We start from the raw sequence: 56,659 nt of genomic DNA on the forward strand, positions 1-56,659 counted from the left end.
ATGTGGTGCGGCACCACCGGAGATACAGACATGTGAACGTTCAAGCCCTCAAGGCTTAAACCGCCATGATTTCCTGCTCTTTGGCCGCCACCAGCGCATCGATCTCGGCGATGTGCCTGTCGGTGAATTTCTGCACGTCGGTTTCGGCGCGCTTCTGGTCGTCTTCGGACGCCAGCTTGTCCTTGACCAGCTTCTTGACGGACTCGTTGGCATCGCGGCGCAGGTTGCGCACGGCGATCTTGGCGCTTTCGCCTTCATTGCGGGCCAGCTTGGTCATTTCCTTGCGGCGCTCTTCGCTCATGGGTGGCATGGGCACGCGGATGAGATCGCCCATGGACGCGGGGTTCAGGCCCAGATCGCTTTCGCGGATGGCCTTCTCGATCTTGGCGCCCATGCCCTTTTCCCAGGGCTGGACACTGATGGTGCGCGAATCGATCAGCGCCACATTGGCCACCTGGCTCAGGGGCACGAAGGAGCCGTAATACTCGACCTGCACGGTGTCGAGCAAGGCGGGGTTGGCACGGCCGGTGCGGATCTTCTGCAGGTTGTTCTTGAACGCCGCGATGGACTGGTCCATCTTGGTCTCTGCATTCTTCTTGATGTCGGCAATCGTCATGTTTTCTCCTCGGGGCCGGCCTGCATCCGGTGCAGGCCGCAAGCCATCATCGTCGTCGTCAAGCGTAAACCAGCGTACCTTCGTCTTCGCCCATCACCACGCGCTTCAAGGCGCCATGCTTGATGATCGAGAACACCCGCACCGGCAGCTTCTGGTCGCGGCACAGCGCGAAGGCGGTCGCATCCATGATGCCCAGGTTGCGGGACATGGCCTCGTCGAAGCTGAGCTTCGTGTAGCGCGTGGCCGTGGGGTCCTTCTGGGGGTCGGCAGTATATACGCCGTCCACCTTGGTGGCCTTGAGCACCAGCTCGGCGCCGATCTCGGCACCGCGCAGGGCAGCCGCCGTGTCGGTGGTGAAGAACGGATTGCCCGTACCGGCCGCGAACACCACGACCTTGCCCTCTTCGAGGTACTGCAGGGCCTTGGGACGCACGTAGGGCTCGACGACCTGCTCGATGGCGATGGCGGACATCACGCGGGCCACCAGGCCCTGCTTGTCCATGGCGTCCGCCAGGGCCAGCGCGTTCATGACGGTGGCCAGCATGCCCATGTAGTCGGCGGTGGCACGGTCCATGCCGACCGAGCCGCCAGCCACGCCACGGAAAATGTTGCCCCCACCGATCACCACGGCCACCTGGACACCCAGGCGCGTCACTTCGGCGATCTCCTCCACCATGCGGACGATGGTGGCGCGGTTGATGCCGAAGGCGTCATCCCCCATCAGCGCCTCACCAGACAGCTTGAGCAGGATGCGCTTGTGGGCTGGTGCGGCGTGGGACATGGGAAATTTCTCCGGTGATAGATGCGGGGCTTGGGGGGTTGCGGAAACGATCAGGCAGCAGCCTTGGCAGCAGCCACCTGGGCAGCCACTTCGGCGGCGAAGTCGTCGACCTTCTTCTCGATGCCTTCACCCACGACGTAGAGCGTGAAGCCCTTCACGTTGGTGTTGGCGGCCTTGAGCATCTGGGCCACGGTCTGCTTGCCGTCGGCGGCCTTCACGAAGACCTGGTCAGCCAGCGAGACTTCCTTGAGGTACTTCTGCACGGCGCCGTCGATGCGCTTGGCGGTGATTTCCGCGCTTTGCGCGGGCTTGCCGGCGGCCACGAGTTCCTTGTTGGCTTCGTCGGCCTTGCCTTCGGCGACAGAGCGTTCCTTGGCGATCAGGTCGGCAGGCACGTCGGCGCTGGTCAGGGCCACGGGCTTCATGGCGGCCACGTGCATGGCCACGTCCTTGGCGGCAGCGGCATCGCCGTCGAACTCGACGACCACGCCAATGCGCGAGCCATGCAGGTAGGCTGCCAGGCTGGAGCCGCTGAAGCGCTTGAAGCGGCGGAACGACATGTTTTCGCCGATCTTGCCGATCAGGCCCTTGCGCACGTCTTCCAGCGTGGGGCCGAAGCTGTCCTGGCTGTAGGGCAGCGCGCCCAGGGCTTCGACGGTGGCGGGGTTGTGCTCGGCCACCAGCTTCGCGGCGGCATTGGCCATGGCGATGAAGCTGTCGTTCTTGGAGACGAAGTCGGTTTCGCTGTTGACTTCGACCAGGGCACCGGTGGTGCCGTCGATGTAGCTCGCCACCACGCCTTCGGCCGTGATGCGCGATGCAGCCTTGCCCGCCTTGGTGCCCAGCTTGACGCGCAGCAGCTCTTCGGCCTTGGCCATGTCGCCGTCGGCTTCCGTCAGGGCCTTCTTGCATTCCATCATGGGTGCGTCGGTCTTGCCACGCAGTTCAGCCACCATGCTTGCGGTAATTGCAGCCATCTTTATTCCTTCAGTGTTCAGTTCAATCGATTAGATTCAGCCTAAAAAAAAGGGGGCTCACCAGGGGCCCCGCTTTCATTCGCGACGGATCGCGCAGCCGGGTATCAGGCGGCGGCTTCTTGCACTTCCACGAACTCGTCGGAGCTCTCGGCCGTCACGGCCTTGACCACTTCGTTCACGGCGTTCGCACGGCCTTCGATGATCGCGTCGGCGATGCCACGGGCGTACAGCGTCACGGCCTTGGCCGAGTCGTCGTTGCCAGGGATCACGTAGTCGATGCCTTCAGGCGAGTGGTTCGTATCGACCACACCGATCAGCGGGATGCCGAGCTTCTTGGCTTCGGCCACGGCGATCTTGTGGAAGCCCACGTCGATGATGAAGATGGCGTCGGGCAGCGCAGCCATGTCCTGGATGCCGCCGATGTCCTTTTCGAGCTTCTCGATCTCGCGGGAGAACGTCAGCTGCTCCTTCTTGCTCAGGCTGTCCAGGCCAGCTTCTTGCTGGGCCTTCATGTCCTTGAGGCGCTTGATCGAGGTCTTGACCGTCTTGAAGTTGGTCAGCATGCCGCCCAGCCAGCGCTGGTCCACGAAGGGCACGCCAGCGCGCAGGGCTTCGGTGGACAGGATCTCACGGGCCTGGCGCTTCGTGCCGACCATCAGGATCGTGCCGCGGTTGGCAGCCAGTTGCTTGGCGAACTTCTGGGCTTCCTGGAACAGTGGCAGCGACTTTTCCAGGTTGATGATGTGGATCTTGTTGCGATGGCCGAAGATGTAGGGGGCCATCTTGGGGTTCCAGAAGCGGGTCTGGTGACCGAAGTGGACACCGGCTTCCAGCATTTCGCGCATGGTAACGGACATAAAAATACTCCAAAGGTTGGGTCTAAAATCCAGCCCCAATACTTGCGCCGCCGTGGTTTCTCACGAAAGACGCAACACCTTGACAGGGCTGGTTTGCGATTGGTTCTGCGCAAGCCGCCACACGCACATTGCGACAATGCCCGATCACACCGGATTGCACTGCCCCTTGCCCGCGTTACTGCTCCCAGCAAAACCCAAAGATTCTAGCACACCCATGCTCCCTGACCTGATCGCCACCCGCGACCGCCTGCGGGACGGCACCACCGCCGTGCCCGCAGAGCTGGAACGTTGCATCGAAGCCGCCCAGTCCCCTGCGAACACCCACAGTTTCGTGCGCACGCTGTTCGGGGAAGCGCGCACCAATGCGGTGCAAGCCAGCCTGGACCGCCTGCCCTTGGCCGGCCTGGCGGTATCGGTCAAGGACCTGTTCGACATCGCCGGCCAGCCCACGCCCGCCGGCTCCACGGTGCTGGCGGATGCGCCCGCCGCAGCGGCCGACAGCCCCGCGGTGGCGCGCCTGCGTGCCGCGGGTGGCGTTGTCATCGGCCGCACGAACATGGTGGAGTTCGCGTTTTCAGGCGTGGGGGTGAATCCGCATTTCGGCACGCCCGCGGCCTTCGATGCCCGGTCGGGCGCATTGCCCGGCGCGCCACGGGTTCCCGGCGGCTCGTCGTCGGGCGCCGCCGTGTCGGTGGCCACGGGGGCTGCGTTCATCGGACTGGGGTCGGACACGGGAGGGTCGATCCGCATTCCGGCGGCGCTCAACGGCATCGTGGGCTTCAAGAACACCGCGCGGCTGGTCCCCACGGCCGGGGCCGTCCCGCTGTCCACCACGCTCGACACGGCCTGCGCCATGACCCGCAGCGTGCGCGATGCCATCGTGGCGCACGAGGTGCTGGCCGCCCGGAGCGTCACGCGCAGCCTGGCACCGCTGTCGCAATACCGCCTGGCCGTCCCCTCGACGGTCTTCCTGGACGGCATGGACGCCACGGTGGCCCGGGCGTTCGAGCGCACCCTGTCCGCGCTGCGCGCGGCGGGCGCCACCATCGACACCATCGACATGCCCCCCATGCAGGAGCAGCCGCTGCATGGCTTCTCCGCGCCCGAAGCCTACGCCTGGCACCGCGAACTGCTGCAGCGCGCGGGCACGCGCTACGACCCCCGTGTGCGTGCGCGCATCGACAAGGGTGCGGCGCTGATGGCATGGGAATACATCGACCTGCTGCAGGCCCGCCAGCACTGGATGGCCCGCATGCACGCGTGCATGGAAGGCTACGACGTCCTGCTGTCCCCCACCGTGCCCATCGTGGCCCCCGCCCTGGCGGATGTGGCCCCGGCCGGCGGCCAGGACGCCGCGCAGGATGCGGCGCGCGACGCCGAGTTCTTCCGCGTCAACACCCTGCTGCTGCGCAATACCAGCGCCGTCAATCTGCTGGACGGCTGCGCGCTGTCCCTGCCCTGCCATGTACCGGGGGAACTCCCGGTGGGCCTGATGGTCTGGCACGGGGCCCTGCGGGATGACACCGTGCTCAACACGGGCCTGCAAATCGAAAAAATACTACAAAAACAATAGCTGCAAGCGCTTGATAATCAAGCTCTAGAGGCTAAAAACACCCAAATTCATGAAGATTGCCATCGTGGGCGCCGGCATTGTCGGCGTCACCACTGCCTATGAGCTGGCCAGCGACGGCCACGAGGTCACCGTGTTCGAGCAGCGCAGCGCTGCCGCCGAAGAAGCCAGTTTTGCCACGGCCGGCCTGCTGGGCTCCCACATGCTCAGCCCCTGGGCCCTGCCCGGCTTCGGCCAGGCGCTGCGGCTCATGGGCGCCCACGCCACGCTGCGGCTGGCGTCCGGCTTGGGCCAGGACCATCTGGCCTGGCTGTGGCGCTGGCGCCGCGCGGCACGCGCCAACAGCGCGCCGGCCCCGGCGCTGGAGCAACTGGCGCGGTACAGCCAGGAGCGCCTGAAGGCCATCGCCAGCCAGCACGAGCTGGATTTCGAATCCAGTGACGGACGCCTGGTGCTGCTGCGCAGCGAGCAGGAGCAGGCCGCGCTGCAGCCGGCCCTGCAGGTGCTGCGCGACTGCGGCGTGGCGGCACGCGAGATCGATGCCGCGACGGCGCGCCACATCGAGCCCGGGCTGTCCCCCGACGCCCCGCTGGCCTGCGCCATCCACCTGCCGGACGCCAGCGCCGGCAACTGCCGCCTGTTCGCGCAACTGCTGCGCCAGGGCACGCAGGGTTCGGGCGTGCAGTTCGCGTTCAACACCCGTGTCGAACGCATCGGCACCAGCCCCCTGGGCATTGCGGTGCCAGGCGAGCCCGAGCTGCGCCGCTTCGATGCCGTGGTGCTGTGCGCGGGCATGGCCTCGGCCGCGCTGCTGCCGCCGCTGGGGCTGCGCCTGCCGATGACCGCCGTGTACGGCTATTCGGTCAGCGCGCCCCTGCGTGAGTCCACGCACGCGCCACGCGCCAGCGTGGTGGACATGGCCCAGCAGATCTCCATCACCCGCCTGGGGCAGCGTGTGCGCATTGCCGGTGGCGCGGAGCTGGCGGGCGCTGACGCGGACCACCATGCGCCCACCCTGCAGCGCCTGTACCGCACGCTCAACGACTGGTTCCCCGGAGGGGCGCAGCTCTCCTCGGGGCTGCAGGTTTGGCGCGGCGCGCGCACCATGCTCCCCGACGCGGCCCCCGTGGTGGGCCCCAGCGGGGTGCCGGGGCTGTGGCTCAACACGGGCCACGGCGCCGGCGGCTGGGCCCTGGCCTGCGGGAGCGCCCGGGCCGTGGCGGACCTGATCGGCCAGCGCAGCCCCGAGATCGGCCTCGAGGAGTTCGGCATCCAGCGTTTCTAGAGCGTGCTGGAGCCCCCCCCCCGGAACGGGAGGCCCGGCAAACCCGCCAGGGATGCTGGGCGCGGGGATCGAAAGGGCCCGCGGCAACGCGCCGCGGCCACGAAAAAATGGGGCCAAAGCCCCATTCCAGCGACCGCGCGCCGGGTCCTACTTGGCCGTCGGCATCACGAACTCGGCCCCCTTGGGCGTGCTTTCAGGCCAGCGCTGCATGATGCTCTTTTGCTTGGTGTAGAAGCGCACGCCTTCCTCGCCGTAGGCGTGCATGTCGCCAAACAGGCTGCGCTTCCAGCCGCCAAAGCCATGCCAGGCCATGGGCACGGGAATCGGCACGTTGATGCCGACCATGCCGGCCTGGATGCGGCGGCCGAACTCGCGGGCCACGTTGCCGTCGCGCGTGAAGCAGGCCACGCCGTTGCCGAACTCATGGTCGTTGACCAGCTTCACGGCCTCGCCAAAATCCTTGGCGCGCACCACCGCCAGCACCGGGCCGAAGATCTCCTCCCGGTAGATGCGCATCTGCGGCGTGACATGGTCGAACAGGGTGCCTCCCATCCAGAAGCCGCCTTCGCAGCCCTCGCCGGCCTGCGCCGCGTCAAAGCCGCGGCCATCCACCAGCAATTGCGCGCCCTCCTTCACGCCCAGGTCGATGTAGCCCGAGATGCGCTCGTGGGCCGCGCGGGTGACGATGGGGCCCATTTCCGCCGCCAGGTTCGTGCCGTCGAGCACCTTGAGCGCCTTCGTGCGCTCGACGAGCTTGGGCACCACCTTGTCGGCGGCATCTCCCACCAGCACGGCCACGCTGATGGCCATGCAGCGCTCACCGGCCGATCCGTAGCCCGCGCCGATGAGGGCGTCCACGGCCTGGTCCATGTCGGCATCGGGCATGACGATCATGTGGTTCTTGGCGCCGCCCAGGGCCTGCACGCGCTTGCCGTGGCGGGCGCCGGTCTCGTAGATGTAGTTGGCGATGGGGGTGGAGCCGACAAAGCTGATCGCCCGGACATCGGGGTGCTCGATGAGCGCATCCACCGCCTCCTTGTCGCCCTGCACCACGTTGAAGACGCCGTCGGGCAGGCCCGCCTGCCGGAACAGGTCGGCCATGAGCAGCGAGGCCGTGGGATCGGTGGGGCTGGGCTTGAGCACGAAGGTGTTGCCGGTCGCGATGGCCACCGGAAACATCCACATGGGCACCATGACCGGAAAGTTGAAAGGCGTGATCCCCGCCACCACGCCCAGGGGCTGGCGCAACGTCCAGTTGTCGATGCCGGTGCTCACCTGGTCGGTGAAATCGCCCTTGAGCAGTTGCGGAACGCCGCAGGCGAACTCGATGATGTCGATGCCGCGCGCCACCTCGCCCTGCGCATCGGTGAACACCTTGCCATGCTCGGCCGTGATGGCGCGGGCCAGCGCATCCTTGTGCTGGTTGACCAGCTCCAGGAACTTGAACAGCACGCGGGCGCGGCGGATGGGCGGCGTGTCCGCCCAGGCGGGAAAGGCGGCCTGCGCGGCGGCCACGGCCGCATCCACATCGGCGCGGTGGGCCAGCGCCACGCGGCCCGTCACGGCGCCCGTGGCGGGATTGGTCACGTCCTGGCTGCGTGTGCTGGTGCCCATGGTGCGCTGGCCGTGGATGTAGTGGCCAATGGGGGCCGGCTGGGTGGCGGTGGTCATGCAAACCTCTTTCAAAGAACGGTGGAAAGTGGCCTGCAGTCTAGGAGCGACAACCCGCCGCGCCAAGACCATGGCGGTGAATTGATTGTTCACATTGATGAACAATAGAGCCATGAAATCGACAATCCATCCCAAACCCGAAGCCCTGTGGTCGCACCTGCACTGGCTCGTCGTGCTGGGCGAACAGGGCAGCTACACCGGCGCCGCCGCGCGCCTGGGCGTGAGCAAGGCGGCCATGAGCCAGCACATCGCGGAGCTGGAACGCGCGGCAGGCGTGCCGCTGGTGCGGCGCACCACGCGCAGCGTGGGCCTGACCGAGGCGGGGCGGCAGCTGGTGGACGACACGCGGGGCGCGTTCGACAGCATCGCCGAGAGCTTTGCGAGCGTGCGCGACCGCGCCGGCGTGCCCCAGGGCCGCCTGCGCGTGACCGCCCCCGTCGCGCTGGCACGCCAGCAACTGGTGCCCCGGCTGCCTGCGTTCGTGCGCGCCTATCCCGAAGTGCGGCTGGAGCTGGACCTGTCGGACAACCTGCGCTCGCTGACGCTCGAAGGGCTGGACCTGGCCATCCGCCACACCGCCGTGGCCCCCGACACCCATGTGGCCTGGCTGCTGTGCACCACGCGGTCCGTGCTGGTGGCCAGCCGCGCCTACCTGCGCCGCGCCGGCCTGCCCCGCACGCCCGGCGACCTGCGCGGGCACGACTGCCTGCACTACCCCCGCACCCAGGAAGCTCCGGCCTGGACCTTCGAGCCCGTGGTGCCGGGCACCGCCCCCCGACTGACCGTGCCCGTGGCCGGGCCGCTGGCCGCCAGCAACAGCGAGGCCCTGCGCGACGCGGCCCTGGCGGGCCTGGGCATCGCGCTGGTCCCCGACTTCAGCGCGCAGGCCGCGCTGCAGTCGGGCAAGCTCGTCCAGGTGCTGCCCGACTGGCGCTCCGTGGGCACCTTCAGCGAGACGATCCACGCGATACGTCCCTACTCGGCCCATGTGCCGCGTTCGGTGTCGGTGTTCGTGGAATGGCTGCGCGAGGCCTTTGCCCCCGGCTTCGGGGCATGAGGCCGTGCGCGGGCCGCGGCCCACGGGACGGGCGAAGCCGTGCGGCCATGCCCACCGCGAGGCGGACACCGTGGACCCGGCGGACGCACACCCAAAAAAAGAAAACCGCCCGCAGCGGCCCCGTGGGGCGCCGCAGGGCGGGCCTGCAGGTTCGGCGGCTTCTCAGGCCTTGATGCCCAGCCTGTCCACCAGTTGCTTGAACGTGGCGTTGTCCCGTGCGATCAGGGCGTTGAAGTCCGCCTGGTCCAGGTAGCCCTCCCCCATGTTCTGGCGGGCCATGGTGTCGCGCAGCGCGGGCTCCTGCAGGGTCTTGGCGATGGCGGCGCGCAATACCGCCACCACTTCGGGCGGAGTGCCCTTGGGCGCGGCCAGACCGCGCCAGCCCCCGATCACGAGGTCGATCTTGCGTTCCTTGAGCGTCGGCACCGCCTCCCACCCGGCGGCGATGCGCTGCTCTGACATCACGGCCAGAGGGCGGATCTTGCCCGCCGCCACATAGGTGGCCACCTCCACCGGCGTGACGGCCACCACCTCGATGTGCCCGCCCAGCAGGTCCAGCACGGCGGGGTTGGCACCGCGGTACGGCGCATGGTTGAACGACACGCCCACCTTGTCCTCCAGCGCCGCGGCCGCCAGATGCCCCAGCGAGCCCGGCCCCGCATTGCCCACGCGCACGCCGCCCGGGTTCTTGCGGGCGGCCGCCAGCAGGTCCTCGATGGTGCGCAGGGGGGAGTCCGCGCGCACGGCCAGCGTGGCCGGGTCGGCGTTCAGCCGCGCGATGGGGGTCAGGCTGTCGGCCGTGATCCTGGTGATGCCCATGTGGGGGATCATCGTGATCTCCACCGTGATGATGGCCAGCTTGTAGCCGTCTGGCCGGGCATTGGCCAGCTCGGTCCAGCCCACGGCGCCGCTGGCGCCCGCCTTGTTGAGAACGATCAGGTCCTGCGGCAGGTGCTTGCGCGCCGCCTCGGCCAGCGCCCGGGCCAGCACATCGGTGCCGCCGCCCGCGGCGAAGGGCACGATGAGTTCAATGGGCTTGCCGGGATAGGCCGCGGTCTGGGCGGCGGCGGGCAGCATGGCACCTGCGGCCAGGCTGGCCAGGGCCGCGCAGGCATGGCGGCGGTTCAGGGAAACGGTCATGGCGTGGTGTCTCGTGTCGGGTATCAGGGGTCGTATCGGCCCGGTCAATCAAGGCGGATGTTGGCGGCGCGGATCACGCCCGCCCACAGCTTCTGTTCGCTGCGCACGAAGTCGGTGAACTGCTGGGGCGTCATGGACAGCGGCTGGATGCCGATCTCTTCGAGCTTGGCGCGCGTCTCGGGATGGCGCAGGGCGGCCGCCAGGTCCTTGTTCAGGCGCTCCACCACCGCCGCAGGCATCCGGGCCGGGCCCACGAACCCCTGCCACGCATAGGCCTCGAAGCCGGGTACGCCGGCCTCGGCCATGGTGGGCACATCGGGCAGGATGGACAGCCGCTGCGGCGTGGCCACGGCCAGCACGCGCACCTTGCCCGCCTTGATCATCGACAGGCTGGGCGGAAGGTCGACGAACATCGACTGCACCTGGCCCGCCATGAGGTCCTGCAGCGCCGGGGCCGAGCCCTTGTAGGGGACATGCAGGATGTCCGTGCCGGTGCGCTGCTTGAACAGTTCCAGCGCCACGTGCAGCGGAGAGCCCGGGCCCGACGAGGCCGACGAGACGGTCCCCGGGCTCTTGCGCACCTGGGCCAGGAACTCCTGCATGTTCCGGGCCGGGAAGTCGGGGTGCACGGCCAGCACCAGGGGCATGCGGCCCAGGCCGCCGATGAAGCTGAAGTCCTTCTCGGCGTTGTAGCTCAGCGCGGAATACATGGCCGGGTTGAAGGCCAGCGTGCCCGAATCGGCCGTGCCCACGGTGTAGCCGTCGGCCGCGGAGCGCGCGATGAAGGTGGCGCCGATGATGCTGGCCGCGCCCGGCTTGTTGTCCACCACCACGGGCTGGCCCAGGTCCTGCCCCATGCGCACGGCCAGGCTGCGCGCGATCACGTCGGTGGTGCCGCCGGGCGCATAGGGAACCACCCATTTGACGGGCTGGGACGGGTAGGCGGCGGTCTGCGCCTGGGCGCCGAGCGTGCAGGCGAGCAGTGCACCGGCAAGGATGCGAAGGGTGTTGCGTTTCATGGTGTGTTTGTCTCCAGAGGTTGGCGGTTCAGGGGCAAGGTTTTCTGCGAACCTTTTCGGAAATCTTTGGTGTTTTTGAGCTCTTGCGCTTGATGCGATTGCGCCAGCAGCTATCAAATAAATAGCATCAGCGCGGCGCGACCATCCAGGCATGCGCGGGATCGTTCCTGAACGCCCAGCGGCGCTCGGGCCCCGCCATGGTGTTGAGGTAGTACAGGTCGTAGCCATGCGGGGCCACGCAGGGGTGGTAGCCGCGCGGCACCATCACCGTGTCGCGGTGTTCCACGGCCATGGATTCGTCCAGCGAGCGGTCGTCGGTGTACACGCGCTGAAAGGCGAATCCCTGCGCGGGATGGAGCTGGTGGTAGTAGGTTTCCTCGAGCACGGTTTCGGCGTGTGGCTGGCCCGCGTCGGCGCTGTCGTGCTTGTGCGGCGGGTAGCTCGATGAATGCCCGGCCGGGGTGATCACCTCCACGACCAGCAGGCCTTCGGCGGGCTGCGACTCGGGCAGGATGTCGCAGACGTGGCGCGTGTTGCTGCCCTGCCCGCGCACGCTGCGCTGCATCTGCGCGGGTTCGATCACCCGCTCGGGATACAGGCCGCGCGCCGGCGCGCTGCTCAACGCCACCTCGGCGGCGCCCCGCGCCACGATGCGCACCGCCCGGTCTGGCGGCACATACACGGCCGTGGGCGAGGCCTCCTCGAACACCGAGGCACGGCTGCCCAGGGCCCGGTAGGCCTGTGCGCCCACGTGCACGTCCACCTGCCCGCTGAGCACCGTGATGCACAGCTCGCGCGCGCCGGTGGCCAGCGACTCCTCGTCCCCCGCGCCCAGGCGCAGGGCCTTGAACCCCACGTGGGTCCATCCGGCCGTGGCCGGCGTCACATCCACCACCACCCGGCCCGACGGGTTGGCCTTGACAAGCAGTGTCATGCGGGCACTCCCGCGGCGTCGGGGGCGGTGGCGGCCTGCGCCGGCCGGCTGTCGCGCCAGCCCGCGATGAGGCGGCGGAAATTGGCGGTCACCTGGGCCTGCAGCCCGGCGTCGTCGATCTCGCCCTTGAGCCAGGCCAGGCTGGGCCCGGCCCAGACGGTGCGCCCGATCATGAAGCCCTTGACGATGGGCGCGCGCGCCTCGGCAAAGCCTGCGATGAGCTGCTCCACCGGCTGCGACAGCCCCAGGATCACCGCGCCACGGCAGTACGGGTCGCGCTCGCGCACCAGGGCGTCCAGCGCCTCCCAGTGGCGCGCGGCCATGGCGCCGACCTTCCACCACTCGGGCTTGAGGCCGATCCCGTAGAAGTGGCGGATGGCGCGCAGCACGGCCTCGCCGGTATCGCCCGGGGCCAGCATGTCCTTGGGCGGAATCACCTCCAGCAGCAGTTCATGCCCGCTGGCGCGCGTGGCCTCCCACACCTGCTGCAGCCACTCGTCCTGCTCGGCGCGCAGCGCGGCCGCGTCGTCCGGGTGGTAGAACACCAGGCATTTCACGACCTGCTCGCGCGGCCAGTGCACCAGCTGCGAGGCCAGCGAATGCGTGCCGTCGAAACGCAGCGGGCGCGAGCCGGGCCGCTCGATCGGGCGCCCCAGCCACCAGCCCCGGCCCGTGGCGCCATGCAGCGCGGCCTCGCCGATGCGTCCGTCGATCAGCACGCCCATGCGCCCCCCGCACCCGGGGTCCCGCTCGACCTCGGCCACCACGGCGTTGAGCAGCTGCTTGAGCACGGGCAGGCGTGCGCCCTGCGCACCGGCCTGGCGCGCCAGGTCTTCAAACTGGGCGCGGTGGTCGTAGGCCAGCACGAACAGCTCGGTCCACTGCGGCCGCGCCGCCGTCACCCGGTGCAGATGGGCCAGTTGCGGGTCCTGGTCGGGCCGGGGGTGGCGGTGCCCCGAGAACCAGTGGGCCAGCTCGGCCGGTGTGGGCATGGCGGGCGCGCAGCCGTGGCGCGACACCACGATGGCCCCGCAGGCATTGGCGATCGCCGCCGACTCGACCAGGGTCTTGCCCCGCAGCAGGCCCGACAGCAGGCCCGACGCGAAGGCATCGCCCGCGCCCAGCACGTTGAGCACCTCGATGCGCTCGCCCAGCACCGTGGACGCATCGTCCAGGGCGGCGGGCACCGCCCCCTCGATGATGCTGCAGCCCAGCGGGCCCCGCTTGACCACCAGCACGGCCTGTGTGTGCCCGCGCACTGCGCGCAGGCTGGCCATCAGGTCCCCGGGCATGCCGCCGGCGATCAGCCACTCCTCTTCGGTGCCGATGATGAGCTCGAACGATCCGAGCTGCGCCTGCAGGTGGCGGCTCACCGCGTCGCTGCCCACGTAGCGCGTTTCGCCATCGCCCTTGGCGGCCAGCCCCCACAGCACGGGGCGGTAGTCGATGTCCAGCACCCGCACCAGGCCATGGCGCTGCGCGATGTCCAGCGCGCGGCGGCTCGCGGCCAGCACGGTGGGCGTGCTCAGGTGCGTTCCGGTGATCACCAGGCTGCGGCAGCACGCCAGGAACTCCTCGCTGATCGCGTCGGCGTCCAGCGCCATGTCGGCGCAGTTCTCGCGGGCGAAAAGCAGGGGGAAGGTGTCCTGGTCCTTGATGCCCAGCAGCACCATGCCCGTCAGGCGCTGGTCGTCCACCTGCACCTGGCTCACGTCGCAGCCCTCGCGCCGCAGGGTGTCGAGCAGGAAGCGGCCGTTCTGCTCATTGCCCACGCGCGACACCATGGCCGAGCGCAGCCCCAGCCGGGCAGTGCCAAAGGCGATGTTGGCCGACGAGCCTCCCAGGTATTTGGCGAAACTGGTCGCGGCCTCCAGGCTGCAGCCGATCTGCTGGGCATAGAGGTCCACGGCCAGCCGGCCCAGGCAGGCCACGTCAAAGGGCCGGTTGGAAGGAAAAGAGAGCATGCACGGGTCTCCGCAAGGGCGCGGCGGCGGGAAAGCGCGCGCCGGATAATGGTTCGTTGCGCCTATGATAGCCCAAAATAGAAAATATTTTCTAATTTAATGAAAAATAGAAACACCCTGACCGATCCCATTGCCACGCCCCCCGGCAACGCGTCCGCCCCCTACCCCGACGCGGACGCGTTCCTGGCGGCCGTGCATGCGGGCTTCGAGCCCTTGAGCCGCCAGCTCAAGACCATCGCGCGCTATGTCGAGAAGCAACGCGACCAGCTGGCGCTCGATGGCGTGCAGGCCACGGCCGCGCAATGCGGCGTGCAGCCGTCGGCACTGGTGCGGTTTGCCAAGCATTTCGGGTTTTCGGGCTACACGGAAATGCAGGCCCTGTTCCGCGCCGGAGCCGTGCGGCAGCTGGCCCCCAACCGCAACTACCAGGAGCGCATCCGCGAACTGATCGTGCCCGGCGGCAGCGCGCGGTCGGCCGCCCAGCTCGCGCACGAGGTGATCGACGGCAACATCGACAGCCTGCAGGCGCTGCAGCGCAACCTGCCGGACGCACAGTTCGATGCGGCGGTGGAGCTGATGCTGCAGGCCCCCGCGCTCTGGCTGGCCGCATCGCGCCGCGCGTTTCCGGTGGGCGCCTACCTGGCCTACGCGCTGCAGCACACGGCCAAGCCGGTGCACTGGCTGCACGGGCTGGGTTTCATGCACCAGGGCGAGCTGCGCGCCCTGGCGTCCGGCGATGTGCTGGTCGCCGTCTCGTTCGAGCCCTACGCGCAGGAGACCCTGGAGCTCGCGCAGGCGGCGGTGGCGCGCGGCGCGCGCCTGCTTGCCATCACCGACAGCCAGCTGAGCCCGCTCGCGGCCCTGGCCAGCGCCACCCTGATCGCGCAGGACGGTGCCACCTTTGGTTTCCGCTCGCTCACCAGCACGCTGAGCCTCGCGCAATCGCTGTTCCTGGGCCTGGCCTACCGGATGGAGCTGGCCTACGACCACCGCTCCACGGCGAAGCCCTGAGCCCGCCGCCCCCGGCACCCACCCCGACCACCACCCGCCACCACCTGCCAGCCCCCGCCCATGCACCCCATCACGCCCCAGCAGCCGCACCCTCTGTTCAACACGGCAGCCACGCGGCGCATGGAGCAGCAGGCCGCCGCCGCCCTGCCCCCGCACACGCTGATGCAGCGGGCGGGCCTGGCCGTGGCCCGCCTGGCCCGGGCGCTCGCCCCCCATGCGCGCACCGTGTGGATAGCCTGTGGCCCCGGCAACAACGGCGGCGACGGCCTGGAGGCCGCCCTGCACCTGCAGCGCGACGGACGGCGCGTGGTGGTCACCTGGCTGGGCAACCCGGACCGCGCGCCCGCCAATGCCCGCCGTTCGTGGGAACGCGCGCGGGACGCGGGCGTGCTGTGGGCCGACAGCGCCCCCGAAGACCTCACGGTCTCCGACCTGTGCATCGACGCGCTGCTGGGCATCGGCGTGGGAGCCAACCCCGCCAGCCCCCCGGCCCGCGAACCGGACGAGCGGCTGCGCCGCTGCCTGGAGGCCCTGCAGCGCAGCCCCGCGCCCGTGCTGGCGGTGGACCTGCCCAGCGGTCTGGACGCCGATACGGGACAGTTCGCGGCGGGCTTCGCGCCCGACGCGGCCCACCCGCCGCGCGCCGCGCGGCACACGCTGAGCCTGCTCACCCTCAAGCCCGGCCTCTTCACCGGCGCGGGGCGTGACGCCACGGGCAGGGTGTGGTTTGACGCGCTGGGCACGGAGGCCGGGCACGAGCCCCCCAGCGCCTGGCTTTGTGGCCCCGCGCTGGCGGCACCACGCGCCCATGCCAGCCACAAGGGCAGCTATGGCGACGTGGCCGTGGTGGGGGGAGAGGGGCTGGCGGGGCGTGGCATGGGCATGGCGGGCGCCGCCCTGCTGGCCGCGTCCGCGGCCTTGCATGGCGGCGCGGGGCGTGTGCTGGTGGCCCTGCTCGACGGCGGCCATCTGGAGCTGGACCTGCAGCAACCCGAGCTGATGTTCCGCCGCTTCGACGCCCTGGCGCTGGAACAGCTCACCGTGGTCTGCGGCTGCGGCGGCGGCGAGGCCGTCGCCCATGTGCTGCCGGGCGTCATCACGCGCTCGGCGCGGCTGGTGCTGGACGCCGATGCCCTCAACACCATCGCCAGCCAGGCCGCCCTGCACGCGCTGGTGGTGGCGCGCGGCCAGCACGGCTTGCCCACGGTGCTGACGCCCCACCCGCTGGAGGCCGCCCGGCTGCTGGGCCTGTCCACCGCCGAGGTGCAGGCGGACCGCCTGGACGCGGCCCAGCAACTGGCCTCGCAGTTCAACTGCGTGGCCGTGCTCAAGGGCTCGGGCACGGTGGTGGCGGCCCCCGGCCGCGTGCCCGCGATCAACCCCACGGGCAATGCACGGCTGGCCACCGCGGGCACGGGGGATGTGCTCGCCGGCATGGTCGCGGCGCACATGGCCGCCGGGGCCAGTGCCCTGCGCGCCGCCTGCGAGGCGGTGTATGGCCACGGGCTGGCGGCAGATGCCTGGCCGGCCGGGCTGGCGCTCACCGCCAGCGGGCTCGCGCGGCGCGCGGGCGGCTGACGGCACGGCCAGCGTTGTCCGCGCCACGGCCGAGGCCGCACGCCGCCCACCGCCGCCAAGGAGGCCTTCACCGGTCCACCAGCGTGACCTCCTTCAGGGGCTTGAGCACGCTGGAGGGGGTCATGCCAAAGGTCTGCCGGAACATGCGGCTGAAATGCGCCGAATCGGAGAACGCGCCCTGCAGCGCAGCATCCGTCAGCCGGGGGCTGACCGCGAGGTTCGCCATGGCCAGCCGCACCTGCGACCACACCTGGTAGCGGCGCAGGCTGACGCCCATCTCCGCCCGGAACAGGTGGTTGAAGCGCGAGGCCGACAGCTGCACGGACGACGCTAGCCCCTCGCGCGCCCACCGCCCGTCCCGGGGGCTTCGCAGGGCCTGCAGGCTGCGCGCCACGCGCGGATCCAGGGGCGCCGCCGCATGCCCGCCCCCGCACCGCAGCAGGGCCTGCAGATCGAACCGGCGCAGGTAAGCGTCCATGGCGCTGCGCGAGCCCACGGCCCTGGCCGCGTCGAGGACCACGCCATCGTGCTGCTGGAACGGGCCCCGCAGACCCCGCGCCTCGGGAGAGTCGGGCTCCAGGTACATCAGCGCCACGTGCTCTCCGCAGGGGTCGAACACATGTTCCACCCCGGCGGCCACCAGCGCGCTGTGGCACGTCTCCACCCGCCCCGGCTGCCAGTGCAAGGCAAAGCGCCCCGACAGGCCGATGAGCAGCACCGGCGACGCATGGCAGTGCCAGCCCGTGGAGGGAAGGTCGCCCAGATACAGCGCACGGTCGGCGCCCAAGGTCAGTGTGTTCCGTGCTGGCATGCGCATAGCCCAAACATACAAGTTTTCTCGCACGGTTCCCGATAGCCTTCGCCATCCCCGTCCATGCCCCCCCATTCCAATGCCCCCGCGCGGGCAGGACAGGCATGCGCCGGCCCACCCACGACAACCTCTGGAGACCCCTCCTTGAAACGCATTGTCCTTGCTGCCGTGGCAGCTTTCGCGCTCGCCGCCACGGCGCTGTACCACGGTGCCCCCTCGCTGTTCACGGAGCCCTTGCTCGCGCTCAATCGCAGCCTGTCGGGCCTGGAGGAAAAGATCGTCGACGCCGCGATGCACCAGATCCACTACCTGGACAGCGGCGCCACGCCAGGGCCCCCGGCGCAGGGCGCCACCAGTTCCCCCCGCGTTCCGGTCGTCCTCTTGCACGGCATCTTTGCCGAGAAGGACCACTGGGTGGAGTTCGCCCGCCCGCTCACAGCCACCCACCGGGTGATCGCGCCAGACCTGCCGGGGTTCGGAGAAAGCACGCGCCGCGAGGACCAGGCCTATGACTACGCCGCCCACACCGAACGCCTGCGCAGCCTGCTCGATGCACTGGGCATTGAAAAGGCCCATCTGGCAGGCAACTCCATGGGGGGCACGATCGCGGCGCTGTTCGCCGCCGCACACCCCGAGCGCGTGGCGAGCGTGGCCTTCATCGGAGCACCACACGGCATCCGTTCACCGCAACCCAGCGCCATGGACCACCTCATCGACAGCGGGCAGCGCCCGCTCGTGGCGCACGACCCCGCGGCGTTCGACGCCATGATGGCGCTGGTGTTCGAGAAACGCCCTTTCCTGCCGTATCCCATCCTGCACGCCACGCAGCAGGACGCGCTGCGCAACGCGGCATCCAATGCGCGGCTCTGGGATGCACAGCTCAAGGACCGCTATCTGCTGCAGGAAAAGCTCGCCGCCCTCGAGCAGCACCCCACTCTGGTCCTGTGGGGCGAAAGCGACCGCGTCTTCCACCCCTCCGGCATGCGGCCCCTGAAGGCGGCCCTGCCGGGAGCACAGGTGGAGGCACTGCGCGGGGTGGGCCACCTGCCGATGATGGAAGCGCCCCGGGACACGGCGCTGCGGTATGCGGAATTCCTGCGACACCCCGGGGCGCGGCCCTCCCGTTCCATGCCAGAAAAATCCCATTGAATCGACCCCTGGCGCTCTCCTGAAAAGCGCCGGAAGCTATCAAATATATAGCAAACTCCCGCCCGGGAGACGGTTCACCCCGGGTGGAAGCCGGGTGGGTCAGCCCCGGCGCGGCTTGCGCCCCTTGCCCTTGCCGGACTTGCTGCCGGCCGCGGCCTTTTTCACCGAGGCCTTGAGCTCCTGGATGGGCGAGCGGGCCGCGCGCTCACGCGTGAGCGATGCGAGTTCGGTGCTGGACGCCTCGGGCGCGGGGCCACGCTTGCGGGCTGCCGGGCGGCCCCCCGCCTTGCGCGCGCCGCCGGGGCCGTCGGAGGCAACGCCCTTGTCCTTGAGCGCGCGGCCGAGCAGCTCCTCCCCCTCGCGCACCAGGCGGAAGTCGATCTTGCGGCCATCGAGGTCCACGCGGCTGACCTGCACCCGCACCCGCGCGCCGATGGCGTAGCGGATGCCGGTGCGCTCGCCGCGCAGCTCCTGGCGCGCCTCGTCGAACTTGAAGTACTCGCCACCCAGCTCGGTGATGTGCACCAGGCCTTCGACGTACATCGCGTCGAGCGTGACGAAGATGCCGAAGCTCGTCGCCGCGCTGACCACGCCGCTGTACTCCTCGCCCAGGTGCTCGCGCATGTACTTGCACTTGAGCCAGGCTTCCACGTCGCGGCTGGCCTCGTCGGCACGGCGCTCGTTGGCGCTGCAGTGCAGGCCCGCGGCCTCCCAGGCCTGCGTATCGCGGCTCGGCGGCTTCACGTCCTTGCGCGGCTTGGTGCCGGGCGCCGCCACGCGGGCGGCCAGGCGCTTGGCCAGCTTGGCGTGGGCCTCGCCCGGCGTCGGCAGCGACGGCAGCGCGTATTTGGTCTTGCCCAGGATGGCCTTGATGACCCGGTGCACCAGCAGGTCGGGATAGCGCCGGATGGGGCTGGTGAAGTGCGTGTAGGCCTCGAACGCCAGGCCGAAGTGGCCGCTGTTGACGGGCGTGTAGATGGCCTGCTGCATGGAGCGCAGCAGCATGGTGTGGATCTGCTGCGCGTCCGGCCGGTCCTTGGTGGCCTCGGCGATGGCCTGGAACTCGGCGGGCTTGGGATCGTCGCCGATGGTCATGCCCACGGCCATGGCCTTGAGGTAGTTGCGCAGGATTTCCTGCTTCTCGGGCGTGGGGCCTTCGTGCACGCGGAACAGGCCGGGCTGGCCGCCCTGCGCGATGAAGTCGGCGCTGCACACGTTGGCGGCCAGCATGGCCTCTTCGATGAGCTTGTGCGCATCGTTGCGGGTGCGCGGCACGATCTTCTCGATGCGGCCGTTCTCGTCGCAGATGATCTGCGTCTCGGTGGTCTCGAAGTCCACCGCGCCACGCTGCTGGCGCGCCACCAGCAGGGCGCGGTACACGTCATGCAGGTTGAGCAGGTCCTTCACGCGGTCCTTGCGCTTGCTGGCCTCGGGCCCGCGCGTGTTGGCCAGAATGGCCGCCACCTCGGTGTACGTGAACCGCGCATGGCTGAACATCACGGCCGGGTAGAACTGGTAGGCATGCACCTCGCCCTTGGCGGTGACCAGCATGTCGCAGACCATGCACAGACGCTCGACCTCGGGGTTGAGCGAGCACAGGCCGTTGGAAAGCTTCTCGGGCAGCATAGGGATCACGCGGCGCGGGAAGTAGACGCTGGTGGCGCGGTCATAGGCATCGATGTCGATGGCGCTGCCGGTCTCCACGTAGTGGCTCACGTCGGCGATGGCCACCAGCAGGCGCCAGCCCTTGGCGCGACCGACCTTGGCGGGCTCGCAGTACACGGCGTCATCGAAATCGCGCGCGTCCTCGCCGTCGATGGTGACCAGGGGCACGTCGGTCAGGTCCACGCGGCGCTTCTTGTCCTGCGCGCGCACCTTGTCGGGCAGTTCCTTGGCCTGGGCCAGGCACTCGGCCGAGAACTCGTGCGGCACGCCGTACTTGCGCACCGCGATCTCGATCTCCATGCCGGGGTCATCCACCTCGCCGAGCACTTCGGTGATGCGGCCCACGGGCTGGCCGAACAGGGCCGGCGGCTCGGTCAATTCGACCACGACCACCTGGCCGGGCTTGGCGGCGCCGGTGGCACCCTTGGGGATCAGTACATCCTGCCCGTAGCGCTTGTCCTCGGGCGCCACCAGCCACACGCCGCTTTCCTGCAGCAGGCGGCCGATGATGGGCTGGGGCGGGCGCTCGATGATCTCGACCACGCGGCCCTCGGGGCGGCCGCGCCGGTCCTGGCGCACGATGCGCACGCGCACACGGTCCTTGTGCAGGACAGCGCGCATTTCGTTGGGGGGGATATAGATGTCGCCTTCGCCATCGTCGCGGATGACAAAACCGTGTCCGTCACGGTGCCCCTGCACGCTGCCTTCAATTTCGTCCGACAGATGCGCGGACTGCGCGCCGGGGGTGGTTTTTTTGATATACAATCTTAGTCTTTCCTGAAATGCCCAGGTGGCGGAATTGGTAGACGCACTAGTTTCAGGTACTAGCGAGTAACATCGTGGAGGTTCGAGTCCTCTCCTGGGCACCAAGTTTAACGAGAACCTGTGAAGGTTTTCAAAATATCGAAGCCGCTGTGAATACAGCGGCTTTTTTATTTCCCGCCTCCATGCCCCGACGCCGCTTCCCGAGACGCTGGCGGAATGAATTTAAAAAAATCTTCATCCACTCGCCAGAAGCCGCAATTACTTGTTCTATAATTCGAGGCTGATCTGAAAGCCCAGGTGGCGGAATTGGTAGACGCACTAGTTTCAGGTACTAGCGAGTAACATCGTGGAGGTTCGAGTCCTCTCCTGGGCACCAAACAATAAAAAAGCCGTTGCAACCGCAACGGCTTTTTTTATTCCTGCCCCGCCCTCGACAGGCGGGCAACGGGCGGCTCTTCGTGGCCATCAATGCCCTGCGCAGTCCACGCTCCGGACAAGCCCTCCCCGGCCCTGCTCAAAGATCAGGTATCAACCGCTTGCCCAATGAAAACGCCTCGTCGCGCGCATAGCCGAGGGCATCGTAGAAATGCAGGACCCGGGCATTGCTGGTGCGCACCAGCACATTGACCTTGGGACACCCGAGCCGCAGCAAGCGCAGCTCCACCTCCGCCATGAGACGGCGCCCCAGCGCCAGCCGCTGATGCCCCGGTGCCACCGCGAGGTAGTACACGGAGCCCCGGTGGCCGTCATAGCCCGCCATGGCGGTGCCCACGAGCCGTTCCGCCATGCCGTCTCGCGCCGGCACCACCGCCACCAGAAAAAGTTCTGGCTGCACCAGAAGCTTGCGGGCGATGTCCTTGTGAGGATCGTTCCAGGGGCGGACAAGCCCGCAGTCGTGCCACAGCGCCACCGCGGCAGCCTCATCGGCCGCCCCGAAAGGCCGGATGTGCACCGGCAACCCGCCAGCCATCGCTTCTTTGGCCCTCTTACTTGCGCAGCAGTGCCTTGAGCGCGTTCTGAAGGCGGCGCGCATTGGCCGCGTCGCTGGCGCTGGCCAGCACGCGGGCCGCGTCCTGCCCCCAGGTCTGCGCTGGCGCGGGATCGTTGCGGCGCGTGAGCAGTTGCAGCTGCAGCATGCGCCGGGCGGCGATGTGCTCCGCGGGCGTGGGCGCCTCTGCGGCCATCTCCAGGCGCAGCAGCGCTTCCGAGGCATCGCCCTTCGGCGCCGCCGACAGGGCCTGCGCCCAGGCGTTGCGCACCGATGCAGTCACACCCGCTCCGAGATCCTGCGTACTGGGCACCAGGCCCGCGTCGCGCTTTTCCCACGCGGTCAGCAATTGCGTCAGCGCCTCGCCGTGGGCTTGCGCCGCCAGTTTTTTCAGAGCCAGCTGGGCATGCTCCATGGCGTCGCGCTGCGCGCGGAAAGCGGTGTCTCCCAGGCGCGGGCCCCGGTCTTCCTGCGCAGGACGGTCGCCGAAACGGCCACCCCGGTCATTGCGGTCGCCAAAACGGCCGTCTGGACGCGGGCCGCCACGGCCGGCATCACGGTCGCCAGGGCGGCCATCCCTGCGGTCGCCGGGGCGCGCACCACGGCCCGGCGCAGCAGGCGCATCCTTCTTCATGCCCGGCCGGTCGTCACCGCGCACGGCCACCACGGGCCGCGCCACGGGCTTGGGTGCCACGGGCGCCGGTGCGCAAGCCACCGGCTCCGCCTCCACACCCTCGGCCACCGGATCCGCCGGAGCTTCCGAAGCGGATTCAGCCGCCATGGCGGACTGGCTCTGCTCGTCCTTCTGCGCCGAGGCCACGGCCTGCGCGGCCTGCGCCTGACCGCGCAGCGCGGCCTCCAGCGCCTGCATGGCAGAGCGGATCTGCTGCGCATCCCCCGTCGCATTGGCGGCTTCCAGGGACTTGGAGGCCTCCAGCACCACGCGGTCGCGGGCGCTCAATTCGGTGACTGCGCGCTCACGGTCTGCGGACTTGCGGTTGAAAGCCTCGTCGATGGGCTTGCGGAACGCGTCCCACAGCTTTTGCTCGTGCTTGCGGTCCAGCGGCACCGTCTGCGCCTCGGCCTGCCAGCGCTGCTGGAGCGCCTTGACCGCATCGATGCGCAGCGCGGGCGCAGCCCCCAATGCGGTGGCTTCGTCGATCATGGCGTGGCGACGCGCCAGGCTCTCCTTCTGGGCTGCTTCCAGCGGGGCCGCCGCCGAGGCGATGGCCTGCTTCCACAAGGGCTGCAGCTCGGCAAAGATCTTCTCGCCCACATGACCACCTTCGCGCCAGCGGTCGCCAAACTGGTGGAGCGCGCGGTTGATGGCCTTCCAGTCACCCGACGCCGCGTGCGCTTGCGACCATGCCTTGAGCTCCTCGATCAGTGCCAGGCGCTGCGCCTTGTGCTCGGCAGCCTCCGTGCGGATCTTGTCCAGCCAGGCCTCGACCACCTTGTGGGCCGCGTTGCAGGCTTCATCGAATTTTTTCCACAGCGCATGGTTGGGTGCGCCCCCCTGGTCCGCCTGCTTCCATTGGTCGCGCAGGTTGCGCAGGATTTCCTGCATCTTGCGGCCACCCAGGGCCTGGCCTTCAGGACGGTTGAGCAAGGCCTCGGCCTTGGCCACCAGGTCCTCGCGCACCTGGTCGGCACTCCAGCGCTGCCAGCCCTCCAGCTCGCCAGCCGCCACCAGGGCCGCGTGCACCTGCTGCTCCAGGGCATTGTCGATGTGCTTTCCATGCACCTTGAGCACGGCGCGCAGCGCGGCTGCAGCACCCGCGCTGGCCTTGCCATGGCCTTCGGCGGTTTCCTTTTCGAGGACGGCCAGGGCTTCGCGCACGCTTTGCGCGGCCTTCTCGATCACTTCAGGAGCCGCCTTGGGCTTGGCCGCACGCGCGGGCTTGGCCGCGGCCGCCGCAGCAGCGGCCTCCGTGGGCAGGCCGCGCGCGGCGCGCAGCTCGTCGGCCCATACGGGCACGGGCGGCAGTGCAGCGCTGGCATCGGCCGCGGCCGCCACGGCCTGGGCCACGGCAGGCTGGAAAGCCTCCCACACCACCAGCAACTGGGTGCGCGACGCATCGAGCAGCGCAGGAAAGCGCGCTTCCACGCTCGCCCAGCTGGCATCGCTGGTGAGTTCCTGTGCCTGCTCCTGCCAGCGGGCCACATCGGCACGCAGGAGTTCAAGCGCCGCCTGCGCATCGCGCCAGGGCTTGGTGGAAAGCACTTCAATGCGCTGGGCCAGCAGCACGGCGGCCTCCCGCTGCACCTGCACGCGATGCTGCAGGTCTTCGATCACTTTCACACGGTCCGCGACCTGCACCTTGAGCAGCGACAACGGCTCGCGCGACAGCGGCGCACCGGCCTTGGCCGCATCGCGCTGCCAGGCCATGGCATCGGCGATATTGAGCTTGGGGGCCGCAAGAAGGGCCTGCGCCTTTTCCGCCCACTCGGCGGCGATGGCCTCCTGCCCCTTGGCGCGGCGGATTTCGTCAAGGCGCTCTCGCACCGCGCGGGCTGCGCCCTTGTCACGGCCGCTCAACTCCTTGAAGACCTCCTGCAACTGCTCCGGGGCAGGCTGCGTGGCCAGCCAGTCGCGGATGCGGGAGGCGCGCTCACCAGAGGTGGCGGCAGAAAAGGCGCCGCCGGTCAACGCATCAAGCGGATGCGGCTCATGGGTTTTGGCCGGGGCCGGATTCACTTCAGGTGCGTCGGACATTTTGCTGCGGGAAAAAAATGGAAACATGGATCCAATGGATAACAAAGGCTCCCCCAGGCGCATTGCCTGGAGGCCCGCCCTGGCAACCGCACTGCACGCGCGCCAAGGCAACAAGGAGACTATTTTCACCGGGTTCGGCCAACAGACCGCAGCATGGCGCTGCGCCAAACCCCGAGGGTGATCTGGCACAAGGCTTTGCCAGACGGGCTGACATGCTGCGACCCCCGCAAGGGGCATCGCCCGCGACTCCGGGCGAACTGTCGCCGCTCTAGGGAACAGCCCCCATTATCTATATATAAGCGCCGCTAGCCCAGACAGCCCGCCAGCACAAACAAGAAAGCCCGGCGGACAGTGCCTCAAGGCCTGCCTGCCGGGCTTGACGGCTGACACAACGGTCTTTGCCATCGGTCGCAAATGCGGAGATGAAGGTCCACACTGCGAGGAGGCAAGGTATTGCCTCCAGGGGGTGCCTTGGAATCCTCATCTGCTGCACCAGGACACTGAATGCCTTTGGAGGGAGACTTGGTTTCGTCTGGCGATGCCTGAAATCAACAGGCAACTGAACCTTACCAAAGTAGTTGCCGCAGTTCAAACTGGATTCTCAATGGCGAAAAGTCCACCGATTGAATTTGACATGAGCTTGTAACAACCCGCCTGAGGCCACAGGCCCCAAACGTCCGCCAGCACCCCAAAAACTGTGATTTTCTACATATTTTTTATAACTTATTAGTCTTATGATTCAATTCATTAGTATTGACTAAGCATTTAGTGACCTCCTAGAATCCGCCAGCCCCAAAAACAGGCTAGTAAAAACCCCAACCCGCTGCCGAACCCGGCTAAGTCAAACCAGGCCCAAAGCACCCCAGAGATGTGCGGCCCACTTGATGGCGTACCAATCCAGGCGACCCGCTGAGACGGGACAGTCACCGATGACTGCCCAGGCTCAGTGCGGCGCTTCAGAAAGGAAGAGCTATGACAGCGTCAGGAAAAATAGTCTCCGGCGTGCGGACCTTCGTGGCCGACGTGACCGAAGGTTTTCTTGAAATCACCCACAACAGCTTCGCCCTCATCGGCCTGGCTGTGGCCTTTGTCGTGATCACCCTCACGGCCCGCCCGGACCTGCGCCAGGCAGGCGAAGCGCAATTGATGAACTGGCTGCAGGCCCGCCAGGTGGAAGTGCTTGGCATGCCCATCGAGCCGGAGGCCAGCGAGCGCGCCACGGCGGGCAATCCCAAGGACCTGCCCAAGGAGCAGGCCGCCGTCGCGTTCTGGCTCAGCAAGAAGTACCGCGTTGCCCCCGAGCCGCTGAGCGTGCTGGTGGCAGAGGCCTATGAAATTGGCGCGAAGTCCAAGATCGATCCCACGCTGATCCTGGCCATCATGGCCATCGAGTCGAGCTTCAACCCGTTTGCGCAAAGCGCGGTGGGCGCCCAGGGGTTGATGCAGGTGATGACCAACGTGCATACCGACAAGTACCAGAACTTCGGGGGGCACTTTGCGGCCTTCGATCCCGTGAGCAACCTGCGCGTGGGCGTGAAGGTCCTGCAGGAATGCATTTCGCGCGCGGGTTCCGTGGAGGGCGGGCTGCGCTTTTACGTGGGCGCCGGCAACCTGGCCGACGACGGCGGCTATGCCGCCAAGGTGATGGCCGAGCATTTCCGCCTGCGCCAGGTGGCCGGCGGCCGCTCCATGCCCACCGCGCCGCCGCCCACGCTGTCCACCCAGGCACCCGCCCAGATCATCCCGGTGTCTGCGCCGCCCGCGACGCCAGCGGCGGTGGCGGCCGACAAGGTAGCCCTGCTGACGGGGCTCTGAGCCGATCCTGTGCCGCCGGCCGGGGCGCCATGACCCCGGGGCGCACGGCACTTCGCGCGATGCGACACAGGTTGCGCATGCCACGTCAGCTACACTAGCGGGGTACGCGACTGGCGATAGGCGCGGCATCCCGCACACAGGGTGCTGCCGCTGACGTGGAAACCAGCAAGGGCTTGCCCCTTGTGAACCACTGGGAAGCGTGCCGCACGGGGTTCATCCCTTCTGCGTTCAGCCGTTCGCCTGGGCAGCCCTTGTTTCAAGGGACACAAGTTCATAGGACTGCCAATCATGTACGACCGCAATATTCTTGTCGAACAAACCGACCCCGAGCTCTTTGCCGCCATCCAGGCTGAAAACGCCCGGCAAGAGCACCACATCGAGCTGATCGCCAGCGAGAACTACGCCTCCCCCGCGGTGATGTGGGCGCAGGGCACGCAGCTGACCAACAAGTACGCCGAAGGCTATCCCGGCAAGCGCTACTACGGTGGCTGCGAGCACGTGGACGTGGCCGAGCAGCTGGCCATCGACCGCGTCAAGCAGATCTTCGGTGCCGAGGCCGCCAACGTGCAGCCCCACTGCGGCGCATCCGCCAACGAGGCCGTGTTCCTCGCGTTCCTCAAGCCCGGCGACACCATCATGGGCATGAGCCTGGCCGAAGGCGGCCACCTCACCCACGGCATGCCGCTGAACATGTCGGGCAAGTGGTTCAACGTGGTCTCCTACGGCCTCGATGCCAACGAAGCTCTGGACTACGACGCCATGGAGAAGAAGGCGCACGAAACCCGCCCCAAGCTCATCATCGCCGGTGCCTCGGCCTACAGCCTGCACATCGACTTCGCACGCTTTGCCAAGGTGGCCAAGGACGTGGGCGCGATCTTCATGGTGGACATGGCCCACTACGCCGGCCTGATCGCCGCGGGTGTGTACCCCAACCCCGTGCCGCATGCCGACGTGGTCACCAGCACCACGCACAAGAGCCTGCGCGGCCCCCGTGGCGGCATCATCCTGATGAAGGCCGAGCACGAGAAGGCCATCAACAGCGCCATCTTCCCCGGCCTGCAAGGCGGCCCGCTGATGCACGTGATCGCGGCCAAGGCCGTGGCCTTCAAGGAAGCGCTGCAGCCCGAGTTCAAGGCCTACCAGGAGCAGGTGGCCAAGAACGCCAAGGTGGTGGCCGAGACACTGACCGCGCGCGGCCTGCGCATCGTCTCCGGCGGCACGCAAAGCCACGTGATGCTGGTGGACCTGCGTGCCAAGGGCATCACGGGCAAGGAAGCCGAGGCTGTGCTGGGCGCCGCCCACATGACCATCAACAAGAACGCGATCCCCAACGACCCTGAAAAGCCGATGGTGACCAGCGGCGTGCGCATTGGCACCCCCGCCATGACCACGCGCGGCTTCAAGGAAGAAGAAGCGCGCATCACCGCCAACCTGATCGCCGATGTGCTGGACAACCCGCGCGACGAGGCCAACATCGCCGCCGTGCGCGCCAAGGTCAATGCGCTGACGGCCCGCTTCCCGGTCTACCGTTAACTTCACCGGTCAGCAGCCGCCATGAAGTGCCCCTTCTGCAGCAACCTGGAAACGCAAGTCGTCGAAACGCGGGTGTCTGAAGATGGGGTGTTCATCCGCCGCCGCCGCCAGTGCGGCGCGTGCGACAAGCGCTTCACCACCTACGAACGGCCGGAAGTGAGCTTCCCGGCCATCGTGAAGAAGGATGGCCGGCGCATCGAGTACGAACGCGCCAAGCTGCTCGCTTCCTTCAATCTGGCGCTGCGCAAGCGCCCGGTCAGCACGGACCAGATCGACAGCGCCATCGAGCGCATCGAGGAAAAGCTGCTCAACCTCGGCCAGCGCGAAGTGATCTCCAGCCGCATCGGCGAGCTGGTCATGCGCGAGCTCAAGAAGCTCGACAAGGTGGCCTACATCCGCTTTGCCAGCGTGTACCGCAGTTTCGAGGACATCGACGACTTCCGCGCGATGGTGGACGAAGTGCGCAAATAACCGCCGCGGCGCCCACGGCCCGTTTGTTGCCGGGCTGGGCTGCCCACGCACCCGCCTCCAGCCAGGCCCAGCGGCCACCTTGGCGATACGCTATCAAAAATATAGCTTTCGGCGCTTGAAGTAAAAGCGCCAGAGGCTATTTTCATGGGCAAAACACCCCCCTGGTGCACAGAAACACCGCGGCTGCCCGACAATGCCTGCGGTGAAAACCCGCCACTTCCTGCAGCTGGTGCTGCTGTCGGCCCTCTGGGGCGCTTCGTTTCTCTTCATCCGCATCGCAAGCCCGCTGCTGGGGCCCAACGTGATGGCCGCCCTGCGCATCGGACTGGGCACACTGACCCTGGTCGCCATCATGCGGGCGGCCGGCGAGCCCTGGCCGTGGCGCCACTGGCGCGAGCTGTTCGGGCTGGGCACGCTCACCGTGGCGGTGCCGTTCCTGCTGTATGCCTGGGCAGCCTTGCACCTGCCGGCGGGCTACAGCTCATTGCTCAACACGATGGCCGTTCCCTTCAGCGTGCTCGCGGCTGCGTGGATGAAGGAAGACACGCTGAGCCAGCGCAAGTGGCTGGGCTGCCTGTGCGGCTTCGCGGGCGTGGCCCTGATCGTGCAGCTCGGCCCGGTGGAGCCCACGCCGTCCCTGCTGGTCGCGGCACTGGCCTGCATCATCGCGTCGGCCTGCTACGGGGTCTCCACCACCTGGATGAAGCGAGCCACCACGCGCATGTCGCCCCTGTCGATCGCCGCAGGCATCCACGCCGCCGCGCTGGTGCTGCTGCTGCCGGGCGCCGCATGGAGCCTGCCCGAAGCCCGCTTCACCGCCGGGGCCGTGGCGGCGGTGGCGGTCATGGGCATCGCCACCTCGGGCCTGGCCTACTGGCTCAACCTGCGCGTGCTCGCCCAGGTATCCCCGGTGGCGGCGATGAGTTCCGCGTTCATGATCCCGCTGTTCGGGGTGGCCTGGGGGCATGTGTTCCTGGGCGAGGCCCTGGGCCCCGGCATGCTCTGGGGCGGAGCGCTCGTGCTGGTGGCCACCGGCCTGGTCACGGGCTTCAACCCGCTGCGCTGGCTGGGGGCACTGCGCCCGGGCAAGGAATAGCCGCCGCCGCTCAACGCACGGCGCGCGCGACGGACGTGATGCGGTTGGTAGCAGGCACGGCCACCGGACTCTGCGTGCGGAAATAGGCCTCCAGCGCGTCCAGGTCCAGCCCGCCCACCAGGCGGTCGCGCCCTTCGGTCAGCACGGTGAAGTTGTCTCCGCCGCTGTCGAGGTAGCTGCTCATCACCACGCGCACCGGCATGTCGTCGCGCAGCGCAGCACCCTGCAGCACCATCTGGCTGACGCGCTCGCCCGCCGGCCGGGACAGGTCGAACTGGTAGGCAAAGCCCGATGAGACCGACAGCACGCGGGGCCGCTGCACGGTGTTGCTGCCGCTGGCGAACTGCTGCTCCAGCACCGCCCTGATCTGCGCGCCCGTGAAGGTCTTCACGACCAGCTGGTTGCCAAAGGGCTGCACGGCAAACAGCTGCCCGTAGCGCACCAGGCCCTGCCCATCCGGCACCAGGTCGGCACGCAGCCCCCCCGGGTTCATGAAGGACAGCTGCGCCCCGCCCTGCTCCGGCGCGCGCGTGGCGTGGAGCTGCGCATCGGCGACCAGGTTGCCCAGGGCACTCTCCAGCGAGGGCGTCAGCACGCGGCGCAGGGCCGACACGGCCTGCCCCACCGGGCGCTGCGCCAGCGGTATGGCCGCCGCGCGGTAGGTGTCGACGATCTTTTGCACCGCCGGATCGGCCGGGAAGGAAGGCACGGCCGAGGTCATGGGCACGTGTCCCTGGCTGCCGGTGAAGGCCTCTCCTTGCACGATGACGTTGCGCGCCGTCTTGCGCACCACGCGGCGCGTGCGGGTGTCCACACGCAGCTGGATGTCGGTGAGCAGCGTCCCATACTGGCCTGCACTGGTCAGGAGGAAGGGCCTGGCGGGATTCACACGGGCGTAGTCGCACACGTAGGCCTGGTGCGTGTGGCCGGAGACCACCACGTCCACCGCGGGGTCCAGGCGCTCCAGGATGGGGACGATGTCGCCGGAGAGGCCCGCGCAGCTGGTCTCCTGCACCCCGGCCGTGGTGCTGCCGCCTTCATGGATGACGACCGCGATCACGTCGGCGCCCTGCGCCTTGAGCTGGGGAATCAGGGCATTGGCCGTGGCCGCCTCGTCCTCGAAGCGCAGCCCGGCCACGCCCGAGGGGCTCACCATGGTGGGCGTGGCCTGGAGCGTGAGCCCGATGACGCCCAGCGTCACCGTGGTGCCACCCTGCGTGAAGCGCTTGAGCCCCGTCGCGGGCAGCAGTGTCCGCCCGTCCTCGACGCGCACCGTGTTCGCGGCCAGGAAGCCAAAGCGGGCGCCCTTGAATGGCTGGCTGATCTGGCAGGGCTGGCGCGCCGTGAACTTCTCGCAACCTCCCTGCTGCAGGCGCAGCAGCTCGCGCCAGCCGCGGTCGAACTCATGGTTGCCCACCGCGTTGAAGTCGATCTGCATCTCGTTGACGGCCTCGATGGTGGGCTCGTCCAGGAACAGCGAGGACACCAGCGGCGACGCACCGACCATGTCGCCGGCGGACACGACCGCGTGGTGCGGCCCCCGCGCCTTGAGGGCTGCGATGGCGCTCGCGAAGTACGCCATCCCGCCCGCGGGCACCGCCACCGGTCCCGTGGGGCTTGGAACGGCATGCGCCATGCGGGGCGGCTCCATGTTGCCATGCAGGTCGTTGAAGCCGATGAGCGTGATGTCGATGTGCGCGGGTGCCGGATCGCCGGCCCATCGCGTGGCCGTGCCGCAGCCCGCTAGGAGGCCCCCGAGGACGCCCGCCGCCGCGAGCACCGCGCCGCCGCGCGCCCATCCTGAACCACGGAATGCCTGTGCCAACAACCTGCGCATGGAGAGTGCCTTGTCCAGTCCAGTAAAAAGGGCGCGCATCCCTGCACGCCCCGCAAACCACGGCGGCGAAGCGCCCGGGCCGGGCCCGGTGCGCTGTGCCATGCCGATTCCTACAGAAACGATGCCTGGATGGGCGGCACCGGCGGCACCACATCGCCACACTGCGCGCGGTGGCGCAGGGCATGGTCCATGACGACCAGCGCCAGCAGCGCCTCGGCGATGGGCGCAGCGCGGATGCCCACGCAGGGGTCGTGGCGGCCCTTGGTGACGACCTCGGTGCTCTTGCCGTGCACATCGATCGATTCGCGCGGGCTGATGATGGAGCTGGTGGGCTTGATCGCGATGCTCACCTCCAGGTCCTGCCCGGTGCTGATGCCGCCCAGCACGCCGCCCGCGTTGTTCGTGCGAAAGCCCTGGGGCGTCATCGAATCGCCATGCATCGTGCCCCGGTGGGCCACGCTGGCAAAGCCCGCGCCGATCTCCACGCCCTTCACCGCGTTCAGGCCCATCATGGCGTGGGCGATGTCGGCATCGAGCTTGTCGTACAGCGGCTCGCCCAGCCCCACGGGCACGCCGGTGGCCTGCACGCGGATGCGGGCACCGCAGGAATCACCGGCCTTGCGCAGGGCGTCCATGTAGTCCTCGTACTGCTGCACGTCGGCCACGGGGGCGAAGAAGGGATTGCTGCGCACGTGGTCCCAGCTCTCGAACGGGATGGACAGGTCGCCCAGCTGTGTCATGCAGGCGCGGAACTGCACGCCGTACCGCTGCGCAAGCCACTTCTTGGCCACGGCGCCAGCGGCCACCGTGGGCGCCGTCAGGCGGGCGGAAGACCGGCCTCCGCCGCGCGGGTCGCGGATGCCGTACTTGTGCCAGTAGGTGTAGTCGGCATGGCCGGGGCGAAAGCTCTCGGCGATGTTGCTGTAGTCCTTGCTGCGCTGGTCGGTGTTGCGGATCAGCAGCGCGATCGGCGTGCCGGTGGTCTTGCCCTCGTACACGCCCGACAGGATCTCCACCGCATCGGGCTCGTTGCGCTGGGTGACGTGGCGGCTGGTGCCGGGGCGGCGCCGGTCCAGGTCGGCCTGGATGTCGGCCTCGGCGAGCGCCATGCCGGGCGGACAGCCGTCGATCACGCAGCCAATGGCCGGGCCGTGGGATTCACCAAAGTTGGTGACTGCGAATAGGGATCCGAAAGTATTGCCGCTCATGGCGCGGGATTATCCCAGAGCGGCCGCACGGCCGCGCCTTGCCCCCGGAGTGATGGCCCGTGCCGTGCGCCAGGAGCCCGAAGGCGGGCCCTCCGTGCGGTGCGGATACCACGCGCCACCAACCTGCTTGGCATCGCGGGACGCGCTTGCTAGCATGGGTGGACGATCTTTGGGACAACCATGCCCGTTTCAGCTCCGCACCTTCCAGGCTCCCCCTCCCCTTTGGACCGCCCACCGGCAGGCCTCCTGACAGACGCCCCGCTGCGCAGGGCCCTGGATGCGAGCGACAACGCCATCGTGATGAGCAACAGCGCCAGGCTCGTCGTGTACATCAACGAGGGCTTCACCCGCCTGTTCGGGTTCAGGCCCCAGGAGGTGCTCGGGCGGCACCTGAGCGAAGTGCTGCTGGGCCCGCACTCCGACCCGGGGCTGCTCGCCGACATCCGCAGCGGCATGCACACCGAGGGCAGTTTCCACACCGAGACCCTGTTGTACAGCCGGGCCGGCGCGCCGCGCTGGGTGTCGATGATGATCAATGCATCGGACGAGGCCTCGGGCGGGCCGGGCGGCAGCATCACCGTGCTGACGGACATCACGCTCACCAAGATGCACGAGGTGCTGCAAAAGCGGGTGCTCGAGGGCATGGTCAATGAACTGCCCCTGGCCGATCTGATGGCCCTCGTCTGCCACGAAGTGGAGCGCATCGCCCCCGAAGTCACCGCCTCCATCCTGGCCGTGGATGAACAAGGCCTGCTGCGCCCCCTGGCGGCACCGGGGCTTCCTCCCGCCATCTGCCAGGCGCTCGACGGCCTGCCCATCGGCCCCCGTGCGGGGTCGTGCGGCACCGCGGCCTTCAGGGGCATCCCCGTGGCGGTCAACGACATCGCCACCGACCCCTTGTGGGACGACTACCGCGCGCTGTTCGCACCCAGCGGCGTGCGCGCCTGCTGGTCCAGCCCGATCTGCGACCACACGGGCAAGGTGGTGGGCACCTTTGCGTTCTACTTTCGCGAGCCGCGCGGCCCGGATGCGCTGCACTACCGGCTGGTGGGTGTATGCCTGCACCTGTGCGCGCTGGCCATCGAGCGCAATGCCACGCAGCAGCGCATTCACCGCCTCGCCTTTTTTGACGGGCTCACGGGCCTGCCCAACCGCGCGATGTTCCTCAGCAGCGCCGGGCGCACGCTGGCCGGCCTGCGGCAGGACGGCCGCCCCGGCGCGCTGCTGTTCGTCGATCTGGACCGCTTCAAGCAGGTGAACGACACGCAGGGGCATGCCGCGGGCGACGCGCTGTTGTGCGAAGTGGCCAGGCGGCTGACGCAGTGCCTGCGAGCGCGGGACCTGATCGGCCGGCTGGCGGGCGACGAATTCGTGCTGCTGCTGTCCGAGTGCGCCACCGAGGAAGCGGTGCAGGCGGCGCACCGCATGCTGGAGGAAATGTCCCGGCCCATGGACATCCATGGACAGGCCCATGTCTGCCACGCCAGCATCGGCATCGCGATGTTTCCCGACGACGGCGACGCCATCGAGACGCTGCTGCGCCATGCCGACCAGGCGATGGCACAGGCCAAGAGCGATCACCGGCACAGCCTGCAATTGTTCAGCGCGGAGATGAACCGGCGCGCGCAGGAACGTGCAGCGCTGGAGCGCGCATTGCGCCAGGCCCTGGCCGAACGCCGCCTGACGCTGCACTACCAGCCCCAGGTGCTCGGCGAAGCGCCCGGCACACTGCACGGCGTGGAAGCCCTCGCGCGGTGGCGGCACCCCGAATGGGGCATGGTGCCGCCCAGCCGGTTCATCCCCGTGGCCGAAGAGTCCGGCCTGATTCACGAGCTGACCCTGTGGCTGCTGGACGAGGCCTGTGCGCAGCTGTCGGCATGGCGCGCGGCGGGCCACCACGTGCCCTGCGTGGCGGTCAACCTGTCAGGGCGCAGCTTCCACCAGGCAGACCTTGCGCAGCAGGTGTGCGATGCGCTGCGGCGCCACGGGCTGCGCGCGGACGACGTGCTTCTGGAAATCACCGAGAGCGTCATGATGGACGCGCGGCCCGTCACGCTGGCCAACATCGAGGCGCTGCACGGCAAGGGATTCCGGCTGTCGCTGGACGATTTCGGCACCGGCTATTCCAGCCTGAGCTACCTGCACCGCCTTCCCATTTCGGAGCTCAAGCTCGACATGGCCTTCGTGCAGGACCTCACCACCAGCCCCACCGCGCGGGCCCTCACGGTGTCGGTGCTCAGCATCGCCCACAGCCTGGGCATGGTGGTGGTGGCCGAAGGGGTGGAAACCACGGGCCAGCAGCAGTGGCTGCAGGCGCATGGGTGTCCCGTCATGCAGGGCTATCTGTTTGGCAAGCCGCTGCCACCGGACGAACTGGAGGCCTGGCTCTGCGCGCAGGCAGCGCGCCCGCGCTGAGCGCCGCCAGGGCGCGGCCGTGGTCAGCCGCCGCGGGCGTCGTCTTCCGGCCAGTCGCGGATGTAGGCCTTGAGCATCTTGTTCTCGAAGTTCTGGCTGTCCACCACGGCCTTGGCCACGTCGTAGAAGCTGATCACGCCCATGAGCATCTTGCGGTCCATCACCGGCATGTAGCGCGCATGGCGGTCCAGCATCATGCGGCGCACCTCGTCCATGTCGGTTTCGAGCGTGCAGGTCAGGGGTGCATCGTCCATGGCCGAGCGAACCTGCAGGGTGCCCACGCTGCCGCCATTCCTCACCACGGCCTGGATCACTTCGCGAAAGGTGAGCATGCCCACCAGATCGCCCAGCTCCATCACCACCAGCGAGCCGATGTCCCTGTCGGCCATCACATCCACGGCGCCCGCCAGCGGCTCGTCCGGCGTGACGGTGTAGAGGGTGTTCCCTTTGACGCGGAGGATGTCGCTGACTTTCATGGTTTCTGGGTCTCCAAGAGGGCGGGAAGAGCGCGGCAGGCGCTAGAGGCTGTTTCGCACCAAATATAGCCCACAATGCCCGGCTGAATTGACAACATGGGAGACACACAGATGCCCGGCTACTCCGACCCCGGCTTTGACACGCTGGCCCTGCACGCGGGTGCAAGCCCCGACCCCGCCACCGGCGCGCGCGCGGTGCCCATCCACCTGACCACCTCTTTCGTCTTCGAGTCGAGCGACCATGCCGCGTCGCTGTTCAACCTGGAGCGTGGCGGCCACGTGTACAGCCGCATCAGCAACCCCACCAACGCCGTGCTGGAGCAGCGCGTGGCGGCGCTGGAAGGCGGCGTCGGCGCCATTGCCACCGCCAGCGGCCAGGCCGCGCTGCACCTGGCCGTGGCCACGCTGATGGGTGCCGGCAGCCACATCGTGGCCAGCACCGCGCTGTATGGCGGCTCGCAGAACCTGCTGCACTACACGCTCTCGCGCTTCGGCATCGAGACCACCTTCGTCAAGCCCGGCGACATCGACGCCTGGCGCGCCGCCGTGCGGCCCAACACCAAGCTGTTCTTTGGCGAGACGGTGGGCAACCCGGGCCTGGACGTGCTGGACATCCCCACCGTGAGCGCGATTGCGCACGAGGCCGGTGTGCCTCTGCTGGTGGACTCCACCCTGACCTCGCCCTGGCTCATCAGGCCGTTCGAGCATGGCGCCGATCTGGTCTACCACTCGGCCACCAAGTTCCTCTCGGGCCACGGCACCGTGGTGGGTGGCGTCGTGGTCGATGGCGGCAGCTTCGACTGGGACGGCCCCAGATCCGCCGGCAAGTTCGCCGAGCTGACCCGGCCCTACGACGGCTTTCACAACATGGTGTTCGCCGAAGAGAGCACCGTGGGCGCCTTCCTGCTGCGCGCGCGCCGCGAGGGCCTGCGCGACTTCGGCGCCTGCATGAGCCCGCACACGGCCTGGCTCATCCTGCAGGGCATCGAGACCCTGCCACTGCGCATGCAGCAGCACATGCGCAACACCGAAAAGGTGGTCGAATTTCTGGCCGCTCAGCCCTTCGTGTCACGCGTGGGCCACCCCATGCTCGCATCCCACCCCAGCCACGCGCTGGCGCAAAAGCTGCTGCCGCGCGGCGCGGGCTCGGTGTTCAGCTTCGACCTCAAGGGCAACCGCGAACAGGGCAAAAAGTTCATCGAAACCCTCAAGGTCTTCAGCCACCTGGCCAACGTGGGCGACTGCCGCAGCCTGGTGATCCACCCGGCCAGCACCACGCATTTCCGGATGAGCGACGAGGCCCTGGCGGGTGCCGGCATCACGCAGGGCACGATCCGCCTGTCCATCGGGCTGGAGGATGCCGACGACCTGATCGACGATTTGAAGCGCGCCCTCAAGGCCGCAGAGAAGGCCGCCTGAAGGCCTGGGCCCGACCACGCCAGCCACGCCGATGCAAGCCGCAGCCCCACAGCCCGTGTTTTCCTGGGACGCCTTCGAGCAGGCCTTCCTTGACGCCGCGCTCGCGGTGGCCAGCGCCGTCCTTGCCCGGCACCCGGAGCACCGCTTCTATGCGGTCGCCCTGGCCGGCATGGGCCGCGAGCTTGATGGCCCCCTCTTCCTGCCCGCGATCGCGCTGAACAGCGAACAGGCCTACGCCCAGGCCAAGGGCGGCGGCGATGACGGCGGGGGCGGCACGCTGTACAGCCTGCGCTGGAATCCGGCGGACTGGCGCTGGCCTGACCTGCCGGCCGACAGCCCAGCCCTGGCCCGGATGCAGCAGGAGCTGCAGGCACATGCCTGTCGCGGCGACGTGGCCCACTGGCGGGCCACCGAGCAGCAATGCCTGGAGGCCCTGGTGCGCGCATGCCAGCGCCTGCGCACCGCGCTGCGGGCCTCGCCCTGGTCGGACCGGCTCACGCCGGACTTCGCCGTGCTGCTGCATGAAGACAGCGACGAGGGCGTGCAGTGGGCCCGGCGCTGCCTGGGAGACGATGCCTTCGCCGCCCTGCTTCCCGGCCATGCGGCCGCCATCGCGGAGGCGCTGCGCGTGGAAGCGCTGCCCCCGGACCAGCAACTGCGCTATCACCTGGCATGCCTGCGCAATGAAGCCGCGCCCGAGCTGGGCCTGGGCCGCCAACAAGCCGTGGACCATGCCACGCAGGACACCGAACACGCGCTGCGGCGGCTCGGCCCCGTCGCGGTGCCCGCCTTGCTGGCGCTGCTGGAGCGCGCGGACACGCAGTCCATCGCGGCCAGGCTCCTGGGCGACATCGGATCCGCCAGCCCCGAGGTGCTGGACGCCCTGCGCCACCACCTGCTGCGGCCGGTCTCACGCGGCAGCCGGGCCCACCTTGGCCGCGCGGGCCGGCTCGGGTGCGCCTGCGCGCTGGGGCAGCTGGGGGATGGGCGGTGGCTGCTGTCGCAGGTGGGCACGCTGGCGGACGACCTGGTCGCCAGCGGCCTGGCAGCGCCGCTGGGGCCCTTTCGGGACCGGTGCCTTCAGCCCCGCCCGCTGGACTATGCCCCCCTGGAACACGCCGTCCTGCAGCATCCGGCCCTCCAGCTGGCCCTGCAGGGTAAGCTGGCTCCGGGGCGCGGCACCTGCACGCTGGGCCCGGCGGACGTGGACGAAGCCCTGCGCGGCCTGGGCTCGCCCATGCCGCTCGTGCGCCAGCACGCTGCCATGGCACTGGGAGACCGCGCCCTGGGCAGCGAACGGGCTCCGCGCATCGTGCCCGCGCTGGCGCGCGCCGCCACGGGCGATGCCGAGGAAACCGTGCGCTTCCTGGCCGTGCTGGGCCTGGGCTACTGGAAGCAGGATGCGGCCCACCTGCGCTCCCTGGCGCAAGCCACGGCGGCGCACGACCCGAGCGACCGCGTTCGCGATGCCGCGCGGCGCTGGCTGGAGGCGCTGGACACGCACCGCGCGATGGCCCCAACCGGACAGGCACCTGGCTAGGCGCCAGCCCCATGCCCCTTTTCCACCGAGACAATCCACACAAGAGAGCGAACACAGGAACACGCCATGCAACTTCAAGTCAACGAGAGCCCCGTCTACTGCTACACCGGGGGCAAGGTCTTCGATGCATCCAAGCCCACCGTGGTCTTCATCCATGGCGTGCTGAACGACCACAGTGTCTGGGCCCTGCAAAGCCGCTACATGGCCAACCACGGCTGGAACGTGCTGGCCATCGACCTGCCCGGCCACTGCAGAAGCGGCGGCGACGCGCCCGCCTCGGTGGAGCAGGGCGCCGACTTCATTGGCGCGCTGCTGGACGCGGCCGGCGTGCAGAGGGCGGCGCTGGTGGGGCACAGCTGGGGTTCGCTCATCGCCATGGAGGCGGCCGCGCGGCTCAAGGACCGCATCAGCCATTTGGTGCTGGTGGGCACGGCGTTTCCCATGAAGGTGTCGCCCGCGCTCATCGAGGCCTCGCAAAGCGATCCCGAGAAGGCCATGCGCATGGTCAACGTGTTTTCTCGCAGCACGCTGGCGGCGCCCCCTTCGGCCCTGGGCCCCGGCACCTGGGTGTTTGGCGCCGGCATGGCGCTCGGGCGCAAGGTGCTGCGCAGCAACCCCGCCGTCAACGTGTTTCACCGGGGTTTCGTCGCCTGCGACAGCTATGGCGGCGGCGAAGCGGCCATGGCCCAGCTCACCTGCCCCGTGCTGTTTGCACTGGGCACGCAGGACCAGATGACCGCGCCCAAGGCCGCACAGGGCCTGGTCAACGCCGCGCGCACGGCGGGCAGGACAGTGCAGGTCGCGCCCCTGCCGGTGGGCCACAACCAGATGACCGAAGCGCCGGAAGAAACGCTGTTCGCGCTGCGGGACTTCCTGGCCCGCTGAACCAGCACGGCAGGGCGCGGCCGGCCCGCGTCCCCGCGTCCCCGCGTCCCCGCGTCCACCGTGCGCGCTCTCGCCGTCAGCGCGCGCGGCGCCGCCATGCCGGCCGCTGCCAGAGCGTGACGGCGCGCAGCAGCCACTCCACCGGGCCATAGGCGTGGGCGGCCATCCAGTGCCGGCTCAGCGCCAGCTGGGCACCGTACAGTACGAGCACGCCCAGCCCCACCAGGAGCGGCGCCACCTGGCCCACCAGCGCCCAGCCGTAGGCCGTGAACACCAGCGCCCCCACCAGCGACTGCAGCAGGTAGTTCGACAGCGCCATGCGCCCCGCCGGTTCCAGCACCGCGCCCAGCCGACGGCCGGCGGGGCCGCTTTGCAGCAGCCAGAGCAGCGCCGCGACGTACCCGAAGGTAAGGAATGGCGCCGTGGCCAGATCGACCGCCAACGCGGCCAGCCCCAGATGCTCGGGGTGGGTGACGCTGCTGGCCCCGGGCTGCACGGACGCGTAGAACCAGGCCCCCGCCGCGCCCACGGGCAGGCAGCACGCCATCCATCGGCGCAGCCGGGCCGGCTGCCGCGCCACCCTGGCCAGGTAGCCCGAGCGCCGAGCCGCCAGCCCCAGCAAAAACATGGCCAGCGCGCAGGGCCCCTGCACGAACACCAGCACGAACCACACGCCATCGGCCATGTCGCGGCCCCGCTGCGCGATCGCCTCTTGCACGCTGGCGCGGTAGGCCTGCGCGGCCTGCTGCGCCTTGGCGTGCAGTTCGGCCACGGGCAGGTCCAGCGGCGGGGCCAGCGCCACCAGCCAGGCGATCGCCCCCCAGCCCCAGGCCGTGATGCCCAGCAACCCCAGGGCCAGCGCCACGGCGGCCACGGGGCGCAGCCGGCCCAGCGCCAGCAGCACGAGGCCCAGGAGCGCATAGGTCACCAGGATGTCCCCCGCGAACAGTAGCCAGGCATGTGCCAGCCCCAGCAGCCCCAGCCCCAGAAGGCGCCGCAGGAAACGCGGCACGAACGCGCCCCCCGAGCGCTGGGCCGAGTCCATCTGCAGCGCAAAGCTGTAGCCGAACAGCAGCGAGAAAAGCAGATAGAACTTGGTCTCGAAGACCAGCGCCACGAACCAGCGCACGGCATGGTCCACGGGCCGCGAGAAGGCCGGGTCGGACACGCCCACCCCGAAGTAGGTGGACGCAAAGCTGCCCGCGTTGACCATGGCGATGCCCAGCAGGGCAAATCCCCGCAGCGCGTCGATGGCATGTTCGCGGTCCGCCGCCCCGGCGGGCTGGGCCGGGTTGCCGTCCGGGGCCGAGGGGTTGGTGTCCATGGCGGGGCAAGCCACGCGCGTCATGTGGCCGGCACCACCACCGCCGCGAGCGCGCCCAGCACCAGCGTGCGGCAGGCAGCGGCGTCGAAGCGCTCTTCCACCATGGCCCGGCCAAAGGCGCCGTCCAGCAGCAGCAGGATCCAGTCCGCCGCCTGCGCCGGCGGCAGGGCGAGGCGGGCCTGCCCGCGCTCCACGGCCGCGCCGAGCAGATGCACCAGGGCCGCCTTGCGGCCCGCCTCGCTGCCGGCCACGCTCGCAAACACCAGCGGGTTGCGCACCGCTTCGGCCAGCACCTCCACGCCGATGCGCAGGTACACGGGGTCGGCCAGCTGGGCGATGCTCTCCTCCACGATGTCCTGGAGCGCCTGGTAGAGGTTCCGGGCGCGGGCCGCCGCGGCATAGCGCCCGGCGGTCTCGCGCTGGTCTTCTTCGACGATGGCGGCAACGATGGCCTCCTTGGTCGGGAAGTAATGGAACAGGTTGCCGGGGCTCATGCCCGCCTCGGCGCAGATCTCCGCCGTGCGCGTGGCATGGAACCCCTTGCGCATGAAGCAGGCCACCGCGGCCTCCAGGATCTGCTGTCGCCGCGCCTGGTGGCGCTCGGGGTTCACGGTCCGCATCGCACACCTCGCACGGTTATTAATAGATCGATTAGTCGATTAATTAAATACCACGCGGCGGCGCCTGTCAAACCCGACACGCCATGGGGACGGGCTTGGGCGTATAAAGCGCTTGAAAACAACCAGGAGACAACGATGGACCTCAGCGCCGCCCCCACGACCGATCCGCGCGCCTTCAAGAGCTTCGCGGAGTTTTACCCTTTCTATCTGAGCGAGCACAGCAACCGCACCTGCCGCAGACTGCACTTCGCCGGCTCGACATTGACGCTGGTGTGCCTGGCGATGCTCATCGCCACGGGCAAGCCGCAGTACCTGCTGTACGGCCTGCTCTGCGGCTACGGTTTCGCGTGGGTGGGGCACTTCGGCTTCGAGAAGAACAAGCCGGCCAGCTTCAAGCGGCCCCTGTACAGCTTCATGGGCGACTGGGTGATGTACAAGGACATCTGGACGGGGAAGGTGTCCCTGTGATTTCTGGCCTCAACAGGCCACGGCGCTTCACTGCAATGCGCGGATAGCTATAAAAATAATAGCAAAACAATGGAGCGGACCGCCTGGCCGCCCACGGCCTACTCTGCCTGCAGCACGTCGCGCACATGCAGGCCGCCCAGCCCCGCGCGCGCCCACAGGGGCTCCAGGCTCGTGGAGCGTTCCAGCAGGAGCTTGTGCACCAGGGGCTCCAGCGGCGTGTTCTGCGGGTCGATCAGCAGCACGTACCGGGACTCGGGCACGTCCGACACGCTCATCGCCGCATCGCTCACCTGCCCCACCCAGTCCAGGGCCGTCAGCGCCTCCAGCACCGGCTCCAGCTGCAGCATGTCCACGCGCAGCCGCTGCGCCAGCTGGCTCGGCCGCAGCCCCTTCATGGCGTGGAAGCGGGCCCGGTGCAGCTCCTGCAGCACCTCCACGGCCAGCTGGAACGTCCAGCCCGCCACGGTTCCACGCCGCGCCACCCCCGCGAGAAGGCTGGGCAGGTAGGCCGTGACCACCGCCCCCAGCAGCACGATGACCCAGGCCACGTAGATCCAGATGAGCAGGATGGGCAGCGTGGCGAACGCGCCGTACACCACCGAATAGGTCGGCACGTTGCCCAGGTACAGCGCCAGCACCTTCTTGGCCAGCTCCATGCACACGGCCACGAAGAGCCCGCCGGTCCACGCGTGGCGCCACTTCACCGGGGTGTTGGGCACATAGTGGTACAGCGACGCCATGCCCGCCGCCAGCACGAGGAACTGGATCGAATCGAACAGCAGCTGCACGCCGTCGGGCAGGCGCTTGACCAGCCCGCCGGACGCCGACATCACATACGAGGTGAGAGCCAGGCTCGCCCCCATGAGCAGCGGGCCCAGCGTGATGGCCGCCCAGTAGATCAGCACCCGCTGCCCCAGCGGCCGCAGGCGCTGCACGCGCCAGATGTCGTTGAGCGTGCGGTCGATCGTGAGGATCAGCGCCAGCGCCGTGGCCAGCAGGATGCTGAAACCCGCCACGCCCAGGCCGCTGGCCTTGGCCGCGAACTGGGTGAGGTAGCCCAGCACCTGGCGGGAGATGCTGTCGGGTACCAGGCTGTCCACCAGCCAGCGCTGCAACACGTCCTGCAGCTTTCCAAAGATGGGGAATGCCGTGAACACGGCCAGGGCGACGGCAAAGAACGGCACCAGCGCGAGGATGGTGGTGAAGGTCAGGCTGCTGGCGGTGAGTCCCAGATGGTCCTCGCGAAAGCGTTCACGCAGGGTCAGCGCGGTGGTTTTCCAGGGAAAGTGCGACAGTTCCGTGATCAGCGCCTCGAAGCGCGACGCTACTGTCTGTAAGGAAAAAGGCATGGCCGATATGATGCCACCCCAATGACCGCATCCCCCAGAGCCCCCGCCCTCCCTTCCAGCCCCGCCGACAGCGGCGTCCGTGCCACACGCTGGCTGGCCACCGGCAGCCTGCTGGCGCTCATCGTCCTGTGCCTGGCCTGGGAACTGGTGCTGGCGCCCCTGCGGCCCGGCGGGACCTGGCTCGCGCTCAAGGCGCTGCCGTTGTGCATCCCGCTGGCGGGCATCCTCAAGAACCGCATGTACACCTACCGCTGGGTCAGCCTGGTGATCTGGCTGTACTTCACCGAAGGCGTGGTGCGCGGCTGGAGCGACAGGCCGCCGTCGCAATGGCTGGCCTGGGCCGAGGTCGCGCTGTGCCTGGCCCTGTTCGTGGCCTGCACACTGCACGTGCGGCTGCGCCAGCGCAACGCCAAGGCGGCGGCAGCCGCCGCGGCCACGCCGGCCTCTTGATGCCAGCCGCCGCGCGCCATCCCCCTCCCTCGAACTGAAGAAGACGCTTGTCCATGACCACCTTGCTCGACACCTTGCGCACCCTCGTCGGCCCTGCCCACGTGATCACCGATGGCGACCTCACCGCCTGGGAACAGGACTGGCGCCGCCGCGTGCGCGGCAAGGCCCTGGCCGTGGTGCGCCCCGCCACCACGCAGGAGGTGGCCACCGTGGTCGCGGCCTGCGCGGCGGCGGGAACCACCATCGTGCCGCAGGGCGGCAACACCGGCCTGGCCGTGGGCTCGACACCCGATGATTCCGGCACGCAGATCGTGCTGAGCCTCACGCGCATGAACGCGGTGCGCAGCATCGACACCGACAACCTCACCATGACGGTGGAGGCCGGCTGCATCCTGCAGAACCTGCAGGACGTGGCGCGCAATGCGGGTGTGCTGTTCCCCCTCTCGCTGGCGGCCGAGGGCAGCTGCACCATCGGCGGCAACCTGGGCACCAACGCGGGCGGAACGCAGGTGGTGCGCTATGGCAATGCGCGCGACCTGTGCCTGGGCCTCGAGGTGGTCACCGCCCAGGGCGAGGTGTGGGACGGCCTCAAGGGCCTGCGCAAGGACAACACGGGCTACGACCTGCGCGACCTGTTCATCGGCAGCGAAGGCACGCTGGGCATCATCACCGCCGCCACGCTCAAGCTCTACCCCGAGCCCGCCGCCCGCCTCACGGCCTGGGCCGCCGTGCCGTCGATGGAACACGCCGTGGCCCTGCTGGGCCTGGCGCACAAGCAGCTGGGCGCTGGCCTCACGGGCTTTGAAGTGATGGGCCAGTTCGCGCTGAGCCTGGTGGGCAAACACATGCCGCAGCTGCGCGTGCCCTTCCTCGGCGACGAAAACGCTCCCTGGTGCGTGCTGCTCGAAAACTCCGACAGCGAATCCGAAGAACATGCCCGCGCGCGGTTTGAAGCGCTGCTGGAGACCGCGTTCGAGATGGGCTGCGTGACCGACGCCGTCGTGGCCGAGAACCTCACCCAGGCCAGCCAGCTCTGGCACATCCGCGAGAACATTCCGCTCGCGCAGGCCGAGGAGGGCCTGAACATCAAGCACGACATCTCCATCCAGATCTCGCGCATCCCCGCCTTCGTCGCGCACACCGACGCGGTGCTGCAGCGCGAGATCCCGGGCGTGCGCCTGGTCAACTTTGGCCACCTGGGCGACGGCAACCTGCACTACAACGTGCAGGCACCGGCCGAGGGCGATGCCAAGGCCTTCCTGCGCGAGCACGAGCAGCATGTGCACCACCTGGTGTACGAAGCCGTGGCCGAGTTCGGCGGCTCGTTCTCGGCCGAGCATGGCATTGGGGAGCTCAAGGCCGACAAGCTGGAGAAGTACCAGTCGCCCGTGGCGTTGTCGATGATGCGCGCCATCAAGCAGGCGCTCGACCCGCAGGGCATCATGAACCCGGGGCGGGTGCTCCAGTAAATCCCAGGAAGCCGGCCCATGACCACCGCCGTTACCGTGCGCCCCGTTCAGCCCGAAGACTACGCCGCCTGGCGCCCGCTCTGGGATGGCTACAACGCGTTCTATGGCCGCTTTGGGGCCACCGCGCTGCCCGAGCACATCACCCAGGCCACCTGGCAGCGTTTTCACGACCCGGCGGAACCCGTCTTCTGCCTGGTGGCGCACGATGCGGCCAGCGGCGAGATGCTGGGGCTGACGCACTACCTCTTTCACCGCAGCATGACGCGCATCGAGCCCGTGTGCTACCTCAGCGACCTGTTCACCCGCGAAGCCGCGCGCGGCCGGGGCGTGGGGCGCGCGCTCATCGACGCAGTGTATGGCGCGGCGCGTGCCGCGAAGTCGTCGCGGGTGTATTGGCAGACCCACGAAACCAATGCGGCCGGGCGCCAGCTGTACGACAAGATGGCCAAGCACCACGGCTTCATCGTCTACGCCCAGGAACTCTGAACAGGGCCCACGCCCCGAAGCCCCCTCCCGGGCATCCCTGCCACGGGTGGCGCGTGCGGAGGTACGGCGCAGCCAATTTGCTATAAAAACAATAGCATTCAGCGCAGATACCTCCGGCGCCAGCGCCCAATTCTTCGCTAAAAACCGCAGCCACCACCAGGGCCACAACCGTCAACCGCGCCGCGCAAAAAACCGCCTCACAGCGCCTTGCGCATGGGTCGCGCCTGCAGCCCCGCCCACACCTGCAGCGCGCCCGATGGTTCATACCCGTGGCGGCGGTAAAAATCTTCCGCCGTGCGCGTGCTCTCAAGCCCCACAGCCGCCAGGCCCAACTGCCGCGCATGGGCCTCCGCGCCGAACAGCAGGGCACGGCCCACACCTTGGTGCAATGCTTCTGGCACCACATAACAAAGCGCCAGCGTGGAGCGTGCCCACAGCGCAAACCCCACCATCGTGTCCCCCCGATACGCACCCCACGCAATCGCGCCCGGTGCCGCCATCCAGGCGGCCAGGTTCTCGGGCGTCTTGTTGGCCAGCCATGTGCCGAGGATGGCGGCATCGTGGTGGTGGTCGAGGGCGCAGCAGTGGGTGATGGACTGGCGGACCACGTTGCAGGCGTCGGCCGCTGCATGGGCCGTGACGGGAACAGCGGCAGGGACGGGCTTCATGGTGGATTCAAGGTCTGCGCGGGCAAAGATGGAGGTTGCGATGGGCTGTCCTGCCCGGACAGGCCGGTGCCATCGTACCGCCAGCCCGCCAGCCCGCCAGCCCGCCAGCCCGCCTGCGCGCAGGCGGGCACGGGCGCAAGACCGTGGCGGCGCCGGCCGCTACCCGGCGACGCAAGGGTGCGCCCGCGCCCACCCGCTCGCGGCCTCCCACCCGGGCGGCACACACCCCTGCTCCATCACGCACAGGCTCGCACTGGCCAGTGCATGGCGAAGAGCCTGCTGGCCGGCCTCGACGGACAGCGCTTCAACGAACTGCACGAAGCTGGCAGCGCCCGCTGCCGGCGCCTGCCGCAGCAGGTGCGCCAGCAGCCCCGCCAGGAAGCTGTCGCCCGCCCCCACGGTGTCGATGACCCGCAGGGGCTGCGCTTCTTTGGCAAAACACTGCATGCCGCTCTGGTGCAGCAGCCAGGCCCCCTCTGCGCCCAGCGTCAGCGCCAGCAGATGGGCCTGGGGGTTGGCGGCCAGCAGGTGGCGGGCGCGGGCCAGGGCGCCAGTGCCGGGCACGGCCAAGTGGTCCAGGTCTTCGTCGCTGGCCTTGATGATGTGGGCGTGTGCCAACGCCGCGTGCACCGTGGTGCGGTAGGCGTCCAGGTCGGGCATGACCGAGGGGCGCAGGTTGGCATCGACCACCACGCAGCGGCCTTCGGCGCGCTGGGCAGCGAGCCAGGGCTGGTAGATGGCGGTGTCGCGGGCATCGAGCGCGAGGGCGCCGGTGCAGACCAGCTGCAACGCGGGCAAGGCGGCGCAGGCCTCGCTGAGGCCGTGCGCCGACACGGCGCGGTCGGCCACGCCCTCACGGTAGAAGGCGTAGTCGGGGTGGCCGTGTTCATTGAGATTGACCACGGCCAATGATGTGACTTGCTGCACCGGCCCGGGCTGGGCCAGCAGCACACCGTCGGCGACCAGCTGCGCGGCCAGCTCGCGGCCAAAGCGGTCGCGCGACAAGGGGTTGAGGTACTGCGTGCCCACGCCCTGCCGGGCCAGCGCGCGGCACAGGTTGTACAGCGCGCCACCCAGGCACGGCAGGTAGCTGCCATCGGGGCGGCGGATGAGGTCGATGAGGGCCTCGCCCGCGATGGCGGCCTGGACGGGGGCCGTGGCCTGGGAAGTGTGGTGTACCGAAGTCATGGTGGATGTGAAGAGGGTGCGGACAGCAGCGTCAGAACTGCGATTGCAGTGCCGGGTATAGCGCGACAAAGCGGGCGTAGCGCTCGGCCAGCAGGGCTTGTTGTGCGGGCTGGGGGTCGAAAGTGGCGTCGGCGGGCAAGGGCTGACACCAGTGGGCCTCGTCGCCACCGCAGGCCATGGCCGCCAGCCGCGCCGCGCCCAGGGCGGCAGCAGCATGTGCCCCCTGCGGACGCTGCAGCGGCGTGCCCAGCGCGCTGGCCAGCAATTGCGCCCAGGGGTTGCTGCGGGCGCCGCCACCGACCAGTGCCAGGGCATCCTCACCCTCACCGATCGCCCCGAGCGCACGGCCCTGCCCTGCCCCGGCCGCCCGCATGGCGTTGAGCCCGTCGAGCAGGCCAAAGCCCACGCCTTCCATCACCGCATGGGCCAGGTCCGCCGCTTCGTGCTCGGCGCGCAAGCCCATGAAGACGCCGGTCGCAGCCGCGTTGTTGTGCGGCGTGCGCTCGCCACTCAGGTAGGGCAGGAACAGCGGCGCCTGGGCCTGGCGGTGGGGGCTGAGGGCACCCACGGCATCAGACAGCCGGGCTTCATCGCCCTGCCCCGTGAGCCGCGCGGCCCAGCCAAACGCACTTGCCGCACTGAGCATGACCGACATGTGGTGCCAGCGCTGCGGCAGCGCATGGGCAAAGGCGTGCACGGCGCGTTCGGTGGCGGGCGCAAAGGCGTCCGTCACACGGAAGACCACGCCCGACGTGCCCAATGACACAAAGCCCTGCCCGGCGGTGCGGGCGCCCACGCCCACGGCGCTGGCGGCGTTGTCGCCCGCGCCTGCGGCCACCACCACGCCCCCGCTCAGGCCCCAGCGGCGGGCCACATCGCTGCGCAGCGTGCCCGTGGGTGCACTGCCCTCGGCCAGCGCGGGCATGTGCGAGGCATCGAGCCCGCAGGCCCGCAGCATCGCGGGGCTCCAGGCGCGGGCCTGCACATCGAGCCACAGCGTGCCCGATGCGTCGGACATGTCACTCACCGCATCGCCCGTGAGCTGCAGGCGCAGCCAGTCCTTGGGCAGCAGCACCGTGCGGATCTGGCCGAACACGGCCGGCTCGTGCGTGCGCAGCCACAACAGCTTGGGTGCGGTGAAGCCGGGCATGGCGAGGTTGCCGGTGACCTGGCGCGCGGCGGGCACGGCCTGCTCGAGCGCGGCGCATTCGGCGCTCGCGCGGCCATCGTTCCAGAGAATGGCGGGGCGCAGCACCTGGCCCTGCGCGCCCAGCACCACCGCGCCATGCATGTGGCCAGACAGCCCGATGCCGCGCACCCGCGCCCATGCGGCGGGGGCTTGGGCGCGCAGCTGCGGCACGGCGGCTTCCACGGCGGCCAGCCAGTCGGCCGGGTTCTGCTCGCTCCAGGTGGGCCGAGGGCGGTGCTGGGGCACGGCGGCGTCGGCCGTGGCGATCACGGCCTGCGTTTCGTCGAGCAGCAGGAGCTTGACACCCGAGGTGCCCAAATCAATTCCGAGGTACATGGGTGGTTGGCAGATTTCAGTGGTTCAAAGTGGAAGCCAGGCCCCCCGCCGCACGCAACCGGCGCGCCCCAGGCCACAGATGCCCGGCAAGGGCCGCCCCGCAGCGAAGGCGCCCCGCCACTTCAAGGGGCCTTTCCGAATCTTCCGGCCCCCTGCTTGCGGTATTCGCTGGGCGTCATGCCCTTGATGTCCAGAAAGCGGCGGTTGAAGTTGGCCATGTTGTTGAAGCCCACGTCGTAGGCGATGTGGGTGATGTAGCGCTCGGTCTCCATCAGAAGCTGGCACGCGCGGTTCACGCGAACCAGGTTCACGAAGTCGGTGAAGGTGTTACCCGTGGCACGGCGAAAGAAGCGGGAAAACCGGCTCTCCGTCATGCCCAGCTCCTGTGCCAGGTCGGCAGCCGACAACGGGTCGGCCAGGTGGTCGGTGATGCGGCTCACGATGGCGTTGATCTGGTCGAGCTGGGTGTCGTTGTCCTCGCTTTGCAGCTGGGTGCTCGACAGCAGTCGAAAGTCGGTGCAGCGGGCCAGGTCGCTCAGGAATTCACAGAACGCGCCAAACCGGGCCAGACCCTGGCGCGCCTTGATGCGGTGCCAGTGTTCCTGCGCCTGGGCCTCCATGCCAAAGAACTCGATGCCATGGCGTGCGCGCTCCAGCAGGGGCAACACCTCGCGCAGCTCGGGGATGCTCTCGCTGCTGGCGACCAGCGGCGCGTGCGAGAACTGGATCACCAGGTCGCGCAGCGGCACGCCGCCTTCGGGCAGGTCCATGCTGATCCAGTTGTGCGGCAGGCGCGGCCCGGTCAACACCAGATGGCCGGGCTGGAACTGCCCGATCCAGTCGCCCACGAACACCTTGCCCGAGGTGGCGGTGATGAGGTGCAGCTCGTACTCATCGTGGTAGTGCCAGCGCGCCAGCGGCGTGGGAAACCCATGCGACAGGCACCGGATGAAACCTGCGGCCTCGGGCGACTCGTACCCGAGCTCGGGAAAGCGCACGTAGTCGTGCTCCAGCTCGGGCTTGGTCTGGCGCGGAGAGACAGGCGTCGTCTTCACGGTCATGGCGTCATTCCTGTGGTCGGGCCGCTCAACTTACACCAACCCCTGGCGTTCCGCACGCCCGGCCACGAAGGCCTGCACGCGGGCAAAGGCGTTGCGCAGCGTGGCAACCAGCCGCGGGTTTGAGGCCATTTCGCCCCACAGGGTGGTATCCGCGGCATAGGCGGCGACCAGGTCCGGCGCATCGCAGATCGCATGCGCCACGGCCGGGTCCATGGCCTGGTCCTGGTAGGTGTAGGGGATCTGCCCGGCATGCCAGCGCTGCAGGTAGGCCAGGAACAGCGCGGGCAGCACGGCCACGCTGTCGAACGAGCCATCGCGGGCCAGCTGGTCCCGGATGGTGGGCGCGATCATGCCGGGGATCTTGGAGAACGCATCCATGGCCACGCGCTGGTTGGTGTCGGCGATGGCGGGGTTGCCAAACCGGTCCAGCACCACGTCGCGGTAGGCCTCCAGGTCGATGGGGCACGGCAGCAGCACCGGGATCGCGTCGTCGGTCACGTAGTCGTAGGCCATCTGGCGGATGGCGGCATCGTGCGTGCCTTCGTGGATGTACTGGTAGCCCGCCAGCGTGCCCGCCCAGGCAATGCAGCTGTGGGTGGCGTTGAGCAGTCGGATCTTGGCTTCTTCGTACGCCTGCACCGACTCGACCATCTCGACTCCGACCCTTTCCCACGCGGGGCGGCCTGCGATGAAGTCGTCTTCGATCACCCACTGGATGAAGCTCTCGCCCATCAACGCGGCCTGGTCGTCCCAGCCGGTGGCGGCCTTCACGCGCTCGGCCACGTCCGGCGTGGGGCGCGGCGTGATGCGGTCGACCATGGCGTTGGGGCTGCTCGTGTGCTCCTGCACCCAGGCCTTGAGCGCGGCATCGCCCAGCGCGTCGATGAACTGCAGCAGGCCCCCGCGCGAGCGGTCGCCGTTGTGGCGCAGGTTGTCGCAGTTCATCAGCGTCACGGGGCCGGCACCGGCGGCCCTGCGCGCGCGCAGGATGCTCACCAGGCCGCCATAGAGGGTGTGGCCCGCCTGGCCCGCCTTGACGGTGGCGAGGTCGGCGCGCAGGTCGGCAAAGCTGGGCCAGTCGAGCTGGTCTTGCGCATCGAGGTAGTAGCCCGCCTCGGTCACCGTGAACGAGATGATGCGCGTGGCGGGGTCGGCACCTGCGGCGATCAGCGGGGCCAGGTCGTCCCGGTAGGGGATCACGCGCTGGATCGATTCAATGACGGTGTAGCTGCGCTCGCCCTGGGGCGTGACGGTCTCCAGCGTGTAGCGGCCGCCCTGGGCCTGCAGCGCGGCGATGGTGTCGGCCATGTCGGCGCGCAGGTTGCCGCCCGCAATGGCCCAGCCGGTGTCTCCCTGCTGGCGCAATGCGTGGACGTAAACGGCCTGGTGGGCGCGGTGGAACGAGCCCAGGCCCAGGTGCAGGATGAAATTCATGGTGCGTGAATGCAGGTGTTTAAAGATCGAAGTTCGTGGGCATCATCACCACGTCGCGGATGGTCATGCCACGGGGGCGCGTGAGCATGAACAGCACCACGCTGGCCACTTCGGCCGCTTCGATGAGACTGCCGCTGGCCTTGGCCTCTTCCAGCTTCTCGGCCGGCCAGTCGGCGAGCAGCGAGGTGATGACCGGCCCGGGCGAGATGGAGCCCACGCGGATGCCGTGCTTGAACACCTGGCGGCGCACGGTCTGCACGAAGCAGTTCACGGCCCACTTGGACGATGCGTAGACCGGCTCCCATGGCGTGGGGAAATGCGCGGCCAGCGAGCTGGTGACGATGATGTCGCCCGTGCCGCGTTCGATCATGTGGGGCAGCACGTTGTGCACGTTCTTCATCACCACGTTGACGTTGAGGTTCAGCATGCGGTCGATGGCGTCGGGGTCGGCGTCCACCAGATCGCCGCCGACGTAAAGCCCGGCATTGGCGTGGAAGATGTCGAGCTGGCCGGCGAGGGCCAGCGTGCGCGCCAGCAGGCTGGCGCACTGCTTGGCGTCCAGCAAGTCCAGTACCAACGGCAATGCGCTGGCACCGATCGCAGCGCAGGCCTTGGCCAGCGCGGCTTCGTCGCGGTCGATCATCACCACGCGCGCGCCCGCGTCGGCCATGGCTTGGGCACTGGCGAAGCCAATGCCCGATGCAGCGCCGGTGATGGCCGCCACCTTGCCTTGCAGTTCTTGTTCGAGGGTCATGGTGGTCATGCGGTCTGGCGGACCACCACGCGGCCTGCGGGGTCGAACCAATGGGCTTGCGATGCGTCGATGTCCAGGCTGACCGCATCACCGGCGCGCAGGCTGGTGCGGTCGTTCTGGCGGGCCACGAACTGTGCGCCCCCTGGCGTGCTCACATAGATCAGCGTCTCGGCACCCAGCGCTTCGACCAGGTCTACCTGGCCGCCCACCGGCGTCACGCCGGTGTTGCGCACGGTGATGTTCTCGGGGCGCAGGCCGATGGCACCGCCCTCGGCGCCCGCAGGTGCCTGCTGCTGCACCGGTGGCGGCAGCTGCGGCAGGGGCACCACGTTCATCTGCGGCGTGCCGATGAACTGGGCCACGAACTGGTTGGCGGGTTGGTCGTACAGCTCGAGCGGCGTGCCCACCTGCTCGATGACGCCGTCGCGCAGCACCACCACGCGGTCGGCCAGGGTCATGGCCTCCACCTGGTCGTGCGTGACGTAGATGGTGGTGGCGCCCAGGTCGCGGTGCAGCTTGGCGATCTCCACGCGGGTCTGGCCGCGCAGGGCCGCGTCGAGGTTGGACAGCGGCTCGTCGAACAGAAACACCTTGGGCGCGCGCACGATCGCACGGCCGATGGCCACGCGCTGGCGCTGGCCGCCCGAGAGTTCCTTGGGCGTGCGCTGAAGGTACTGCGTGAGGTTGAGGATGCGTGCAGCGTTCTGCACCTTCTCGTCAATCACCTGCCGGTCCACCTTGGCCAGCTTGAGCGCGAAGCTCATGTTCTCGTACACGCTCATGTGCGGGTACAGCGCATAGCTCTGGAACACCATGGCCAGGTCGCGCTTGCTCGAAGGCTGGTCGGTGATGTCGCGGCCGTCGAGCATCAGCGAGCCGCCGTCGATGGCTTCGAGCCCCGCGATCAGCCGCAGCAGCGTGGACTTGCCACAGCCCGAGGGGCCGACGAAGACGATGAACTCGCCTTGCTGGATGGTGAGGTCGATGCCCTTGATGGCGCGGTGCTCACCGAAGAATTTCTCGATGCCGCGCAGTTGAAGGTAAGCCATGGAATCGGGTTCCTGAAAACTTGAAAAACTGTGGGGAAGACAGGCTGCGGATTTACTTCACCGCGCCGAACGTGAGACCCTGCACCAACTGCTTCTGGCTGAACCAGCCGAACACCACGATGGGCGCAATGGCCATCAGCGACGCGGCGGACAGCTTGGCCCAGAACAAGCCTTCGGGGCTGGAGTAGGACGCGATCAGCGTGGCCAGCGTGCCGGCCTTGGCGGCGCTGAGGTTCAGGCTCCAGAAGGCTTCGTTCCACGACAGCACCAGGCACAACAGGCCGGTGGATGCCAGGCCACCCATGCCCAGCGGCAGCAGCACCAGGCGCACTTCCTGCCACAGGGTGGCGCCGTCCATGCGAGCGGCCTCCAGGATCTCGCGCGGGATGTCCTTGAAGTGCGAGTACAGCATCCACACCATGATGGGCAGGTTGGACAGCGCGAACACGATGATGAGCGCGAGCTGCGTGTCGAGCAGGTGGCTCTTTTGCGCCAGCACGTAGATGGGCACCAGCGCGCCCACGGCGGGCATCATCTTGGTGGAGAGCATCCACATCAGGATGTCCTTGGTGTACTTGCCCTTGAAGAAGGCCATGGCATACGCCGCGGGCGCTGCCAGCATCAGCCCCACCAGGGTGGACAGCACGCTGGTGATGACCGAGTTCCTGGCGTACAGCAGGTAGTCGCTGCGCTCCTGCACCTCGTGAAAATTCTCGAGCGTGGGGATGAAGAACAGCTGCGGCGGCACGGCGATGGCCTGCAGCTCGGTCTTGAACGCGGTCAGCAGCAGCCAGGCCAGCGGGAAGAACAGCAGCAGGGCCACGCCCCAGGCAGCCGCGGTGCGCAGGGCCAGCAGGCCCAGCGGATAGTTGGAACGGCGTCGAGCAGTCATGGTGGTGCTTCGGTTATTTGTCGAGGTTCTTGCCGACCATGCGGATCAGGAACACCGCCGCGATGTTGGCCAGCACCACCGCGAACAGCGCGCCGGCCGAGGCCACGCCCGCATCGAAGTTGAGCAGCGCCTGCTTGAAGATCAGGAAGGTGACGTTGGTGCTCGCATCGCCCGGCCCGCCACCGGTGGTGGTGTAGATCTCGGCAAAGATGCTGAGCAGGAAGATGAGTTCGATCATCACCACCACGGCCACCGAGCGGGCCAGGTGCGGCACGTACAGGTAGCGCAGCTGCTGCAGGTAGTTGGCGCCGTCCATGCGCGAGGCCTCGAGCTGCTCATGGTTCATGCTTTGCAGCGCGGTCATGAAGATCAGCGTGGCAAAGGGCAGCCACTGCCAGGAGACCATGACGATCACCGAGAACAGCGGGTGGTCGGTGAGCCAGTCCACCGGCTGCGCGCCGAAGAACATCCACACCTGGGCGAGCACGCCGTAGATGGGGTTCATCATCATGTTCTTCCACATCAGCGCGTTCACCGTGGGCATGACGAAGAACGGCGAGATCAGCAGCACCCGCACGATGCCCCGGCCCGCGAACGGCTCGTTGATGAGCAGCGCGATGGCGATGCCGAACACCACCGTGATGAGGATCACGCTGCCGAGCAGCAGCAGCGTGTTGACCACCGCCCTGCCGAACGAGGGGTCGGTGACGAAGTATTCGAAATTCTCCAGCCCGGCAAAGCCGGTCTGGTCCGGCTGCATCAGGTTGTAGCGGATGAGCGAGAAGTAGATCGTCATCACCAGCGGCACGATCATCCACAGGAAGAGCGTGGCCATGGCTGGCGTGAGCAGCAGGCGGGGGAGCAGGCGGCGGTTCATGGTGTTTCCGAAAGGGCGACGGGGCTGCCATGGTGAATGGCGAGCCCCAGGATCAGCACTGGTCAATCCACGGATGGGCAGTGGACGGCGGAGCCTCGGTGGCCCCGCCAGCCTTTACTTGTAGTAACCAGCCTTCTTCATTTCCCGGTCCGCAGACACCTGGCTGGCCTTGAGGGCCGCGTCCACGGTGGTCTTGCCGGCCAGCGCCGCGCTCATCTGCTGGCCCACCGCGATGCCGATGGCCTGGAACTCCGGAATCGCCGCGAACTGCACGCCCACGTACGGGCTTTTGGGCAGGGTCGAATCGGTCGGGTTGGCCGAGTCGATCGCGACCTTCTCGGCGGCGGCGAAGCGGGCGGCCTTCTGGAACTCGGGCGATGCGTAGGTGCTCTTGCGCGTGCCGGTGGGCACGTTGGCCCAGCCGTTGGTCTTGGCGACCAGCTGGATGTAGTCCTTGCTGGTGGACCAGGTGATGAACTTCTGCGCGGCGTCCACCTTTTTCGAACCGGCGGGGATGGCCAGGTTCCACGACCACAGCCAGTTGGCGCCCTTGGGCGTGTTCATGGTGGGCGCCTGGGCAAAGGCCATCTGGTCGGCCACCTTGGACTGCTTGGGGTCGCTCACGAACGATGCCGCGATGGTCGCGTCCACCCACATGCCGCACTTGCCGGAGTTGGTCAGCGCCAGGATCTCGTTGAAGCTGTTGGCCGACGAGCCAGGCGGGCCGTAGTTCTTGAGCAGGTCTACGTAGAAGGTGATCGCGTCCTTCCAGGGCTTGGATTCAAGCTGCGGCTTCCACTGCATGTCGAACCACTGGCCGCCGAAGGTGTTGACCAGCGTGGTCAGGAACGCCATGTTGTCGCCCCAGCCCGGCTTGCCGCGCAGGCAAATACCGTATACGCCGTTCTTGGGGTCGTGCATCTTGGCGGCCAGGTCCTTGATCTGCGGCCAGGTGGGACGCTCGGGCACCTGCACGCCGGCCTTGTCGGCCAGGTCCTTGCGGTACATGAGCATGGAGCTTTCGCCGTAGAACGGCGCGGCGAACAGCTTGCCGTCGATGGACAGGCCGCCCCGCACGGCGGGCAGCAGGTCGTCCACGTCGTAGGCGGCGTCGGTTTTGAGCTCCTGCAGCCAGCCCTTCTTGCCCCAGATGGGCGCCTCGTACATGCCGATGGTCATCACGTCGAACTGGCCGCCCTTGGTGGCGATGTCGGTGGTGACGCGCTGGCGCAGCACGCCTTCTTCGAGCGTGACCCACTTGAGCTTGATGTCGGGGTTCGCCTGCTCGAAGTTCTTGGAGAGCTTCTGCATCTCGATCATGTGGCCGTTGTTCACGGTGGCGATCACGAGCTCGGTCTGCGCGCTGGCGGCGCCGCACAGCGACGTCAAGGCCAGCGCAACGGCGACGGCCAGGCGCTGGGGCATGGTGACAGGGGTGGAATGTGGCATCGGAAAAGTCTCCTCGGTCGTTGGTATGGGAATCTGCCTTTCAACACCGGCGCAAGGCATGCAGGCATTGACGGACTGAACGATACCGATGCTGCGATGCCCGATTGGTACTCCAGATGCCTCTACAAATACTAATTTGCACCAGATAATCAGGATTTATACCTAGACGTGTCAACAGGGTATCTAACCGACCGGAAAGAGCGGGGCCGGACCCCAACACGGTTGAAGTCGCGAATGCCCCGAATCACTATCAAATCAATAGCTATTAGCGCTTATCCATCAAGCGGCAGAGGCCGATTCAATCCACATCCCAAGCACCACGCCCCACGGAGGCGACGTCAACGCCG

48 protein-coding genes, 2 tRNA genes and 1 riboswitch (1 of these 51 running past the window's edge) are annotated in these 56,659 nt (G+C 68.5%); of the genes, 20 read left to right on the plus strand and 30 right to left on the minus strand.

Features of this window, described 5'->3' with window-relative positions:
• The 5 genes from uppS to rpsB form a co-directional block, all read right to left on the minus strand.
• Positions 1-32, minus strand: the 5' portion of a protein-coding gene (uppS, locus tag KW843_RS24170) for a polyprenyl diphosphate synthase (protein ID WP_218297694.1). The gene continues 700 nt to the left of window position 1, outside the view; only the first 32 of its 732 coding nucleotides appear in the window; its start codon is at positions 30-32; the stop codon falls past the left edge of the window.
• Between the two features lie 23 nt (positions 33-55).
• The gene (frr, locus tag KW843_RS24175; RefSeq protein WP_218297695.1) at positions 56-616 is read right to left on the minus strand and encodes a ribosome recycling factor; all 561 of its coding nucleotides are present in this window, start codon (positions 614-616) and stop codon (positions 56-58) included.
• A gap of 58 nt (positions 617-674) precedes the next feature.
• On the minus strand, positions 675-1,397 hold the full coding sequence (pyrH, locus tag KW843_RS24180; RefSeq protein WP_056413356.1) for a UMP kinase: 723 nt from the start codon (positions 1,395-1,397) through the stop codon (positions 675-677).
• Positions 1,398-1,447: 50 nt separating this feature from the next.
• Positions 1,448-2,374: a translation elongation factor Ts gene (tsf, locus tag KW843_RS24185; protein WP_218297696.1), complete on the minus strand. Its 927-nt coding sequence runs from the start codon at positions 2,372-2,374 to the stop codon at positions 1,448-1,450.
• A 104-nt stretch (positions 2,375-2,478) separates the two neighbouring features.
• A complete protein-coding gene (gene rpsB / locus KW843_RS24190) occupies positions 2,479-3,231 on the minus strand; it encodes a 30S ribosomal protein S2 (protein WP_218297697.1) in 753 nt (250 codons plus the stop codon).
• Between the two features lie 214 nt (positions 3,232-3,445).
• Between rpsB and KW843_RS24195 the strand changes: the two genes are divergently transcribed.
• Both KW843_RS24195 and KW843_RS24200 read left to right on the plus strand, forming a co-directional pair.
• Positions 3,446-4,804, plus strand: coding sequence for an amidase (locus KW843_RS24195; protein ID WP_218297698.1), 1,359 nt, complete (start codon positions 3,446-3,448; stop codon positions 4,802-4,804).
• Between the two features lie 49 nt (positions 4,805-4,853).
• A complete protein-coding gene (locus KW843_RS24200; RefSeq protein WP_218297699.1) occupies positions 4,854-6,086 on the plus strand; it encodes an FAD-dependent oxidoreductase in 1,233 nt (410 codons plus the stop codon).
• 147 nt (positions 6,087-6,233) lie between these two features.
• On the opposite strand, the gene KW843_RS24205 is transcribed toward KW843_RS24200, so the two are convergent.
• Positions 6,234-7,757, minus strand: a complete 1,524-nt coding sequence (locus tag KW843_RS24205; RefSeq protein WP_218297700.1) for a CoA-acylating methylmalonate-semialdehyde dehydrogenase — start codon at positions 7,755-7,757, stop codon at positions 6,234-6,236.
• A gap of 112 nt (positions 7,758-7,869) precedes the next feature.
• Between KW843_RS24205 and KW843_RS24210 the strand changes: the two genes are divergently transcribed.
• Positions 7,870-8,814, plus strand: coding sequence for a LysR family transcriptional regulator (locus KW843_RS24210; protein WP_218297701.1), 945 nt, complete (start codon positions 7,870-7,872; stop codon positions 8,812-8,814).
• Between the two features lie 162 nt (positions 8,815-8,976).
• Here the strand turns inward: KW843_RS24210 and KW843_RS24215 are convergent, their stop codons facing one another.
• The 4 genes from KW843_RS24215 to iolC all read right to left on the minus strand — a co-directional run bounded on the left by KW843_RS24215 (position 8,977) and on the right by iolC (position 13,871).
• Positions 8,977-9,954: a tripartite tricarboxylate transporter substrate binding protein gene (locus tag KW843_RS24215; RefSeq protein WP_218297702.1), complete on the minus strand. Its 978-nt coding sequence runs from the start codon at positions 9,952-9,954 to the stop codon at positions 8,977-8,979.
• 44 nt (positions 9,955-9,998) lie between these two features.
• Positions 9,999-10,973: a tripartite tricarboxylate transporter substrate binding protein gene (locus tag KW843_RS24220; RefSeq protein WP_218297703.1), complete on the minus strand. Its 975-nt coding sequence runs from the start codon at positions 10,971-10,973 to the stop codon at positions 9,999-10,001.
• 127 nt (positions 10,974-11,100) lie between these two features.
• Positions 11,101-11,907, minus strand: a complete 807-nt coding sequence (gene iolB, locus KW843_RS24225) for a 5-deoxy-glucuronate isomerase (RefSeq protein WP_218297704.1) — start codon at positions 11,905-11,907, stop codon at positions 11,101-11,103.
• The gene (iolC, locus tag KW843_RS24230; protein ID WP_218297705.1) at positions 11,904-13,871 is read right to left on the minus strand and encodes a 5-dehydro-2-deoxygluconokinase; all 1,968 of its coding nucleotides are present in this window, start codon (positions 13,869-13,871) and stop codon (positions 11,904-11,906) included. The genes iolB and iolC overlap by 4 nt, the downstream gene beginning before the upstream one ends.
• A gap of 99 nt (positions 13,872-13,970) precedes the next feature.
• On the opposite strand from iolC, the gene KW843_RS24235 reads away from it, so the two are divergent.
• Both KW843_RS24235 and KW843_RS24240 read left to right on the plus strand, forming a co-directional pair.
• A complete protein-coding gene (locus KW843_RS24235) occupies positions 13,971-14,882 on the plus strand; it encodes a MurR/RpiR family transcriptional regulator (protein ID WP_218297706.1) in 912 nt (303 codons plus the stop codon).
• 60 nt (positions 14,883-14,942) lie between these two features.
• Entirely contained in the window at positions 14,943-16,460 is a 1,518-nt protein-coding gene (locus KW843_RS24240; protein ID WP_218297707.1) for an NAD(P)H-hydrate dehydratase, read from the plus strand.
• A gap of 67 nt (positions 16,461-16,527) precedes the next feature.
• Here KW843_RS24240 and KW843_RS24245 read toward each other — a convergent pair whose 3' ends face one another.
• On the minus strand, positions 16,528-17,271 hold the full coding sequence (locus KW843_RS24245) for an AraC family transcriptional regulator (RefSeq protein WP_218297708.1): 744 nt from the start codon (positions 17,269-17,271) through the stop codon (positions 16,528-16,530).
• A gap of 144 nt (positions 17,272-17,415) precedes the next feature.
• Here KW843_RS24245 and KW843_RS24250 point away from each other — a divergent pair, with 144 nt between their 5' ends.
• Positions 17,416-18,420 carry an alpha/beta fold hydrolase gene (locus KW843_RS24250; RefSeq protein WP_218297709.1) on the plus strand — a complete coding sequence of 335 codons (1,005 nt, stop codon included), beginning with the start codon at positions 17,416-17,418 and terminating at the stop codon, positions 18,418-18,420.
• Between the two features lie 99 nt (positions 18,421-18,519).
• Here the strand turns inward: KW843_RS24250 and rnr are convergent, their stop codons facing one another.
• Positions 18,520-20,850, minus strand: a complete 2,331-nt coding sequence (gene rnr, locus KW843_RS24255; RefSeq protein ID WP_218297710.1) for a ribonuclease R — start codon at positions 20,848-20,850, stop codon at positions 18,520-18,522.
• A gap of 19 nt (positions 20,851-20,869) precedes the next feature.
• Between rnr and KW843_RS24260 the strand changes: the two genes are divergently transcribed.
• Together KW843_RS24260 and KW843_RS24265 are read left to right on the plus strand one after the other, a co-directional pair.
• Positions 20,870-20,954 (plus strand) — tRNA-Leu (locus KW843_RS24260).
• Between the two features lie 187 nt (positions 20,955-21,141).
• Positions 21,142-21,226, plus strand: a tRNA-Leu gene (locus tag KW843_RS24265).
• Positions 21,227-21,364: 138 nt separating this feature from the next.
• Here the strand turns inward: KW843_RS24265 and KW843_RS24270 are convergent.
• Entirely contained in the window at positions 21,365-21,802 is a 438-nt protein-coding gene (locus KW843_RS24270; protein ID WP_369643762.1) for a GNAT family acetyltransferase, read from the minus strand.
• A 34-nt stretch (positions 21,803-21,836) separates the two neighbouring features.
• On the minus strand, positions 21,837-24,581 hold the full coding sequence (locus tag KW843_RS24275) for a DUF349 domain-containing protein (protein WP_218297712.1): 2,745 nt from the start codon (positions 24,579-24,581) through the stop codon (positions 21,837-21,839).
• Positions 24,582-25,526: 945 nt separating this feature from the next.
• Between KW843_RS24275 and KW843_RS24280 the strand changes: the two genes are divergently transcribed.
• The 4 genes from KW843_RS24280 to KW843_RS24295 all read left to right on the plus strand — a co-directional run bounded on the left by KW843_RS24280 (position 25,527) and on the right by KW843_RS24295 (position 29,469).
• The gene (locus tag KW843_RS24280) at positions 25,527-26,369 is read left to right on the plus strand and encodes a lytic transglycosylase domain-containing protein (protein ID WP_218297713.1); all 843 of its coding nucleotides are present in this window, start codon (positions 25,527-25,529) and stop codon (positions 26,367-26,369) included.
• 96 nt (positions 26,370-26,465) lie between these two features.
• Positions 26,466-26,622, plus strand: a riboswitch (ZMP/ZTP riboswitch).
• A gap of 35 nt (positions 26,623-26,657) precedes the next feature.
• Entirely contained in the window at positions 26,658-27,902 is a 1,245-nt protein-coding gene (gene glyA / locus KW843_RS24285) for a serine hydroxymethyltransferase (protein WP_218297714.1), read from the plus strand.
• A 21-nt stretch (positions 27,903-27,923) separates the two neighbouring features.
• On the plus strand, positions 27,924-28,373 hold the full coding sequence (nrdR, locus tag KW843_RS24290) for a transcriptional regulator NrdR (RefSeq protein ID WP_218297715.1): 450 nt from the start codon (positions 27,924-27,926) through the stop codon (positions 28,371-28,373).
• 193 nt (positions 28,374-28,566) lie between these two features.
• Positions 28,567-29,469 carry a DMT family transporter gene (locus KW843_RS24295; protein ID WP_218297716.1) on the plus strand — a complete coding sequence of 301 codons (903 nt, stop codon included), beginning with the start codon at positions 28,567-28,569 and terminating at the stop codon, positions 29,467-29,469.
• A 10-nt stretch (positions 29,470-29,479) separates the two neighbouring features.
• Here the strand turns inward: KW843_RS24295 and KW843_RS24300 are convergent, their stop codons facing one another.
• Positions 29,480-31,306: a bifunctional UDP-sugar hydrolase/5'-nucleotidase gene (locus tag KW843_RS24300; RefSeq protein WP_218297717.1), complete on the minus strand. Its 1,827-nt coding sequence runs from the start codon at positions 31,304-31,306 to the stop codon at positions 29,480-29,482.
• 110 nt (positions 31,307-31,416) lie between these two features.
• Entirely contained in the window at positions 31,417-32,514 is a 1,098-nt protein-coding gene (aroC, locus tag KW843_RS24305; RefSeq protein WP_218297718.1) for a chorismate synthase, read from the minus strand.
• Positions 32,515-32,694: 180 nt separating this feature from the next.
• Between aroC and KW843_RS24310 the strand changes: the two genes are divergently transcribed.
• Positions 32,695-34,929, plus strand: coding sequence for an EAL domain-containing protein (locus KW843_RS24310; RefSeq protein ID WP_218297719.1), 2,235 nt, complete (start codon positions 32,695-32,697; stop codon positions 34,927-34,929).
• Positions 34,930-34,952: 23 nt separating this feature from the next.
• On the opposite strand, the gene KW843_RS24315 is transcribed toward KW843_RS24310, so the two are convergent.
• Positions 34,953-35,405, minus strand: a complete 453-nt coding sequence (locus tag KW843_RS24315) for a CBS domain-containing protein (RefSeq protein WP_218297720.1) — start codon at positions 35,403-35,405, stop codon at positions 34,953-34,955.
• A gap of 111 nt (positions 35,406-35,516) precedes the next feature.
• Between KW843_RS24315 and KW843_RS24320 the strand changes: the two genes are divergently transcribed.
• From KW843_RS24320 to KW843_RS24330, 3 genes are all read left to right on the plus strand, one after another.
• Complete coding sequence (locus KW843_RS24320; protein WP_218297721.1) at positions 35,517-36,824, plus strand: O-acetylhomoserine aminocarboxypropyltransferase; 1,308 nt, start codon at positions 35,517-35,519, stop codon at positions 36,822-36,824.
• 31 nt (positions 36,825-36,855) lie between these two features.
• Positions 36,856-38,364 carry a DUF4303 domain-containing protein gene (locus KW843_RS24325; RefSeq protein ID WP_218297722.1) on the plus strand — a complete coding sequence of 503 codons (1,509 nt, stop codon included), beginning with the start codon at positions 36,856-36,858 and terminating at the stop codon, positions 38,362-38,364.
• A gap of 66 nt (positions 38,365-38,430) precedes the next feature.
• A complete protein-coding gene (locus KW843_RS24330; RefSeq protein ID WP_218297723.1) occupies positions 38,431-39,249 on the plus strand; it encodes an alpha/beta fold hydrolase in 819 nt (272 codons plus the stop codon).
• Between the two features lie 76 nt (positions 39,250-39,325).
• On the opposite strand, the gene KW843_RS24335 is transcribed toward KW843_RS24330, so the two are convergent.
• On the minus strand, positions 39,326-40,573 hold the full coding sequence (locus tag KW843_RS24335; RefSeq protein ID WP_218297724.1) for a DUF418 domain-containing protein: 1,248 nt from the start codon (positions 40,571-40,573) through the stop codon (positions 39,326-39,328).
• 20 nt (positions 40,574-40,593) lie between these two features.
• Positions 40,594-41,193, minus strand: coding sequence for a TetR/AcrR family transcriptional regulator (locus tag KW843_RS24340; protein ID WP_218297725.1), 600 nt, complete (start codon positions 41,191-41,193; stop codon positions 40,594-40,596).
• A 135-nt stretch (positions 41,194-41,328) separates the two neighbouring features.
• On the opposite strand from KW843_RS24340, the gene KW843_RS24345 reads away from it, so the two are divergent.
• Positions 41,329-41,661, plus strand: coding sequence for an Mpo1-like protein (locus KW843_RS24345; RefSeq protein ID WP_218297726.1), 333 nt, complete (start codon positions 41,329-41,331; stop codon positions 41,659-41,661).
• A gap of 98 nt (positions 41,662-41,759) precedes the next feature.
• Here the strand turns inward: KW843_RS24345 and KW843_RS24350 are convergent, their stop codons facing one another.
• Positions 41,760-43,010, minus strand: coding sequence for a YihY family inner membrane protein (locus KW843_RS24350; RefSeq protein ID WP_218297727.1), 1,251 nt, complete (start codon positions 43,008-43,010; stop codon positions 41,760-41,762).
• Positions 43,011-43,031: 21 nt separating this feature from the next.
• Between KW843_RS24350 and KW843_RS24355 the strand changes: the two genes are divergently transcribed.
• From KW843_RS24355 to KW843_RS24365, 3 genes are read left to right on the plus strand one after another with little or no spacing between them, the layout of a single operon-like run.
• Positions 43,032-43,460 carry a DUF2069 domain-containing protein gene (locus KW843_RS24355; protein ID WP_218297728.1) on the plus strand — a complete coding sequence of 143 codons (429 nt, stop codon included), beginning with the start codon at positions 43,032-43,034 and terminating at the stop codon, positions 43,458-43,460.
• 53 nt (positions 43,461-43,513) lie between these two features.
• The gene (locus KW843_RS24360; RefSeq protein ID WP_218297729.1) at positions 43,514-44,929 is read left to right on the plus strand and encodes an FAD-binding oxidoreductase; all 1,416 of its coding nucleotides are present in this window, start codon (positions 43,514-43,516) and stop codon (positions 44,927-44,929) included.
• A gap of 18 nt (positions 44,930-44,947) precedes the next feature.
• A complete protein-coding gene (locus tag KW843_RS24365; RefSeq protein WP_218297730.1) occupies positions 44,948-45,415 on the plus strand; it encodes a GNAT family N-acetyltransferase in 468 nt (155 codons plus the stop codon).
• A gap of 197 nt (positions 45,416-45,612) precedes the next feature.
• Here the strand turns inward: KW843_RS24365 and KW843_RS24370 are convergent, their stop codons facing one another.
• From KW843_RS24370 to KW843_RS24415, 10 genes are all read right to left on the minus strand, one after another.
• On the minus strand, positions 45,613-46,083 hold the full coding sequence (locus tag KW843_RS24370; protein ID WP_218297731.1) for a GNAT family N-acetyltransferase: 471 nt from the start codon (positions 46,081-46,083) through the stop codon (positions 45,613-45,615).
• 159 nt (positions 46,084-46,242) lie between these two features.
• Entirely contained in the window at positions 46,243-47,271 is a 1,029-nt protein-coding gene (locus KW843_RS24375) for a PfkB family carbohydrate kinase (RefSeq protein ID WP_218297732.1), read from the minus strand.
• A gap of 31 nt (positions 47,272-47,302) precedes the next feature.
• A complete protein-coding gene (gene xylB / locus KW843_RS24380) occupies positions 47,303-48,796 on the minus strand; it encodes a xylulokinase (protein ID WP_218297733.1) in 1,494 nt (497 codons plus the stop codon).
• Positions 48,797-48,918: 122 nt separating this feature from the next.
• Positions 48,919-49,857 (minus strand): AraC family transcriptional regulator, encoded by a 939-nt coding sequence (locus tag KW843_RS24385; RefSeq protein ID WP_218297734.1) that lies wholly within the window; start codon positions 49,855-49,857, stop codon positions 48,919-48,921.
• A gap of 30 nt (positions 49,858-49,887) precedes the next feature.
• Complete coding sequence (gene dalD, locus KW843_RS24390) at positions 49,888-51,291, minus strand: D-arabinitol 4-dehydrogenase (RefSeq protein WP_218297735.1); 1,404 nt, start codon at positions 51,289-51,291, stop codon at positions 49,888-49,890.
• Between the two features lie 19 nt (positions 51,292-51,310).
• Positions 51,311-52,045, minus strand: coding sequence for an SDR family oxidoreductase (locus KW843_RS24395; protein ID WP_218297736.1), 735 nt, complete (start codon positions 52,043-52,045; stop codon positions 51,311-51,313).
• Positions 52,046-52,050: 5 nt separating this feature from the next.
• Positions 52,051-53,094: an ABC transporter ATP-binding protein gene (locus tag KW843_RS24400; protein ID WP_218297737.1), complete on the minus strand. Its 1,044-nt coding sequence runs from the start codon at positions 53,092-53,094 to the stop codon at positions 52,051-52,053.
• A 52-nt stretch (positions 53,095-53,146) separates the two neighbouring features.
• Complete coding sequence (locus tag KW843_RS24405) at positions 53,147-53,986, minus strand: carbohydrate ABC transporter permease (RefSeq protein WP_218297738.1); 840 nt, start codon at positions 53,984-53,986, stop codon at positions 53,147-53,149.
• 13 nt (positions 53,987-53,999) lie between these two features.
• Positions 54,000-54,863 (minus strand): carbohydrate ABC transporter permease, encoded by an 864-nt coding sequence (locus KW843_RS24410; protein WP_218297739.1) that lies wholly within the window; start codon positions 54,861-54,863, stop codon positions 54,000-54,002.
• 114 nt (positions 54,864-54,977) lie between these two features.
• Positions 54,978-56,312, minus strand: coding sequence for a sugar ABC transporter substrate-binding protein (locus KW843_RS24415; protein ID WP_056413437.1), 1,335 nt, complete (start codon positions 56,310-56,312; stop codon positions 54,978-54,980).
• Positions 56,313-56,659 lie beyond the last annotated feature (347 nt).

It is taken from the genome of Acidovorax sp. sif1233, from assembly GCF_019218755.1.
GTDB lineage: Bacteria > Pseudomonadota > Gammaproteobacteria > Burkholderiales > Burkholderiaceae_C > Acidovorax.

Excerpts from the sequence above, each read along its gene's own strand:
- KW843_RS24385 (WP_218297734.1), bottom strand. The coding sequence starts at position 49,857 with ATGACCGTGAAGACGACGCCTGTCTCTCCGCGCCAGACCAAGCCCGAG.
- KW843_RS24215 (WP_218297702.1), bottom strand. The coding sequence starts at position 9,954 with ATGACCGTTTCCCTGAACCGCCGCCATGCCTGCGCGGCCCTGGCCAGC.
- KW843_RS24200 (WP_218297699.1), top strand. The coding sequence starts at position 4,854 with ATGAAGATTGCCATCGTGGGCGCCGGCATTGTCGGCGTCACCACTGCC.
- KW843_RS24220 (WP_218297703.1), bottom strand. The coding sequence starts at position 10,973 with ATGAAACGCAACACCCTTCGCATCCTTGCCGGTGCACTGCTCGCCTGC.
- xylB (WP_218297733.1), bottom strand. The coding sequence starts at position 48,796 with ATGTACCTCGGAATTGATTTGGGCACCTCGGGTGTCAAGCTCCTGCTG.
- KW843_RS24280 (WP_218297713.1), top strand. The coding sequence starts at position 25,527 with ATGACAGCGTCAGGAAAAATAGTCTCCGGCGTGCGGACCTTCGTGGCC.
- nrdR (WP_218297715.1), top strand. The coding sequence starts at position 27,924 with ATGAAGTGCCCCTTCTGCAGCAACCTGGAAACGCAAGTCGTCGAAACG.
- KW843_RS24295 (WP_218297716.1), top strand. The coding sequence starts at position 28,567 with ATGCCTGCGGTGAAAACCCGCCACTTCCTGCAGCTGGTGCTGCTGTCG.
- dalD (WP_218297735.1), bottom strand. The coding sequence starts at position 51,291 with ATGAATTTCATCCTGCACCTGGGCCTGGGCTCGTTCCACCGCGCCCAC.
- tsf (WP_218297696.1), bottom strand. The coding sequence starts at position 2,374 with ATGGCTGCAATTACCGCAAGCATGGTGGCTGAACTGCGTGGCAAGACC.
- pyrH (WP_056413356.1), bottom strand. The coding sequence starts at position 1,397 with ATGTCCCACGCCGCACCAGCCCACAAGCGCATCCTGCTCAAGCTGTCT.
- KW843_RS24370 (WP_218297731.1), bottom strand. The coding sequence starts at position 46,083 with ATGAAGCCCGTCCCTGCCGCTGTTCCCGTCACGGCCCATGCAGCGGCC.
- KW843_RS24355 (WP_218297728.1), top strand. The coding sequence starts at position 43,032 with ATGACCGCATCCCCCAGAGCCCCCGCCCTCCCTTCCAGCCCCGCCGAC.
- KW843_RS24310 (WP_218297719.1), top strand. The coding sequence starts at position 32,695 with ATGCCCGTTTCAGCTCCGCACCTTCCAGGCTCCCCCTCCCCTTTGGAC.
- iolC (WP_218297705.1), bottom strand. The coding sequence starts at position 13,871 with ATGCTCTCTTTTCCTTCCAACCGGCCCTTTGACGTGGCCTGCCTGGGC.
- rpsB (WP_218297697.1), bottom strand. The coding sequence starts at position 3,231 with ATGTCCGTTACCATGCGCGAAATGCTGGAAGCCGGTGTCCACTTCGGT.
- KW843_RS24395 (WP_218297736.1), bottom strand. The coding sequence starts at position 52,045 with ATGACCCTCGAACAAGAACTGCAAGGCAAGGTGGCGGCCATCACCGGC.
- KW843_RS24375 (WP_218297732.1), bottom strand. The coding sequence starts at position 47,271 with ATGACTTCGGTACACCACACTTCCCAGGCCACGGCCCCCGTCCAGGCC.
- KW843_RS24400 (WP_218297737.1), bottom strand. The coding sequence starts at position 53,094 with ATGGCTTACCTTCAACTGCGCGGCATCGAGAAATTCTTCGGTGAGCAC.
- KW843_RS24325 (WP_218297722.1), top strand. The coding sequence starts at position 36,856 with ATGCAAGCCGCAGCCCCACAGCCCGTGTTTTCCTGGGACGCCTTCGAG.
- KW843_RS24360 (WP_218297729.1), top strand. The coding sequence starts at position 43,514 with ATGACCACCTTGCTCGACACCTTGCGCACCCTCGTCGGCCCTGCCCAC.
- KW843_RS24405 (WP_218297738.1), bottom strand. The coding sequence starts at position 53,986 with ATGACTGCTCGACGCCGTTCCAACTATCCGCTGGGCCTGCTGGCCCTG.
- KW843_RS24345 (WP_218297726.1), top strand. The coding sequence starts at position 41,329 with ATGGACCTCAGCGCCGCCCCCACGACCGATCCGCGCGCCTTCAAGAGC.
- KW843_RS24240 (WP_218297707.1), top strand. The coding sequence starts at position 14,943 with ATGCACCCCATCACGCCCCAGCAGCCGCACCCTCTGTTCAACACGGCA.
- iolB (WP_218297704.1), bottom strand. The coding sequence starts at position 11,907 with ATGACACTGCTTGTCAAGGCCAACCCGTCGGGCCGGGTGGTGGTGGAT.
- KW843_RS24300 (WP_218297717.1), bottom strand. The coding sequence starts at position 31,306 with ATGCGCAGGTTGTTGGCACAGGCATTCCGTGGTTCAGGATGGGCGCGC.
- KW843_RS24275 (WP_218297712.1), bottom strand. The coding sequence starts at position 24,581 with ATGTTTCCATTTTTTTCCCGCAGCAAAATGTCCGACGCACCTGAAGTG.
- KW843_RS24365 (WP_218297730.1), top strand. The coding sequence starts at position 44,948 with ATGACCACCGCCGTTACCGTGCGCCCCGTTCAGCCCGAAGACTACGCC.
- KW843_RS24245 (WP_218297708.1), bottom strand. The coding sequence starts at position 17,271 with ATGCCAGCACGGAACACACTGACCTTGGGCGCCGACCGTGCGCTGTAT.
- KW843_RS24340 (WP_218297725.1), bottom strand. The coding sequence starts at position 41,193 with ATGCGGACCGTGAACCCCGAGCGCCACCAGGCGCGGCGACAGCAGATC.
- KW843_RS24210 (WP_218297701.1), top strand. The coding sequence starts at position 7,870 with ATGAAATCGACAATCCATCCCAAACCCGAAGCCCTGTGGTCGCACCTG.
- KW843_RS24330 (WP_218297723.1), top strand. The coding sequence starts at position 38,431 with ATGCAACTTCAAGTCAACGAGAGCCCCGTCTACTGCTACACCGGGGGC.
- glyA (WP_218297714.1), top strand. The coding sequence starts at position 26,658 with ATGTACGACCGCAATATTCTTGTCGAACAAACCGACCCCGAGCTCTTT.
- KW843_RS24195 (WP_218297698.1), top strand. The coding sequence starts at position 3,446 with ATGCTCCCTGACCTGATCGCCACCCGCGACCGCCTGCGGGACGGCACC.
- KW843_RS24410 (WP_218297739.1), bottom strand. The coding sequence starts at position 54,863 with ATGAACCGCCGCCTGCTCCCCCGCCTGCTGCTCACGCCAGCCATGGCC.
- KW843_RS24235 (WP_218297706.1), top strand. The coding sequence starts at position 13,971 with ATGAAAAATAGAAACACCCTGACCGATCCCATTGCCACGCCCCCCGGC.
- KW843_RS24205 (WP_218297700.1), bottom strand. The coding sequence starts at position 7,757 with ATGACCACCGCCACCCAGCCGGCCCCCATTGGCCACTACATCCACGGC.
- KW843_RS24350 (WP_218297727.1), bottom strand. The coding sequence starts at position 43,010 with ATGCCTTTTTCCTTACAGACAGTAGCGTCGCGCTTCGAGGCGCTGATC.
- KW843_RS24320 (WP_218297721.1), top strand. The coding sequence starts at position 35,517 with ATGCCCGGCTACTCCGACCCCGGCTTTGACACGCTGGCCCTGCACGCG.
- KW843_RS24415 (WP_056413437.1), bottom strand. The coding sequence starts at position 56,312 with ATGCCACATTCCACCCCTGTCACCATGCCCCAGCGCCTGGCCGTCGCC.
- aroC (WP_218297718.1), bottom strand. The coding sequence starts at position 32,514 with ATGAGCGGCAATACTTTCGGATCCCTATTCGCAGTCACCAACTTTGGT.
- KW843_RS24315 (WP_218297720.1), bottom strand. The coding sequence starts at position 35,405 with ATGAAAGTCAGCGACATCCTCCGCGTCAAAGGGAACACCCTCTACACC.
- frr (WP_218297695.1), bottom strand. The coding sequence starts at position 616 with ATGACGATTGCCGACATCAAGAAGAATGCAGAGACCAAGATGGACCAG.
- KW843_RS24335 (WP_218297724.1), bottom strand. The coding sequence starts at position 40,573 with ATGGACACCAACCCCTCGGCCCCGGACGGCAACCCGGCCCAGCCCGCC.